The organism is Hymenobacter koreensis, assembly GCF_039541855.1.
Lineage (GTDB): Bacteria > Bacteroidota > Bacteroidia > Cytophagales > Hymenobacteraceae > Solirubrum > Solirubrum koreensis.
In genome coordinates, this window is sequence record NZ_BAABHA010000002.1 from 1,267,780 (window position 1) to 1,308,965 (window position 41,186).

Sequence of the window (41,186 nt, forward strand, 5' to 3'; positions counted from 1 at the left end):
ATACACCTGGTTCACAGCCTCGGGGTTCTGCACCAAACCGGCCCGAATGTTGGCCTGCACGCAGTTTTCCACAAAGGTAAAGTCGCGGGTTTGGCCACCGTCGCCGTTAATGCGCGGGGGCTTGCCCTGCAGCACCGCGTCGATAAAGAGCGGAATAACGGCGGCGTAAGCTCCGTTCGGATCTTGGCGCGGGCCGAAGATGTTGAAGTAGCGCAGCCCAATGATTTCCATGCCGTAAGTCTTACCGAACACGTCGGCGTACAACTCGTTGGCATACTTGGTCACGGCGTAAGGAGAGAGGGGTTTGCCAATACGGTCCTCGATTTTCGGCAGGTGCGGCGAATCGCCGTAGGTCGACGACGACGCGGCGTACACGAAACGCTTCACGCCGGCGTCTTTCGCGGCCACCAGCATGTTCACGAAGCCGCCCACGTTCACGTCGTTGCTCGTGATGGGGTCATTGATGGAACGCGGTACGGACCCCAGCGCGGCTTGGTGCAGCACTACGTCCACGCCTTCGCAGGCCTTGCGGCAAGCTTCCGGGTCGCGGATGTCGCCATCCATAATTTCCAGGGCTGGGTTGCCTTCGAACAGGCGCAAGTTTTTGCGGAAGCCGTTGGAGTAATTATCGAAGGTGCGAACCTTCTTTACCCCGTACTTCAGCAGGTACTCCACAATATTGGACCCTATGAAGCCGGCACCGCCGGTCACGAGGAAAGTCAGGTTATCGAGCGGTTGCTCGTGAAAGGGCTGTTCGTACATGAAAATCGGGGTTCGATGAACAAGAACACCGAACAACGCTGCCTTCGGCCGTAGGGGCCGCAAGCGTTGTTCGGTGTTCGTTACAAAGGAGTTAGCGGGCGGCGTACTGCTGGCGGTAGTAATCCTGGTAGGCGCCGCTGGTCACGCGCTCCAGCCACTCGGCGTTTTCGAAGTACCAATCCACGGTCTGGCGCAGGCCTTGCTCGAAGGTAACCGAAGGCTTCCAGCCCAGCTCGTTCATGATTTTCGAGGAGTCGATGGCGTAGCGCAGGTCGTGGCCAGCGCGGTCGGTTACGAACTTGATGAGCTGGCGTGAGGAGCCTTGGGGTTTGCCCATTTTCTCGTCCATCACGTCGCAGAGCAGGTGAATGAGGTCGAGGTTTTTCCACTCGTTCACGCCGCCAATGTTGTAGGTTTCACCCACTTTGCCCTTGTGGAACACCGCGTCGATGGCCGTGGCGTGGTCTTTTACAAACAGCCAGTCGCGTACGTTCTCGCCGCGGCCGTACACCGGAATCGGCTCGCCGTTCTGGATGCGGTGCAAGGCCAGCGGAATGAGCTTTTCGGGGAAGTGGTTGGGGCCGTAGTTATTCGAGCAGTTGCTCAGCTTCACCGGCATGTGGTAGGTATGGAACCATGCACGCACAAAGTGGTCCGACGACGCCTTGGAAGCCGAATACGGCGAACGGGGGTCGTAAGAAGTGCTTTCGGTGAACATGTCGGTGCCCATTTCCAGCGAGCCGTACACTTCATCGGTGCTCACGTGGTAAAACACTTTGCCCTCGTAGCCCAGCGGCTGCCACAGGTTACGGGCCGCGTTCAGCAGGTGCACGGTGCCCAGCACGTTGGTTTTAACGAAAGCCAGCGGGTCGGTGATGGAGCGGTCCACGTGCGACTCGGCCGCGAGGTGAATCACGGCATCGGGCTCCTCCGTGGCAAACAGCTGATCCACAAACGCCTGGTCGGTCAGGTCGCCCTTCACGAAGCGGTAGTTCGGCGCGTTTTCGATGTCGCGCAGGTTCTCGAGGTTGCCGGCGTAGGTCAGCGCGTCGAGGTTCAGAATCTGGTACTCGGGGTACTTCGTAACGAACAGGCGTACTACGTGCGACCCAATGAAGCCGGCCCCGCCGGTGATGACGATTTTCATTTGTTTGAGCTGTTAGCTGTTAGCCGGTGGCTATAGGCTTTTTGTTCAGTAAGTTCAGATGCAAAGAAGCGGGCAACTAGGCGTTGGCAGGCAGCGTTTGCTGCCACTTCCAGGCGCTGGCCAGTGCTTCGTCCAGAGTAGATTCGGTTTTGAAACCCAGCTCCTGTGTGGCCTTGGTTACGTCGGCGTAAATGGCCGGCACGTCGCCGGTGCGGGGCGGACCTATCACGTAGTTCAGCTTCTGGCCGGTAGCACGCTCAAAGGCCTGTACTACTTCCAGCACCGAGTTGCCTCGGCCCGTGCCCACGTTAAAAGTTTCCACCGCGTCGCCTTTTCCATCTAGCAGGCGCTGCACGGCTACCACGTGGGCCTTGGCCAAATCCACCACGTGAATGTAGTCGCGGATGTTGGTGCCGTCGGGCGTATCGTAGGTGTCGCCGTTGATGGTTAGCTTCTCCCGAATGCCGGCTGCGGTTTGCGTAACAAAGGGAATCAGGTTTTGCGGCACGCCCAGCGGCAACTCGCCGATTTTAGCCGACGGATGCGCGCCAATGGGGTTAAAGTAGCGCAGCAGAATGCTTTTCACCTCGTTATCATCGGCCTGCGACAGGTCACGCAGGATGTCTTCGCACATTTGCTTGGTGCGGCCGTAGGGCGAAGAAGCGGGCTTGGTGGGCGTTTCCTCTGTTACCGGCAATTGATCGGGAATGCCGTACACGGTGCACGACGACGAGAAAACCAGGTTGTTCACCTTGAACTCGCGCATCAGTTCCAGCAACACCAGTAACGAACCCAAGTTGTTCTGGAAGTAAGCCAACGGCTTCTGCACCGATTCGCCCACTGCTTTAAAAGCGGCAAAGTGAATGACGCCGGCCAAGTCGGATTCGGCTTCGAACACGCGCCGGAAGGCCGCTCTATCGGTGCAATCCACTTCGTAATTCCGAACGTCGGAGCTCAAGATGGCGCGCAGTCCGTCCAGCACCTTGCCGCTGGAGTTGGCGTAGTTGTCAACGATGATGGGCTCAAAGCCGGCTTCGCGCAACGCCACCACGGTATGCGAACCGATGTAGCCCGTGCCGCCTGTAACGAGAATCTTTTTCATAGCTGGATTTTAGGACTTGGAATGCAGGTACTCGGTCAGTGCGAAGCTCCCTGAGGGCTTTGCACCAACCAAGCCTTGAGCAGCAATTCGATTACAGGCTCCAATAGTGCAGCTCGTTCATCTTGTTGCGGAACATGCCTTTCACGTCCACGATTACCGCGTTTGGAGCTGTAATAGATTTGAAGTATTCCTCGTCCATTTCCACGTACGGCTTGTGGCTCACGGCCACAATCACGGCGTCGTAATCGTTGCGGATTTGGTCTTCGGGAATCAGGCGGAAGCCGTACTCGTGGTGCAGCTCATCGGAATCGGCGTGCGGGTCCACGATGTCCACGTTCACCGAGAAGTTCTTCAGCTCGGTAATCACGTCGGCCACCTTGGAGTTGCGGATGTCCTCCACGTTTTCCTTGAACGTAGCGCCCATTACCAGCACGTGCGACTTGGCCACGTCCTTGCCCTGCTTAATCATCATTTGCACGGCCTTGCGTGCGATGTAAGCGCCCATGCCGTCGTTGGTGGTGCGGCCCGAAAGGATAACCTTCGCGTCGTAACCCAACTCCTTGGCCTTGTAGGTCAGGTAGTAAGGATCCACGCCGATGCAGTGGCCGCCCACCAAGCCCGGGGAAAACTTCAGGAAATTCCACTTGGTACCAGCCGCTTCCAGCACTTCGAACGTGTTGATGCTCATGCGGTCGAAAATCATCGACAGCTCGTTCATCAGGGCAATGTTCACGTCGCGCTGGGTGTTTTCGATGATTTTGGCGGCCTCAGCCACCTTAATCGACGACGCACGGTGCACGCCGGCCTTCACCACCAGCTCATAAGTTTTGGCAATGATGTCGAGCGACTCGTCGTCGCAGCCGGCCACCACTTTCACGATGGAAGACAGGGTGTGCTCCTTGTCGCCGGGGTTGATGCGCTCAGGCGAGTAACCAACTTTGAAGTCGCCGGGGAATTTCAGGCCCGACTCGCGCTCCAGAATGGGAATGCAGTCTTCTTCGGTGCAGCCTGGGTATACAGTCGATTCGTACACCACATAGTCGCCGGCTTTCAGCACTTTACCTACCGTGGTAGAAGCGCCAATGAGCGGCTTCAGGTCGGGCATGGCGTGCTCGTCGATGGGCGTGGGCACGGCCACGATAAAGAACCGGGCCTCGCGCAGTACTTCCAGCGAGTCGGTGAAGGTGATGTCGCAGCCGTCGAAGGCTTCGGCTTCCAGCTCACCGCTGGGGTCCTGGCGGTTTTGCATCATGGCCACACGCTGGGCGTTGATGTCGAAACCGATAACGCTGGTATGGCGGGCAAATTCGAGGGCAATGGGAAGGCCCACGTAGCCGAGGCCGATAACGGCCAGCTTGGCTTCTTTCTTTAACAATTGCTCGTACACGGGAAGGTCGTTACGCGTTAGGGGCGGGAGTAATACAAATCAGTTGGCTCTGCGACGAAAGGCAGTACACCTCGCTGCTTTCGGGGCAAGCAGCGTAGCCCTTTTCATCAAACTGCAAACGGTGGCCCAGGCGGCTCATCCACCCACGGCGCTTGGCCGGGTTGCCGTACACCAGTGCGTACGCCGGCACGTCGCGGGTAACTACCGAGCCAGCGCCCACAAAGGCGTACTCGCCCAGCTTCACGCCGCACACGATGGTGGTATTAGCACCTATGGTAACGCCGCGGGCCAGCTGCGTGGCCTGGTACTCGTGGCGGCGCGGCACGGCGGAACGCGGGTTGCGCACGTTGGTAAACACCACGGAAGGACCCAGAAAGACATCATCGGCGCATTCTACGCCGGTGTACAGGCTCACGTTGTTCTGCACTTTTACATTGTTACCCAGGCGTACCCCGTCGGCCACAAATACGTTCTGGCCCAAGCTACAGCCTTCGCCCAGCTCGGCCCCGGCACTCACGTGGCAAAAATGCCAGATGCGCGTACCCGCTCCAACGCGGCAGCCCTCGTCGAGGATGGCTGTGGGATGGGCGTAGTACTCGGAGGCGTCGGGCATTGAAGGGAGCTAAGTGGGAGTTTTCGGCGGGCAAAGGTAGGCCTTTTCACGCATACCCGTTCCGGCCAAAATACCACGCCTCAGGCCGGATTGGTAGCCCGCACCATTCGGGGGCGCCCGGTTAAGTCGGGCAGGGCCTGCGCATTGCGGTAGCCGTGCTGGTTTAACAGCGCTACGGTTTCGGTGGGTAATGCCTCGTTGATTTCGAAGTAAATAGCCCCGCCGGGCATTAGCAGTTGCCGGCCTAGGGCGGCCAAGCGGCGGTAAAAAACCAGCGGGTCTTCGTCGGGCACGAACAGGGCCGTGTGCGGCTCAAACGCCAGCACGTTGGGCCGCATCAGGGCTTGCTCCGACTGCCGCACATAGGGTGGATTGCTCACCAGTATATCGAGGCTGTTCGGCCCGATGCCCGGCGGGTCCTGCTGCAGAATATCGGCCTGTAGCCATTGTACCTCCAGAGCGTAACGCTGGCCGTTTTGCTGGGCTACGGCCAGCGCTTCGGCCGAAACATCGAGGCCCCACACCTGGCTGTCGGGCAGCAGTCGGCTTAGCGCAATGGGAATGCAGCCGCTGCCGGTGCCCACGTCCAGCGCCCGCAAACCACGGCGCCCGGCTTGCTCCTGCTCGATTAGCGCCACCAATTCCTCGGTTTCGGGGCGGGGAATGAGGGTGGCGGGCGTTACCAGTAGCTCCATTCCGTAGAAATGAGCCGAGCCGAGCACGTACTGCACGGGCTCGTGGCGGAGCAGGCGCGGCAGCAACGCTTCGGCCTGGGCCTGAATTTCAGCCGAAACAGACTCGGTGGCCCGCATGCGGCGCTGCAACGAATCGAACTGCAACAAATGCTCGGTTACCAACGCGGCCATGCTGGCCGCTTCCGGGGCTTGGTACAGCGTTTGGAGCTGCTGGCTGAGGTAATCGGTAAGCTGGCGAACAGTCATGGCCCGGCAAAGGTAGCCGGTAGGCCCAAGCCGACTTTGGGTAATTGCTGTTTGTTGGTCTGCTAGAATGTTGCTCGAACGGCTTGGCTTACGGCCCCGCACCGGTCGTTTCATTCCTCTTCTATATTTGGTGCATGTCCGACACTGCCACTTTCTCTGCCCACGATACCCTGATGATGCGCCGCGCTCTGGACCTGGCGCTGCTGGGGGCTGGTTACGCCCGCCCAAATCCCATGGTAGGCTGCGTAGTGGCCGATGCCAACGGCCAGCTTGTGGGGGAAGGCTGGCACCAGAAGTTTGGCGGTCCGCACGCCGAGGTTAACGCCCTGGCTTCGGTGCCCGCCGAAGTAGACTTGAGCCAATGCCGCGTGTATGTTACCCTGGAGCCCTGCTCGCACCACGGTAAAACCCCGCCCTGCGCCGATCTGCTCGTTGAAAAAGGCGTGCGCGATGTGGTGGTGTGTAACCTCGACCCCAACCCATTAGTGGCTGGTCGCGGCCTGGAAAAGTTGCTCCAAGCCGGCTGCCGGGTACAAACGGGCTTGCTGGAAAAAGATGGCCGCTGGCTGAACCGCCGGTTTTTCACCGTGCAGGAGCGGCAGCGGCCGTATTTTATCCTGAAATGGGCTGAATCGGCCGACGGTTTTGTGGCCGGGCCGGAAGGCCAACCGGTAGCCATCAGCGGCCCGGCCGCCAAAATGCTGGTGCACCGCTGGCGCACCGAGGAACAAGCCATTATGGTGGGCACCCGCACTGCCCTGAACGACAACCCCCAGCTGAACGTGCGGGAGTGGCCCGGCCCCAACCCGTTGCGCCTGGTTATCGACCGCACCTTGGCGCTGCCCGCCACCCACCATTTACTCGACGGCAGCCAACCCACCGTAATCTACACCCAAAGCCAGGCCGAAGACGCCGATAACCGCACCTACGTTACGGTGCCAGCTAATGCTGACTTCTTGCCCGTAATTCTCGACGATTTGAACGCCCGCCAGGTGCAATCGGTACTGGTGGAAGGCGGGCCGTCGTTGCACAACATGCTGCTGAAAGCGGGACTGTGGGACGAAATCCGGGTGCTGCGCAGCTCTACCGTGCGCATCGGGGCCGGCGGTGTGGTGGCTCCGCCGCTTAGCTTAACCGGCCTGCGCGAGCAACGCACCATTGGGCCCGACGAGTTGTTTGTGTTTCACTAGCGGCCAGCAAAAGCAGGGCCGTGGGTTTGCACCTTCCCGTCCTACTTTTGTTTAGTTGCTGCTTACTTATTTAAAACCTGCCTTCTCAATGGCTGAAGACCTTCTCATCGACCGTACGCTTTCCAAAGCCGACCAATACCGCACCATTCTCCCCCAGATTGAAGCGCTGACTACCGGCGAAACCGACTTGGTAGCCAACCTGGCCAACACCATGGCTGCTCTGAAGGAAACCTTCGGCTTCTTTTGGGTAGGCGCTTACCTGGTGAAAAACGACGAGCTGGTACTCGGCCCGTTTCAAGGCCCCGTGGCCTGCACGCGTATCCGGCGCGGCAAGGGCGTGTGCGGCGGCAGTTGGGCCGAAGCCCGTACCCTACTGGTGCCCGACGTGGAGCAGTTCCCCGGTCACATTGCCTGCAGCAGTGCTTCCAAGTCGGAAATTGTGGTGCCGGTGCTTAAGAACGGCGAGGTGGTGATGGTGCTCGACGTGGACAGCGACCAGCTCGATGACTTCGACGCTACCGACCAACAATACCTCGAAGAGCTGGCCCTCATGATGGCCCGCTGGTTCTAGTTCGTACACTTTCTTGCCTTTCGGATTCCCTCCCGCCTTCCGTATTCTCCCAGACTCCCCACGCTATGAAAAAGCCCTTTTACCAACTCGGCGACTGGCGCCGCAACCTGCTGCTGGTAGCCGCGGCCGCCAGCCTGGGCCTGTCGGTACTGCCGGCCTGCTCCTCCGATAACAACCGCGCCGACACCGCCGCCGCGACCGGCGACTGGAGCGGCGAAACGTACAGCCAGGGCGTCATCACGGAAATGACCGAAGTGAAGCCCGGCGACTGGAAAATCACGGCCGAACGCCCCGCCGGCAAAGAAGAGGTAGCCGCTATCCTGCACCACTTCGATGGCAAAACCGATACGCTACAAGGACAGGCCCTGCAACGTCAAATGCAGGATTACAGCCGTCAGAACCCGGAAAACCGGGTGGGTGGCACCAGCATGATGGATGTGCTCATGTGGAGCAGCATCGGGTACATGGCGGGCCGTTTCCTTACGCCCAATCCCGGTTACTACGCTAATTCGGGCATTATGCAGGGCAACTCGGGCTGGCGCCAAAACGTGGCCCGCGAGCGGGAAACCCAGGGCCGCGGGTTCTTTGGGCGGGGTTTCACGGGTCCTCGCACCTCGCGTACGGCTGGTATTCAGGAAAGCCCGTCGTTTTCGCGCGGCGCCTACCGCAGCTCCGCTCCCACCATGGGCCGTAGCAGCGGGTTCGGCAGCCGAAGCAGCGGCGTTCGGGGCGGGTTTGGGGGGTAAATACTAATTGAGAATGAGAAGTGAAGAATGAGGAATTGCTGGCAGAGGACAGTGGTAGCGAAAATGTAGTGGCCTACAAGTCTTTTGCGCTGGCAGTCCGGGTGGTGAACTTGTGCCGGCATTTGCGCGAAACGCAGCAAGAGTTTGTGCTATCGAAGCAATTGTTGCGCAGCGGCACGTCAATTGGAGCCAACGTAGAAGAAGCCATAGGTGGCATATCCAGGGCTGACTTTGCCGCTAAAATCAGTATTGCCCACAAGGAAGCGCGCGAAACCAGTTATTGGCTCCGACTGCTGCACGCTACTCATTACCTAAGCCCCGACGCCTACACCAGCATCCACCAGGATTGCGAAGAAGTATGCCGCATCCTCCGAGCCATCCTCAACACCACTCGCGCCAATACCCCTCCCAAGCGGCTACCAAAATAAATTCTTCATTCTTCATTCTTCATTCTTCATTCTTCATTCTTCATTCTTCATTCTTCATTCTTCATTATTATGATTCGCCTGCTGCCGCTTTCCGGTGATGTTACGCCGGCCATTCGTGCTTTGGGCTGGGACTGGGCCGTGGAAGACGCCTGCGCCGCCTATTTGGCTACCGAGGCGGTGCAACTCACCGAGCGGCAGGCCGAGGAGCTTCTGAATGCGGCTGACACCCTCTACGACATGCTCGTGCAAGCCATTCCCGACCCCATTCCGGATGATTTGCTGCAGCTGCTGGCCATTCCTCAAAACCTGTGGGGCGCCGTGCGTCACTCCTGGAACGACGAGCGGCACTGGCACCTCTACGGCCGCTTCGACCTGGCTTCTACCCCCGAAGGCCCGAAACTCATCGAGTTTAACGCCGATACCGCCACCAGCTTACCCGAAACAGCCGTGGTACAATGGGCCAGCCTGGTAGCTGCCGGCCACAAGGACGAGCAACGTCAGGCTAACGGCTTGTTCGAGGGCCTGGAAGGCCAATTGCGCGAGTGGCGCGAGCTTAACCCCGACCTCGACCCCAGCCTGCTACTGGTGCACCTGCCCGGCAGCGCCGAAGACGAAACCAACTGCGCCGTGGTGGCCGAAGCCGCCCGCGAAGCCGGTTTCGCGGCCGTTCACCTCTGCCCTGTCGATGCCATGCAGGTTTCCGTGACGGGCGAAGAGCGTGGCGTATGGGCCCAAATTGAAGACGAGCAGTGGCAGCGGTTTGGCTTCATGTTTAAGCTGGTGCCCTGGGAAATTCTGGCCGATGAAGAACCCGAACTAACTGCTGACCTGGTTCAGCTGCTGCAAAGTCGCGACGTAATTATTGCCAACCCAGCTTACACGCTGCTGTTCCAGAGCAAAGGCATACTGGCGTGGCTCTGGCAGGTATTTCCGCACCACCCATTGCTGCTGGAAGCGGCTATGGAAGACCTCTCGGGCCACTTTGTGCGCAAGCCCTTGCTTGGGCGCGAAGGCCAGAACGTAGCCGAGGTAGATAACGGCCGCCTGACCAGCTCCGTACCCGGCGAGTACGATCAGCAACCCCAGGTGCGCCAACGCTGGGCCGACTTGCCCACCGATGCCCAAGGCCGGAAGTACCAAGCCGGCGTGTTCTGGGCCGGCGAAGGTTGCGCCATCGGCTTCCGCCGCGAGCGAGGCGTTATTACCAACCTCTCGGAGTTTGTGCCGCACATTCTAGCCGATTAAGATTGGGTTGTGCCTGCAGGCATGGTCTACCCGAACCAAACGCAAAAAGACGGCCCCGCAGTGCTTAACTGCGGGGCCGTCTTTTTGCGTTTTCTTGAATTGATTTTAACCTCCGAACAAGCTAGGCGAAGAAGTCTTAAGCTGCGCAATAACAGTTTGACCGCCTTTCACCTTGTCGCCGATCTGTACTTTCATTTCGGTGTCCACGGGCACGAAAATATCCACGCGCGAGCCGAACTTGATGAAGCCAAACTCTTCGCCCTGGCTTACTTCGTCGCCTTCGTTCACGTACCACACAATGCGGCGGGCCATGGCGCCGGCAATCTGGCGGAAGAGCACCTGGGGGCCGGCTTCCGACTCGACTACTACCGTGGTACGCTCGTTTTTGGTGCTGCTTTTAGGGTGCCACGCCACCAAATACTTGCCCGGGTGGTACTTAAAGTATTTCACCACACCCGATACCGGGTTACGGGTAATGTGCACGTTGATGGGCGACATGAACACGCTGATCTGCTTCCGCACATCGTCGAAGTATTCTGGCTCGTGCACATCCTCAATGACCACCACCTTGCCGTCGGCAGGGGCAATAACGATGTCTTCGTGGGTGAGCAGGTTGCGGAAGGGGCTGCGGAAAAACTGTAACAGCAGCAGAAACGCTATTACCGATACCACCGCGAATACTTTGTTAAAGCCGTCGGCGGCAGCGTTGTAGCGTTGCAACAGCAGGTTTATAGCCAACAGCGCCAGCGCGGTAAAGAACAGAATACGTCGACCTTCTTTGTGGATTTTCATGTCGTAATCAGCAAAGTGCACGGCCGGCCCACCCTGCGGCAGACGACCGGGTTCCGAAGAAGGCCCACCCAAACAGCCAAAGCGTTGGGTGGGCCGTCATCAGACGAAAGCAAGGGCGCCGTGCCAGCGCCGGTTGCCCAAGGTAGCGCCAAGTTTTAGTTCGCGCTACGGGAAGCTTAGTACGCGCCGCGGAACTTGTAGGTCTGGGCCACTTTATCAATGGCTACCACGTAGGCCGCTATGCGCATGGGAATGTTGTATTTCTGGCTGGTGGCGTACACTTTCTCGAACGCGTCGTTCATGATGCGGTCGGCGCGCTCGGTCACCATTTCCTCGGTCCACTTGAAGCCCTGCTTGTTCTGCACCCACTCGAAGTAGGATACAGTTACGCCGCCCGAGTTGGCCAGGATATCCGGTACCACCAGAATGCCTTTTTCGTTGATGATGGGGTCGGCGGAGGCCGAAGTGGGGCCGTTGGCGCCTTCCACAATCAGCTTGGCTTTGATGTCGTGGGCGTTGTGCTCGGTAATTACGTCTTCTACGGCGGCGGGCACCAGCACGTCCACGTCGGCCAGCAGCAGGTCGTCGGCGTTGTCCATCAGCGTAGCGCCCTTATAGCCGTCGAGGCGGCCGTTGTGGGCGTTTTTATAGGAAATGGCCTCGTCAACGTTGATGCCGTCGGCGTTCCAGTAAGCGCCGCTTACGTCAGATATAGCCTTGATTTTCACGCCTTGCTCGCTCAGCAACTTCGCGGCCCATGAGCCCACGTTGCCGAAGCCCTGAATAGCAGCCGAAACTTCGGTAGGCTCCAGGCCCAGCTTCTTAAGCGCGGCCAAAGCCGAAACCATTACGCCGCGGCCGGTGGCCTCGGTGCGGCCCAACGAACCACCCATAACCAGGGGCTTGCCGGTAACCACGGCGGGCGTGGTCATGCCGTTGGTTTTGGAGAATTCGTCCATTAGCCACGCCATTTCGCGGGGGCCGGTACCCATGTCGGGGGCCGGAATGTCGCGGTCGGGACCGAAAACGTCTTTCAGGGCCAGGGTGTAGGCGCGGGTGAGGCGCTCAATTTCGCCAGCACTCATGGTGGTGGGGTCGCAGATGATGCCGCCTTTGGCACCGCCGTACGGAATGTCAACCACGGCACACTTCCACGTCATCCACGCGGCCAGGGCCTTCACCTCGTCGAGGTGCACGTTTTTATCGTAGCGGATACCGCCTTTGGAAGGACCCAGGATGGTGTTATGCACCACGCGGTAACCTTCGAACACCCGGACTTTGCCGTTGTCCATCGTGACGGGAATGTTAACGATGACCTGCTTGTCGGGTGCTTTGAGCACGTTGTAAGTCTGGTCGTCAAGCCCCAGGATATCGGCCGCGATGTTGAAGCGCGACATCATCGATTCGAGGGGGTTTTCGCGGTCCACAATGGGGGCCGGCTCTTTGTACACCGTAGTGGCAGCCATGCGTCTGTGGGAGGGGGAAGTGAGAGTGGGGAAAATGGGAGAACAGCGGCTGCCCTTTTCGGCCGCTGAGAGGCGGAAAAAGGCGGGCCAAAGGTACTAGGATTCCCCAATACGCATAAAGCGGAGCTATAGCTGCTTTAAAGAGCCGTTGCCGGCGCCGACGGTGCGAGGAAGCCGGCTGTCGATGGGGGTTGGGAGCTTGTAGCGGATGGTTGGGAGGCTGTCGGGGATGGTTGGCGGCGTTTCGACGGCGGTTGGCGGCTTGTCGGTGGGGGTTGGCAGCGTTCTGGGTGCGGTTGGAGGCTTGTCGTAAGGGGTTACCGACGCGTCGGGCGCGGTTGGAGGCGTGTAGTTGTGGGTCGGAAGCTTGTCGTGGATGGTAGGGTGCTAACCTCCGCCCTTACCGGGGCCTCACCCCCCGGCCCCCTCTCCCATGGAGAGGGGGAGCCAGAAGTCAGCAACGATTGCGGCGGCTGCGGCTGGCGCCTGCGCCGCCTTGGCGGGAGGCTTTTTGGCGAAATTCAGCCTGTTCTTAGGTGAAGAGCAGCTGGAGGACGACGAGGACGGGCACCACGAAGAGGAAGGCGTCGAAGCGGTCGAGGAGGCCGCCGTGGCCGGGCATGATGCGGCCGGAGTCTTTGACGCCCGTGCTGCGCTTGAGCATGGATTCGGCCAGGTCGCCGAGGGGGCCGAACACGGCGACTACGGCGGCGGCTACGAGGCGGTGCGCCAGCGGCATATCGGGCAGCAGGTAGCCGAGGGCCCAGCCCACGGCGAGGGTGAGCAGAGCGCCTCCGGCCCAGCCTTCCCAGGTTTTGCCAGGCGAAATGCTGGGAGCGAGCTTGTGCTTGCCGAAGTTTTTGCCGGCAATATAGGCGCCGGTGTCAGCGGCCCAGATGAGGAAGAGCAGGGCGAAGATGCGGCGGTAATCGTAGCCAGTGGGACCGAAAGCCAGCATGTTGAGCCCACTCATGGGCAAGGTGACGTAGAACAGGCCGATCAGGGCCACACCCACGTTGGGAAAGGGCGAAAACGGCTGCTTTTCGCGGGGCCATGAATACATTTCGCGCAAAAACAGGATGAGAGGCAGCAAAAAGGCTATAACAACTACCTCTATGCGGACCCACTTTAAGTAGTGAGATAATTCCTGTACAAAGAGCCTGTCAGTGGCTTGGGCTATATCCAGCAGGTTGCTTACTAAGGCGTAAACAAAAGCAGCGGCAAATATTATCAAGCTCAGGCTTATACCTACAATTGCCGCCGGCTTAAAGCCTAACTCCTTCATCATGCGGTAAAATTCCCGCAGCATCAGGGCCTGAATCAACCCGAAGAGCAGCCCAAACGTCCACTCGCTGTACCAGATGGAGCCCAGCAGCAGCGCCGCGCCCACTACGCCCGACAGAATGCGCTGCCACATGTTGGACATGGCAGGCTTGGCCACATCGGGCGAATTGGTAGCGGGAGGAGGCGTGGAAGGCGAGGCCAAGCGGGAGCGGGTATGGACGGGAGGAAAGGTAAAGCCGAGCTTCGGACTTTTACGCGGATTTGGAGCTACCGGGGGCATTGGCCACGCCGGTGCTGCTGAGGGTGTGGGCCTCGCCGGCTGCCGGAGCAGTAACGGCAATGCCTTTGCTGGTAAGCGTGTGAATTTCGGTCGTGGCGGGCGCAACAGCCCCCTCACGGCGCTGGTATAGCCAGTACAGCAGCCCGAACGATAGAACGGCCGATACCAGCATGGTGTACCACGGCAGGGCCTCGGTAGAATCGGCGTCGAACTCAATGGTGCCGCGCTGCTGCAGGTACAGGAGCAGCAGCTGAAAGAAGTTCTGGGTGAAGTGCCCGGCAATGGGTACTAAAAGATTACCGCTCCAAGCGAATAGATAACCCAACAATGCCCCCAGTACTACCCGTGGAATAAAGCCAAAGAATTGGGCGTGAATGGCGCTGAACACGACAGCCGATAACCACACGCCCCAATGTACAGAACCTGTCCAGCGGGTAAATTGGCGTAGCATCACGCCTCGAAAAGTTAACTCCTCAGCAATGGCGGGGATAACGGCCACCACCAACACGGCTACTAAAAAACGATTCGAGGAGGTAAAACGTGTGAGAAAGGTTGTTAGCTCTTGGGCTTGGTCTTCTTTTAACCGTGCCCACCGCTCGAAACCGTACAGCCAAGTGGGCAGATGCATCTCGGCGTTCCAAGCAATGAAGCCAGACATAGCCGGTACGCTCACTACCACCAGCACCATGGCAGCCAGCAGCCACCATAGTGGCACCGGGCGACGCGGCATGAAATAATCAAAAGGTTGCTGTCCTCGAATGATTGGCAGTATATAGGCTGATGCTCCAAAACCTAGCAATAGCGTCAGACCTTGCATCCACATCAGGACCTCCCACCCATAGACGTATTTGGCAGGAGACGCTACAATATTTGAAAGTTCATCTTGGTTCGTGACACCGTAACTAACAGCTCCAATTCCCAAGGTCAAGAAGAAAGCCACCACCGCACCGGTCAGCACCAGCACAAACAACAACACCAACGACAGGGCCGGATGCAGGGTATCTTCGCGGGTGAAACCTTTCATGAGGGTGACGGGGTTAAGCAGAGTCGTAAATTTGCGCAAAATACGCTTACCCCTCCTTAACGTTCTGCCGCTGTGGTGTACATCCGCGACCTTGCCCTGCCCGATTTCCCGTTGCTGCTTGCGCCCATGGAGGACGTATCGGACCCGCCGTTCCGGGCCGTGTGCAAGCAAGGCGGCGCCGATTTGATGTACACGGAGTTCGTGTCGTCGGAAGGCCTGATCCGGGATGCGGCCAAGAGCCGCAAGAAGCTCGACGTGTTCGACTACGAGCGGCCCATTGGCATTCAGCTCTTTGGCTCCGACGTAGAAACCATGGGCGAGTGCGCCCGCATCAGTACCCTGGCCGGCCCCGACCTTATCGACATTAACTACGGCTGCCCGGTGAAGCAAGTGGCTTGCCGGGGCGCCGGGGCCGCCCTGCTGCGCGACATTCCTAAGATGGTGGAAATGACTGCCGCCGTGGTGCGTAATACGCACTTGCCCGTAACGGTGAAAACCCGCCTGGGCTGGGACGAGTCGACCAAAAACGTGGAAGAAGTGGCCGAACGGCTGCAGGACATCGGCATTTCGGCGCTGACGGTACACGGCCGCACCCGCGTGCAGATGTACAAAGGCGACGCCGACTGGCGTCTGATTGCGGCCATCAAAAACAACCCGCGCATCACCATTCCCATTTTCGGCAACGGCGACATGGATTCGCCCGAGAAGGCACTGGAATACAAGAACCGCTACGGCGTGGACGGCATCATGATTGGCCGTGCCGCTATCGGCTACCCCTGGATTTTCCGCGAAATCAAGCACTTCCTGGCCACCGGCGAAAAGCTGGCCCCTCCCACCTTGGAAGAGCGCGTGGCGGCCTGCGTGATGCACTTCGAGAAGAGCATTGAGTGGAAAGGGCCGAAGCTGGGCGTGTTTGAAATGCGCCGACACTACGCGCACTACTTCAAGGGCTTAGTGGGTGCCAAGCAGTGGCGCACGCAGCTGGTGGAAGCCGGCACGCCCGACGAGGTGCGGGCTATTTTGGCCGACATTGCCCAAACCGAAGCCGTGTACGCGTAGCCGCTCCAGCTTCCACGGCTTAAATTATCGTCATCCCGAAAGCAGCCAAGGACCTTCTCACGCCAGAACAATTCGTTCAGCGGCGAGAAGGTCCTTGGCTGTGTGAACGTCAGATAAGAGATGACAGACAAGAAAAGTAAGCGGGAGGAACAGGCCCGGAATTAGCTCAGCGGCAGACCCATTTGGCGGTTCATGGCGGCAGAGTCGCGGGCGCCCCAGCGGCGCTGAATGCGCCCATCTTGCACCAGAAAATGCTCCATGGCCACTATCTCGTATGATTTGCCGGTAACCGGGCTGCCGCGAAACGAGCCGACGGACTGGCCACGTTCGAGGTAGCGCACCATCACGTTGTCGCCTTCGGCCGCAACGGCCTCCACCTGCAGCTGCAGGGCAAACGCGGCGTGCAGCTCCTGCCAAACGGGAATTACCTGATCCATCGTGCCCCAACCCAGCACGCCGTACACCAGGGCGTCGTCGGCAAAAATCCGGCGCAGGGCCGGCATGTCGGCGCGGTTAAACGCTTCTACGTAATCGAGCACCACTTGCTTGTTGGCTTCGGTAGTGGTGTGGGGAAGGGCTAAGGTTTCCATGAGGTTGTGCGTTAAGCCAGAGCACGTGAAACGGCGCCCCAGCCGGGTTGAAAATTCGAAGGCAATACTACGGCCCAGGGCGGCCCTCGTCAATCGCATCATTGGGTGATGATCAAGCTCTTACCGATGGCGGCGTTGGCAAGTAGCAGCTGCGGCCACGGTTTCCTCCCGATTCCTCGGCACTTGTTCCGACCTTTGCCGCCGATGCCCTCTACTCCTCCCCCCGCTCCCGCTGCTGCCGTTGCCCCCGCCTCCCCCACCGTAGCCGGACCGCCGCCGCACGGCACGCCACTGACGGCTTGGCTGCTGCTGGTGCTGCTGGCCTGCATTTGGGGTACTTCGTTTATTCTGATGAAAAAGGGCTTGGTGGTGTTTTCGGCCATGGAGCTGGGCGCTACGCGGGTTACGGTGGCGGCGCTGCTGCTGCTGCCGTTTGCGCTGAAGCATGTGCGGCAGGTGGAGGGCAGCCGCATTAAGTGGCTGCTGCTGAGCGGTATTATCGGCACGTTTATTCCCGCCTTCCTTTTCGCTTACGCCGAAACCAAGCTGGCCTCGGGGCTGGCCGGCGTGCTGAACGCGCTAACCGTGGCCTTTACATTGCTGGTGGGTGCGGTGTTTTTCGGGCAGCGCATTACCTGGTTGCGGGCCGTGGGCATTGCGGCGGGCTTGCTGGGCACCGTTGTTCTCATTCTGGGCGGCAGCGGCGGCGAGGCTACGCCCTCGGGCGAAGGCAACGCGTGGTACGGGCTCTACATCGTGCTGGCTACCTTCGGTTACGGCGTGAGCATCAACGTTATCAAAAGCAAATTCCACGGCATGACCTCCATGGCCGTGACCAGCGTGCTGCTGCTCTTTATTGGCGGACCGGCGCTGCTCTACCTGCTCCTGTTCACCGATTTCGTGTACAAGCTGCAGCATACGTCCGGTGCCTGGGAGGCTTTCGGCTACATTGTGCTGCTGGCTACCATGAGCACGGCGGTGGCCATGGTGCTGTTCAACAAGCTTATTCAGCAGTCCACGGCGTTGTTCGCGTCATCGAACACCTACCTGGTGCCCGTTGTGGCGTTGGGCTGGGGCCTGCTCGATGGAGAGGTTATTAACGCGTGGCACCTGCTGGGCATGGGCATTATTCTGCTGAGCGTATTCATAATTAACCGGGCTAAGTAGCTGCCACTAAATTCGCTACAAAGCTTCCTGAAACAGGTATGCAACCAATCGGTAGCGGCGGCACATCTACCGTTTACATTTGGCTCCGGCCACGCGTTGCGCGGCCGGTCCAAGCAATCCTTCATTTATTACCCAACTGTTTATGCGTCACTGTTTCCATGTATTACCCGTCGTATTGCTACTGACGGCCTCGGCTGCTTCGGCCCAAACTACTTACCGCCTGGGCGTACGGGTGGGCGGCAACCTGGCCACCACTTCCTTTAAAAACTATTCCGAAATCATACCGGATGTTAAAAATTCGCAAACCTTCTCCAGCATCTTTGCCGGGCAGGTGGGGGTAGTGTTCGAAGCCGAACGAGGCCGTTTTGCGTTTCAACCCGCGCTGCTTTTCTCGCAGAAGGGCACCCTACGCAAGCAGTTATCCACTTATACCGTTGCTGGAACGTCCTACGAAATCCGCCGCGAAGGAGAAACCACGATGCGCTACAACTGGATTGAAATGCCGCTGAACTTCACCTACACACTCCCGGGCACTACCGGCCTGCAGGTGTTTGCCGGACCGTATGCGGCCGTGGGCGTAGGCGGGCGGGCCGTTTCCGAAGTAACCAATAGTACCAACGACCCTAACCAGTCGGTGGCAGTCCCTACCCAGCGGTACACTAATAAAATTGAATACGGTTCATCTAACGCTTCGCCGCGGTTCGATGCCGGTGTGAACTTCGGACTGGGCTACCGCAAGGGGCCGGTACAGCTGCAGGCGGGCTATGGCCTGGGCGTTATCAACCTCTACAACAACAGAGTACAGTCGGGCGTCGAAAATGGGGCCAATCGGGTTTTTCAGCTAACGGGCACGTATTTTCTGCCGCTGAATTAGCGCCGTTACTTGCTCAAAACGCCACTTGCAGCGTCAGGTGGGCCCAGCGGTGTGAGCGGGCCCACCTGAACTCCGGCGACACATAGGCAGCCCCGGCCTCTACGCTGAAGCCGTTGTAAGCGGCCACCACCCCGCCCGAGCCACGCAGTACGCCCCGGCTTATCTGGCTGGCCGACAGCGTGTACGGATTGTCGCGGCGCAACAACCCGCCCTGCAGCGCGGCGTTGTAACCCACCAAGCGCGCTTCGAGCTGGCCCTGGGCGTAGAGCTGAAACCGCCGCAAGCCGCTTTGCCGGGGCCGGGCCGTTACGCCCAGGTTCTCGAAATACGGGTTCAGCCGGCCAACACGTAGCCGCGGCCCGGCCCCGGCAAACGTATGCAGCGTGCCCGCCGAGGCCGTAGCGTGGCCCAGCAGTTCGGCCACGCCGGGCAGGGCCGCTACCTGCTTCTCAAATGTTACCTGGTAGCCCAGCACCACATCGTTGCGCACCTGATAGTCCCAGCCACGGGGCGTGGGCGCATCGAGCCAGCGGTGCACGGCAGTTTGGAAGCCCTTGGCTCCGGCCACCGGCCCGATAAAGCCCACGTTTATGGCCGACGTGAGGCGCTGATGCCTGGCGGGGCTATTGGCCACTCGGTACAAGGCCGCATAGATGTAAGACGCGTAAGGCCGGTCGCCGAGGCGAATGAATGGGTCCTGGATGCGCAACGGTGTAAACCCATCGTAGTAGAGCTTGATACCGTGGTAATTGATAGTTCCATTACCGCCACCCAGCAGCAGGCGGTTGACCGGCGAGCGGCGCAGCAGAGGATGTACCACGTTCAGCGCCATGCCCTGCGTGAAGTAATAATCGGTGCGAAAAAAGGCGTCGTTGGCGAAGCTGTAGGCGACAATGCGGTCGGGACCGACGCTGTCGGGCACGGCCACTTGCTGAGCATGGCCTAAGCGCCCTAGCATCAAACCCAACAAACCGATAATCTTATACCGCATAAGCTAAACCCTGGACTCTACATACGGCAAAACCAAGGGCCAGTGGATTGCCAACCGGACTTAACCTCATCAGCAGGAAGCCGGCCATCCACGCTCGAAGCAGGTAACTTCCCCGATTTGTTTACCAACCCGCTAATACCCAGCACCGCACTCAATTAAGCTCTTACCCCGCCGGTTTCAATATTCCGTTCATCTCCACCAGCTCGCCCAGCTCCAACAGCCCGGCCAGCACGGCTTCCAGCTGCTGGCGCATGTCGTCGGAGAGGCGAGCGAAGCCCAGCAGCCGCACGGCGGGCAGATACACCGATTCCCGAGGCAGCGCAAAGCTCTGCGCCACCACCGTGCGCAGGGCGCCGGCCAACTCCTCTGGAGCCACGAAGGTGAGCTTGCGGGAAATAGCCGGCAGCTGGCTTCGGTCGCGCAGCGGGGGCTGCTGCATGGCCGGCGTCCACAGGAAGTCGCCTTCCCGGCGCAGGTAGTGCAGGTTCTGGGCTAACAAGGCCGCATCGCGGCCCACCTTGCGGATGCGGGCGCCTACCTGGCTGGCTCCGCTGGCACTGGCCAGTCGCCGGGTGGCTTCCTCAATATGCACCGGACTTTCCACGCCCACTACCACGCTCAGCCATTTCGCCAGCTGACTTAGGCCGTGCTGGTGCAGTTCCTGCTGCCGAATGGTATCGGGCAATAAGGCTACCTGGTAGGGCACCACGGCCGGATTGGTTTCGGCTGTAGCCGCCGCTTCGCGTTCCAGCGTGGCGGGCTCAGGCAGATGTTCTTCCGGCTCGTCGGACTCGTTGAGCGAGGCCAGACGGCGGGCTTCCTCGATGGCCTGCACAGCCCGCTCGGTTTCGCGCTCGGGGTTGCGAAACCAGTCGGTGCTCCAGATGCGGTGCAGGCGCCAGCCTACGGCCTCAAGCACCTGCTGGCGCAACCGGTCCCGGTCGCGGGCCGAGCGGGCCGAATGGTACATGGCCCCGTCGCACTCAATACCGAGCACGTAGCGGCCCGGCTGGTCGGGGTCGACCACGGCCAGATCGATGTAGAAACCCTGGCTGCCGATTTGGGGGCGCAGCTGGTAGCCGCGGGCCGTGAGGGCGCGGTACACCGCCTCCTCAAACGGCGACTCCATTTCGCGGCCGGTTGCTTCGTTTTGGTTCAGGCGACCGTGCTGGGCAAAGTTCAGAAAGGTTTTGAGCGCGGCCACACCCTGGGCGCGGGTCCGGCTTAGGTCTAGGTCGTCGGCTGTGAGGTTGGTGAATACCTCGCAACGCTGCTTGGCGCGGGTGATGAGCACGTTCAGGCGCCGTTCGCCGCCTTCCCCGTTCAGCGGCCCGAAGCTCATCGACAGGTAACCGTCTTTGGTGCGCCCGTAGCCGATGCTGATCAGCATCACGTCGCGCTCATCGCCCTGCACGTTTTCCAGGTTTTTGATGAAGAACGGCTCGTGGCGGTGCGCGGCGAAGAAGGCCTCGGTTTCGGGGTGCTGGCGGCGCAGCACTTCCAGCGCGTCCTGAATAGCCTGGCGCTGCACGGTGCTGAAAGCCACCACGCCCAGCGTAAGCCGGGGGGTGGTACGGGCGTGGTGCAGCACGGCGGCGGCCACGGCCTGGGCCTCCCGCGGATTGGTACGCGTGGTGCCCCGCTCGTAATGCGTGTCGGGCAGGTGATGGTACACCAGCCCCAGCTGCCCCTGGCCGCCGGGGCTCGGGAAAATCACCAGCTTGTCGTCGTAGAACAGGTGGTTAGAGGCGGCAATCAGCGACTGGTGAAGACTGCGGTAGTGCCAGCGCAACATGCGTTCGGGCATTTGGCGGGCCTTGCACAGCTCCAGAATGCTCTGGATGTCGGCCGTCACGTTTTCCTCATCGGCCGCTTCGCCGGTACCCGTCAGGGAATCGAAGAACGAAGTGGGCGGCAGCTGCTTGGAGTCGCCCACTACCACCAGCTTTTTGCCCCGTGCCACGGCGCCCAGCGCATCAACAGGCTTTACTTGGGAGGCTTCGTCGAACACCACCAAGTCGAAGTCTACCGCACCGGGTGGCAGGAAGCTGGCCACCGACAGCGGCGACATCATGAACACCGGTTTGATAGCCTGCACCACGTGCCCGGCTTTCTGCATGAGCTGGCGGATGGGCAGGTGGCGGGTTTTCTTGGCAAATTCGTTTTTGAGGATGCTCATCTGCCCATGAGCTGTGGGCAGCAGCGGATTCGGCAGGCTTTCGTGGTGCCGCGTCATGGCGCGGGCGCGGTTGTGCAGCAGGCTGGCGCGGTCGGCAGCGCGGAAGCGAGCGGCGGTTTCTTCGTGGCTGGCGCGCTCAAATTGCCGCAGTGCCGGGTGCTTCTCGTACGCGTGCCTCTGCAGAAACTCCAGCCAGGTTTGACGCACGGCCGCCCGCAAATGCTGCGCCGCTCCCGGCCACGACTCGGCCAGCACCAGCAGCTCGGGGCGCTGTTCAACCCGGGCCGCGGCGGCTACGTTGTTCCATTCCGTGGCCAAATGCAGCTCGGGCAAATTGGCCAGCCAGCCGGCCAGCACGGCGGTCTGCTCATCGAACGGCTGAAATTGCAGCCGCCCATCTGGCCCGAACCGCCGGGCCTCGTTCAGGCGCAGCGCTTCTGCTACCGCCTGCACGGCCGTGCGGTGCTCCACCAGCGCCGTTTCCAAGCCCGACAAGAGCTTGCCCAGCTCTTTCGACAGCGTTACCGTACTGGGCAGCGGAGCGAGCTGATCAGCAACAACCTGATTAACAACGGAATGCTCGACTACGGTGGTTCTTCGGCTTTGTTCTGTAGTGCCACGGCGGCTTTCCAAGTAGCCAAGCAAGGCAGCCGGCAGCTCGCCCCGCTGCATGCGCTGGTGCGTTAGCGTGAGGTAGTCGGCGGTGCGGCGCAGGGCCGGCCAGTCGGAGCGTAAGTCCTGCCAGCCCACGCCGAAGAGTCGGCGGCCGAGGCTGCTGGCTTCGGCCACGGCCTGCGCGTGGCGGCTGGCTTCGTGAATCGCATCGATGGCGGCTACTACGGTAGCAGGCTCGGCAGGCAGGGCACTGCGCCACAGGCTTTGCAGGCGTTTGCGGGCCCGCCGGAAGTCGCCGCTCAGGAATTTCCACCATTTGTCGCCGTATGCCAGCACGGCCGCGCGCTCGGCCAGCAACTGCTGCTGCCAGGCTTCAGGCAGCAGCAGTACGTCGTATTGCTGATGCAGCGCGGTGTACGCGGCGCCGGCTTGCAGGATTTCTTGCAACGCACTGGCTTGCTGCGCCCAGGCCGCATCGGCTACTGCTACTTCCGACAGGCCCGGTGCCAGCTGCATATGGCGGGCAGCCGGCAACAGGGCCTCAGCACCGGCGCGGGTGGTTGGTAGCGGCAGGTGCAGGTGCCAGGCCAGGGCGTCGGCCTGCTGCTGCAGCGCGGTTACCGCCGCGGCGGCCTGTTGCAGGTGCCGGGTTAATTGGTCCTGCTCGGCGGGCAGCAACACGGTTAGCTCGCTGCCCCAAAAACGCAGCTGCTTGGGCGCGCCGGTTTTGAGCAGCGTGGCCTGCAGGCGGGCCGCTAAGTCTTCGGCGTGGGCAGCATCGGCATCAGTCCATTCCGGAAGCCCGGCAAATAGAATCCGTGGCAGTTCTACCCCACCCTGCTCAGTGCGCATGCGCAGCAGCTCGCCCGCTACCTGTTGGGCCGTACGGCGGCTGCGGGCTATGGGTGCATTCACGGCCAACGCGTACTCGTTAAGGGCGAGGCGGTAACGGGGCAGCTGGGCAGCCTGGTCCTGCACGGCCGTGGCAGAAGCCGGCCGGCCCAGGCCCAGCGTTGCTTTCAGCTCGTCGTGCAGGCTTTTCTTGTTGGCTTTGTGGCTATGCAGCTCCAAGCAGGCCACGCCCAGACCTAGTGTGTCGAGGCGGCGCTTCACTACTTCCAGGGCAGCCATTTTTTCGGCTACAAACAGCACTTTCTTGCCCGCCCCAATGGCCTCGGCCAGCAGGTTGGCAATGGTCTGCGACTTGCCCGTGCCGGGCGGGCCCTGAATAACCAAGTTGCGCCCTTCCTGCACGGCCAGCAAGGCCAGCAGCTGCGAGGAATCGGCATCAAGCACTTGGTGCAATTCATGAGCAGAACTTTCGGTATCCAGAAAGGCCGTGTCGCTCACGCTTGGCGCCGCATCGGCAAAACCGGTTTCGTGGTCGAGCAAAGCGCGCAGGGCCGGGTGCTCCAGCAGCACCGAATTTCCCTCGGCTGTGGTGGGCCAGGTGGTCGGGTCCAGGTCGCGGTACAGCATCAGCTTGCTGAAGGAGAAGAAGCCCAGCGTAATGGCGTCGGGCGCTACGCTCCAGCGGCTGCGCCCGCCCAACGCCTCACGCACGGCGGCGAAATACTCCGGCAGAGGCTGGTTGTCGGGGTCGGGCAAGGGCAGCACCATGCCGAAATCGGCTTTCAGGCGGGCCTGCAGGCTGAGGTTGCCTTCCACGTCGGCGCCGGAGTAGGTGAGCTTGAACCGCTCGGCCACGGTACCACGCTCCAGCACCACCGGCACCAGCACCAGCGGGGCCTGGCGCGGCTCGGTACTGTTCTCGGCTTCGTACCAGCTGAGCTGGCCCAGGGCGAGGTACAGGATATTGACGCCGGTTTCCTCTAAGCTAGTGCGGGCGGTGTAATAGGTATTGAGCAGGCGGGTTTCCAGGCGGGCCAGCGGCTCGGCGGTTTGCAGCTTGTTGTCGGCAAGCAGGGCCGGTAGGCCGGTTTCGGCAAGTGCTACGGGCGGATGCTCCTCCAGGTAGTGTTCCAGCGTGGACGTCTCTTCTTCGGCCGACCCGACTTGCAACGTAGCTAATTCTTGCTCAATGCCTTCACTTGCAGCAGCAGGCGCGGCAGACGCGGTTTGGGGCTTTTCCCGGGCGGGCTCGGGGGCGGCGGAGAAGTACATGGTTTTGCCCTGGCGCACCAGAATATCGAGCACCTGCGCCGACTCTTCGCGCACCACCGCTACGCCCTGGGCTTTCAGCGGCCGGAAGTTGAGCAAGGGGTTGCGCAGGCCCAGATCGAGCAGCTCCTGGCGGGAAGCGTGTAGTTTAACTTGTAGCTGATCGGGCATTTATACGAGGAATAAAGCTGAAACAGGCCGGGTAAGCGAAACGGCGCATTTGTGCAAGATACCCTGGCTACCGGAGGCGCACAAACACGCAAAAGCCCGGCGCTGGGGAGCAACCGGGCTTTTGGTAAACAGCAGTTGGCAGCTTTACGCCGGGCGGCGCACTGGCTGGCTTTGCACGGGGCTCAGCTTGCTGTTCTTGTAGCCGTAGCTGAAGTAAATGGCCAGGCCGATAACCAACCAGCCGCCGAACAGCAGCCAGTTGCTGATGCCCAACTGCGTCATTAGATACAGGTTGGTAAGCAAACCGAGCACGGGCAGCAGCGACAGGCTTTTGGTAAACGACACCACCGCCAACGCTACGCTTGCCAGCAGGAATACCAGCATCGGAATTTGGTGGCGGAAGCCTTCGTAGCCTTCCTGGAACGTAACCAAACGCGTGAATTCGTTGACGTTGTCGCGGTTGTAAGTCAGCACCAAGCCGCCGAGGACCACCAGAATCAGCGGCACCAGGAAGCGGCCGTTCAGGTAAGGCACCTTGAAGCGGGCATCGGAAGTGCCGAGGGGGTCGATGACGAGGATGCCGCCGCACACCAGCGCAAACGCGAACAGCGTACCGATGCTGGTGAGGTCAATCACGAGGTCCATGTTCAGCAGCAGTGCCGGCACGCCCACAAACAGGCCCGTTACGATGGTAGCAAACGAAGGCGTGTGAAACTTGGGGTGCACGCGCGAAAACACCTTGGGCAGCAGTCCGTCGCGGCTCATGGTCAGCCAAATGCGCGGCTGCCCAATCTGGAAAACCAGCAGCACCGAGGTCATGGCAAATACCGCCGACACGGCCACGACGCCAGCCAGCCAATCCAGCCCCACTTTCTCGAACACGAACGAGAGCGGGTCGCCCACACCGAGTTCTTTGTACGACACCATGCCGGTGAGAACCAGCGTAATAACCACGTACAGCACCGTGCAAATGACGAGGGCGTAAATCATGGCGCGGGGCAAGTCGCGCTGCGGGTTCTTGCATTCCTCGGCCGTGGTGGAAATGGCATCGAAGCCGATATAGGCAAAGAATACCGCCGACACACCTTTGAGTACGCCGCCCACGCCGTTCGGGGCAAAGGGGCTCCAGTTAGCGGTTTTCACGTAGAACGCGCCTACGATAATAACCACCAATACCACGGCCATCTTCAAGAGCACGAGCAGGTTCGAAGCCGTTTTCGATTCCTTGATGCCGATGTACACCAAGGCCGTTACCAGCACGGTAATCACGAAAGCGGGCAGGTCGCACACCAGCTTGGCGTCACCAAAAATCGTAGGTGCCGTGTTCCAGGTTTTGTAGGCTTCGAGCTGTGTCGGGGAGGCATCGGCGAGCGGCTTGCCGCTTTGCATCAGCGCTAGAACCTCATGAAAACCTTGGTAGGCGCTCTGGGTGCCCATGGTCAGGTACGTTGGCAAATGCACGCCTATACCTTCGAGCAAGCCGGTGAAGTAATCCGACCACGAAATGGCCACCACAATGTTGCCCACGGCATACTCCATGATGAGCGCCCAGCCGATAATCCAGGCCGCTAGCTCACCGAACGAAGCGTAGGCGTAGGTGTAAGCCGAGCCCGAAACCGGGATGGTAGCCGCGAATTGCGCGTAACACAACGCCGAAAACGCGCAGGCAATGGCCGTGAATACGAACAGCAGCGACACGGCCGGGCCGCCGTCGTGCGAGGCGTTGCCAATGGTGCTGAAAATGCCCGCGCCGATAACGGCCGCAATGCCGAGGGCGGTTAGGTCGCGTACGGTGAGGTGACGGGCCAAACCGCCTTCGGAAACAGCGCCTTGCACGTCGCCGGGGTGGGCCGCGGTGTCGGCCGGAGGGTTGTGGAGCAGTGTCGCCAGGTCTTTGCGGCGAAACAGGGAGTTAGAAGCCATTCGACGGGATGTCGGGGGAAGTATGAAATAAGGCCGAAAAGATAGAGAATAATGCGGCGGGACTGCCCGTTAGAATACCCCTGGCCTCTATCTTTCTCCCATGAACCGTGTTGAGCTTCCCGTACCCTGCCCGCAGTCGTGGCAGCAATTGACGCCCGCCAGCACCGGCCGCTATTGCAGTAGCTGTCAGAAAACGGTGGTTGACTTCACCGATAAAACCGACGCGGAAATTCTGGCACTCCTCCGAATACCCCGCGAAAAGGCGTTGTGCGGCCGTTTCCGAGCAACCCAAATTGGCCGGCCGTTGCAGCCGGCTCCGGCCTGGGCCGCGTGGCTGGCCGCCCTCGCCGTGGTACTCAGCAGCTGCGACGCCACGCCCTCACTCCCAGCTGAACCAACGGCTTTGCAGGCAAGAAGCGGCTTATCAGCGGTAGAAGGCCGCGTCCTTGACCGCGACACGGGCCAGCCGCTGGCTGGGGCCTGCGTGACCAGTATGCGCGACAGTACCCGGCAAGCCTTCAGCAACGCCAGCGGGTATTTTACCTTAATGCTGCCCGATGAATTACTAGGCAGCCAACTATTTGTAAGTGGCGTGCAGAGCCCCACGCGTCAGTACATGGGTCATATGGCCGCTGCAACGCCGCACATTCAGGTAAGCCTCCAGGCATTGCCAGCGGAGCCAATGGCTTTGGGTGAGGTCAGGCTGTCGTCGTACCCCGGCTACCAGCCCGGCGACACAATCCCGCCTCCGCCGCCTCCTAAGCTCTCCACGGTAGATTTCACGGCGCCAGAGTAAACGGCAGGGCTTCTGCAGAAAGTTTACGGGCGCGTGTGGAATAGCCGGCGGTGGTGCATCTACTCTCTGAACCACCTCCAAACCCCGCCGCCATGCTACGCGCCACTGTTGCCCTCACCGTTCCTCAGCCCTGCCACGAAAACTGGGACCACATGACTCCCGCCACCGGCGGCCGCCACTGCGCTTCCTGCCAGAAAGTGGTCATCGACTTTACCCTAAAAACCGACGCCGAGATTCTGGCCTTCCTTAAGCAACGGCCCAGCAGCAACTGCGGACGCTTTGGTGCCGATCAGCTGCAACGGCCATTGCTACCGGCTACCTCTCCGACTACGCCATGGCGCACGTGGCTGGCCGCTGTGGCCACGTTGTGGAGCTTGCGGGAGCTTTCCGCCAATGAAAGTGCGGCTCAAGTGGCACCAGTTGAACAATCACGGGCTCAAGCCCGGCCTGCTGACGTGGACATTCCTACCCAAGGCAATCCGGCTGGTCTAATCATCCGCGGTATCGTGCTTGACTCGGCCACCCGGGAAGTAATACCGGGTGCTACTGTGCTTATCGAACACACAACGGTAGGCGTATCGTCAAGCGCTGATGGCTCTTTCGCTTTGGAGGTGCCCACCGATGTACTAAAAGGCGGAAAGTCGCCGGCAATCATCATTAGTAGCGTTGGGTACCTCTCGTCCCGGTTAGATGCCGCTTCACTGCAAGGCCAGCCTATTTTGATGCAAGCTGATGTTAAAGGTTTTGGAGAGGTCGTAATGGTAGGCGGCTTCCATTACAGCTGGTACTCGCCACGCGGCATGTGGTGGAAAGTGCGTGGTCTTTTTACGCGCTAACCTGCGGAAACCTTTCCCCGCTCCCACCGCTTATTCTTCTCGATGAATAAGCTGCTTCCGGTCATTACCCTGCTGCTGACGTTGTTTAGCGCCAGCTGCTCCCTTAAGCCCACCACCAAGAACGACGTACAAGCCACTCAGGCCCAGCTCCCGCAGGAGGAAGCGCCGCACCTGCGCAACTCGCTGGAGTGGTGGTACTTTACCGGCCACTTGCGCGACTCCGTTTCCGGTCAGCTCTACGGGTTGGAGTATGTGTTCTTTCACTTCAACCCCACCGGCAAAAAGGACCACCTGATGGTGAACGTGGCCCTCACCGATCCGCGGCAAAAGCGTTTCCGCTACGATTACGAGTGGCGTGGCCTGCCCAACGAGCTACCCGCCACCCTGCCTATTGATCTGAGCCTGCGCAAGAAAGACCAAACCTGGACCCTGCGTGGCCAGGAAGGGCGTTACCAGCTGCAAGCCGAAATGGCCAGCCACCCCGGCTACGGCCTGAATCTGCGCACCGAACCCGCCAAGCCCATTTTACTGCACGGTGGCACCGGCTACGAAAATTACGGCAACATTGCCACGGCGGGCTATTACAGCTACCCGCGCCTGCGCACCCGCGGCACCCTGCTCATCGACGGCAAGCCCCGCGCCGTGAGCGGCGAGCTGTGGTACGACCGGCAGTGGAACTGCGGTTCCGTAACGCGCAAGGATATCGGCTGGGACTGGTTCAGCATTCAGCTCGACGAGCCCCGCGAAGAAATAATGCTGTACACCGTGCACGATAAAAACTCCGGCCAGCACCTGGGCGGCGGTTCGCACTACGGCGCCCAAAACCAGAACAACCACCTCAACGAAACTGATTTTCAGCTGGAAACCCTGGAATACTGGACCAGCCCCCGCTCCAAGCTGCGCTACCCCAGCAAGTGGCGCGTGCGCATACCCAGCCAAGGCTACGATTTGCTGATTGAGCCCGTAATGCCCGATCAGGAGCTAACCCTGAAGCTGATTGCCGGCATCAAAATGCACTACTGGGAAGGCATGTGCCGCGTCACCGGCACGCACAATGGCAAACCCGTTAGCGGCAACAGCTACGTGGAAATAACCAACCGCAAGGAGCCGCGCCTACCGGCCGCAGCCGCTTCGGAGGCAGCCAAGGCGTCAGCTAAATAACCTCGTCAGCTAAATAACCTGTTGTGCCCTACGCGTTGAGCAGCACCCGGAACGTAGTTCCCTTCCCCACTTCCGACCAACGCACGTATAGTCGGCCGGAGTGGTAGTTGTCGATGATGCGTTTGGCCAACGCCAAACCCAAGCCCCAGCCGCGCTTTTTGGTGGTGTAGCCCGGCTGGAATACGGTTTCCAGCTTGCTTTTAGGAATGCCCTTACCGGTATCGGTAATGTCGAGGGCTATTTGCTTGTTCTGGCGGCCGCCGTGCCGAATGATGAGCGTAATGCTGCCGCGGCCATCCATGGCGTCCACGGCGTTTTTGCAGATGTTCTCAATTACCCACTCCAGCAGCGGCACGTTCAGCTTGGCCGTGGTGCCGCGTGGTAGCAGGCTTTCCACCTTAAACACCACTTTGCGCGATACCCGCACTTTCAGGTAGTCGATGGCCCGCTCGGCTACTTCGTAAACGTCCTCGTCTTTAAGGATGGGAATGGAGCCGATGTTGGAGAAGCGCTCCGTAATAATTTCAAGCCGCCGTATATCCTTACCTAGCTCTTCCACAATGGGCTCGTCGCGGAAGCGTTCCGAGTCGCGCAGGTACTCCTGCCACGCCATGAGGCTGCTGAGTGGCGTGCCCAGCTGGTGGGCGGTTTCCTTAGCCAAGCCCACCCACACGCGGTTCTGCTCGGCGCGGCGCGAGTAGCTGAAGGCGAAATACGCGATGATGCCCAACGACGCAATAACGGCCAGCTGCACCAGCGGGTAGGTTCGTAGCTGGCTCAGAATCAGCGAGTCTTTGTAATAAACATAGTTGCGCGCCCCGGCTCCCAACTCTATTACGATGGGCGGATGCAGCTCCTTCATTTGCTCAATTTCGCGCTGCAATAGCTCGGTGCGCTGCTGTTCGGTTAGGCCCTTGGGCAAGTCCAGGTTACGAGCGTCGGCAATGTTGCCCTCGGCATCAGTGAGGATAACCGGAACCGTTTTGTTGGCCTGAATAATTTCCGTGGACACGAACTGCACGTTCGTGTCATCCGATTCAGTGTTGATGGTGAAGCGCAGCGCCTTGGCGTACAGGTCAATTTGCTGCTGCTCCCGCTCCGACAGCCGGCTCACCAGCAAATTGGTGTACACCACCGTAACGGCGCCGATAACCAGCGCCAACACTACGATGAGCAGCTTAATGCGGGATTTTTGGTCGTAAATGGGCAGCACGGCAAAAAAGAATAACGGCACGGGCAACCAGCGGTTTGCCCTCAGCGTGTACAGGCACGAAGGTACGCAGCGGCTTAGCCCACGGATGCTTTTTGGCGCAGTCGAGCTTGGCTACGCTCTGTACCACATCATTAAGTGATTGACAGCCCGCAGGTTGCTGCGCACCTTTGTACAAACGCTTAAGTGGCGTCTATTACTGCTCTTGGAAATGATTTTTGTCAGGCTCTGCGGCGCAATACGGCCTCTCAGCCTTAAAAACGAACTTCTCTACGCCGCTCGAACCACCTTATCGGTATGGGTGTTTTCACTGTACCGATTTGCAGCGTAATTTTGCATTCCACTTCTACGACGTCGTAGCTCCCGCTATGAACCACCCATTCAAGGCTGTTGGCCTGTCCTTCAAAACCGCTCCGCTCGCCATCCGCGAGCTGATTTCGTTGGACGAAGCTGCCTGCCGACGTTTTCTGGACACGTTGCGCAACGAGCTAGGTCTTTCCGACCTGCTGGTGCTCAGCACCTGTAACCGCACGGAAGTGTTCTACGCTTCTGAGCGTGACCAAAGCCCGGCCATCATCGAAGCCCTCGGCGAGCTGAAAGGCGTGGTCGAAATGGCCGATTACTACGAGTACTTCAGCCTCTACAACACCTGCACCGAAGCTTCCCAGCACCTCTTCGAGGTGGCCATGGGCCTCGATGCCCAGGTAGTGGGCGACCTGCAGATCAGCAACCAGGTGAAAAAGGCTTACCAGTGGTCGGCCGATGCCGATGCTGCTGGCCCCTTCCTGCACCGCCTCTTGCACACGGTGTTCTTCACCAACAAGCGCGTGCAGCAGGAAACCTCTTTCCGCGACGGTGCTGCCTCTACCTCGTACGCCGCTCTGGAGCTGGTAGAGGAGCTAACCGCCGACGTGGCTAACCCGCGTGTGTTGGTAGTAGGCTTGGGCGAAATTGGGGCCGATGTGTGCCGCCACCTCGCCGACAGCAAGACCTTCACCGACGTTACCATTTGCAACCGCACCCGCAGCAAAGCCGAGGAATTGGCGGCAGAGTGCGGCGGCCTGAAAGTCCTCAACTTCGAGGACCTGGTGGACGGCATGCAGCAGGCCGACGTCATCATCTCGTCGGTAGCCCGCGACACGCCGTACTTCACCGCCGATATGGTGAGCCGGCTGGACGTGCTCAGCTTTAAGTTCTTCGTCGACCTTTCGGTGCCGCGCAGCATTGAGGCCGAAGTGGAGCAAGTACCAGGCGTGCTGGTGTACAACATCGACGCCATTCAGAGCCGCGCCAACGAGGCCCTGGAGCAGCGTTTGGCCGCTGTACCGCAAGTACGCGCCATTATTGCCGAGAGCATGGCCGGTTTAAACGACTGGTCGCGCGAAATGATGGTGTCGCCCATCATCCACCGCATGAAGGAAGGCCTTGAGCAAATTCGGCAGGAAGAGCTGGACCGTTACCAGAAGAAGCTCGGCCCCGACGAGGCCAAGCGCCTCGACGACATCACGAAGTCGTTGATGCAAAAGGTCCTGAAGCGCCACGTGCTGCAGCTGAAAGCTGCCTGCAAGCGCGACCAGGCCGACCAACTCCTGGAAGTACTCAACGACCTGTTCGACCTCGAACGCCAGCCCACTCAGGCATAGGCTTAGCTTGTTAACTTCGAGAAGCGCCACGGCCCTGCAGCCGTGGCGCTTCTCGTTTCAGGTTTTCTATAACGAGGAACTCAGTTTACCAGAAAGCAAAAAGCCCCGTTTGCGACGGGGCTTTTTGCTGATCAAAGCGCAAAACGGTGCAGTTACATCGAGTCGCAGCACTCCTCGAGTGAGTCAATCACGTCGAGCAGTTTGGGGATAGATAGCGAATAGTAGATCTTGGTGCCGACCTTGAACGACGACAAAATGCCGCGGTCCTTCAAGGTAATCAGATGCTGAGAAGCAATGGCCTGCGGCAGGCCGAGCGTGCGGTAAATTTCCGTCACGGTCATCTTGTCTTCCTTGCCCAGCAAATCAACGATGGCCAGACGCTTGGGGTGAGCCAAGACTTTGAGCATCGCGGCAGCCTTATCCACTTTCTTGGATTCAACGCGTGAAAGCAGTGGTTTCATTGAAGGCGTGCAACGGTGGGAGTTCTTTGTTGAGAGGTACGCGTAATACGTGCTTACTATACTCTAAAGTTCCTATAATCTTTCCACAAGCGTAAGATTTTTACCCGGCCCCAGGCGCATGTACCTGATAAAAAGGCCACTCAGGATTAAAATTGGCCCGATCATCTGTCCGGCTGTACCTTTGAACACCGTATTTTCTCCCTCCTCTTCCCCTTGGTTCGCCAGACTGTGGCGGCCTTTCTTCACCCCTTTCCCCCATGCGCGACCTGCTAGCCACCTTCGAGAACAAGCGTCCCGAAATCGTTTTTGAATGGAAAGACTCTGAAACCGAAGCCGAAGGCTGGGTAGTTATTAACTCTTTGCGCGGTGGCGCGGCCGGTGGCGGCACCCGTATGCGCAAGGGCCTCGATAAGCGCGAGGTGGAAAGCCTGGCCAAAACCATGGAGGTGAAGTTCACGGTATCGGGTCCGGCCATTGGCGGCGCGAAATCGGGCATCAACTTCGATCCGCAGGACCCGCGCAAACGCGGCGTGCTGGAACGCTGGTACCGCGCCGTAATTCCGCTGCTGAAAAGCTACTACGGCACCGGCGGCGACCTGAACGTGGACGAGATTCACGAGGTAATTGCCATTACCGAAGACTACGGCCTCTGGCACCCGCAAGAGGGCGTGGTAACCGGGCACTACCGCGCTACCGAACCTCAGAAAATTCAGAAAATCGGACAATTGCGCCAAGGTGTTATTAAGGTGGTAGAAGACGACACCTTCACGCCCGACCGCAACCGCCGTTACACCGTGGCCGATTTGATTACCGGTTACGGCGTAGCCGAGGCCGTGCGCCACTATTACGCCCTGTGGGGCGGCGAGCTGCAAGGCAAACGCGCCATTATTCAGGGCTGGGGCAACGTAGGGGCGGCAGCAGCCTATTACCTGGCCCAGCAAGGCGCCGTTATTACCGGCATCATTGACCGGGCCGGTGGCCTGCTGAAACCCGAGGGCTTTTCGTTCGAGGAAATTCGGGAGCTGTTTTTGAACCGCCAGGGCAATGCCCTCACGGCCGATAACCTGCTGCCGTTCGAGCAGATAAACGAGCAGGTGTGGGCTAGCGGTGCCGAAATCTTTGTGCCGGCCGCCGCCTCGCGCCTAGTTACGCGCCAGCAGGTAGAGCAGCTGCTAGCCGGCGGCCTGGAGGTTATTTCCAGCGGCGCAAACGTGCCCTTCGCCGACCCCGAAATCTTCTTCGGTCCCACCGGCGAATTCGCCGATGCCCACACGGCCGTTATTCCCGACTTTATTGCCAACTGCGGCATGGCCCGGGTTTTCGCTTACCTCATGGAAACCAACGCCGAAATTACCGACAAGGCCATTTTCGGCGACATTTCGCGCACTATTCTGCGGGCGCTGGAGCGCACCCACAAGCAGGGCGGCCAACCGGTACAGGTGGCACGCACGTCGTTTGAGCTGGCCTTGCGCCAGTTGGTGTAGGGTCTGCTCAGACACATGGCAACCGGCGCTTTCCTTCCGTTTTACTTATGAATACCAAAGAGCTTCTCAATCAGCAGTTTTTCGGCAACACCGTGGGGCAGTACATGCTCTGCGGCATTGTGCTGCTGGTGGGCTTTTTCCTGCGGCGGCTGCTGTCGCGCATCGTTTCGAAACTCATTTACCGGCTTACCAAAAAATACACGGCCGGCGTTAGCGAGCAGCAGCTCAGCGCATTGCTGATCAAGCCGCTGTCGGTGGTGTTGTTTCTGGTTACGCTGTTCCTGGCCTTTAACATCCTCGACTACCCAACCCAGGTTTCGGAAATTGACCACAACGAGCCTTGGCTTAAGAAAATAGCGTTTCGGTTGTACCAGATTGGCGTTATCACGTCCATGGCTTGGGTAGTTCTGCGCCTGATTGACTTTGCCGAGCTGGTTTACCGCCGCCGCGCCGAGTTTAAAACCAACGTGAACACCCGCCTCGACGCGCAGTTCATTCCCTTCGCCAAGGACTTTGTGAAGGTTCTGATCTTGATTTTTGCCTTTCTGGTAATTCTGGGGCAGGTATTTGCCGTGAACGTGACGGCCCTTATCGGCGGCTTGGGTATTGGCGGTTTGGCGGTGGCCTTTGCGGCCAAGGAAAGCCTGGAAAACCTGATTGCGTCGTTTACCATCTTCCTCGACCGGCCCTTTCAGGTGGGCGAGCTGGTAACGGTGGGTGGCATTACGGGCACGGTGGAAAAAATTGGTTTCCGCAGTACCCGCCTGCGTACCGCCGAGAAAAGCTACGTGACGGTCCCTAACCGTTCCATGATTGATAAACCGCTGGACAACTTGTCGTTGCGAACGTCCAGGCGCGTAAATTTTACCCTGAATTTCAGCCACGAAACTACTCGTGCTCAGTTGCTGGCTATTGTGGCCGAGTTGGGGGAATACCTGCGCCAGCAACCCAGCGTGGTACCCGAAGAAGTACAGATTAAGCTGGCGGCCCTTACCCAAAACGGGCGCGACCTATCGGTGCAGTTCTTCCTGCAAGTAGCCAATTACGACGAGTACCTCGACGTGAAGGAGCAGGTCAACTACCACATCCTCGAGGTTGTGGAAGCGCAGGGCGCCACGTTTGCCTCTAACACCACCGTGGTACATATGTCGCCGTGGGCCGGCATGAACCCCAATGACGCCGCGGGTAGTGGCTCTATTATTTAAGCAGCCCTCAGAAACGGCAAACGCCGGCTGAAGCCTTGAGCCTCAGCCGGCGTTTGCCGTTTGTATCGTGTTGTCGTTTAGCGTCGTCCGCCCAGCAGGCCGCCGAGCACGCTGCCCAGACCGCCGCCCATCAGGCCACCCAGGCCGCCGCCACCGGCAGTACGGGCACCCATTTGCGGCTGTCCGCCTAAGCCGCCCAGCACCGACATAATGGTGCCCAGGCCGCCGCCCATACGCGACATACCGCCCATGGAGTTTCCGCCACCGGCCATGCCGCCGAGCAAGCCGCCCAGTGGGCTACCACCACCCGTCATGCCGCCGAGCAGGCCACCGAGGCCGCCACCGCCGCCCATCATGCCGCCGCCCATGCCGCCCATTCCCATGCCCATACCGGATGAGCGGCCGCCGCCCATCACGCGCGACAGCACCATAGGCGCTAGCACCGTGAGCAAACCAGTAACGGCTGTTTCGGGTGGAATTCCCACTTGGCGCAGTTTATCGCCAATGCCCCCAAACATACCGCCGCCGCTTTGAGCCTCTTCGGGGTTCTGGGCCTGTTGATCGGCCACCTGCTCCAGGGTTTGCACCTGCTGCTGGTTAACGCCGAGGTAATCTGAAATTTTATTGATCATCTGCTCCTCGTTGTTGGCGTAGCTGCCATCGGCGCGGGCAAAACTGATGAGGTCCTTCACCAGGGAGAAACGAAGCTGACTGTTCTTAAGCTGGTTGAGGTTAGCGGCAATGCTTTCGTTGGTAGAATCCTGGGCTGCGGTAACCACTTGCTGCGTACCCTGCGGCGAGAGGCCGGCCGTTTGGGCCAGCTGCTGCAAAAACTCTACTTCGGGCGCCGAGGCCTCGCGGTCGGCTGAAGCAATGCTGGCAATTACGCTCAGGTAAGCGGTTTTCTCGGCTTCAGAATACTGCTGAAGAACTTGTTGTTCGTTGGCCATGATGTGCGGGAAGGTGTAAGGTTGCGGGAAGAATCCTTGTAGTGCCTTACGCACCGCCGCCGCAAATGTTGATTGCCGTCGAGCTGTCTGGTTAAAACTCGAAGTACTCGCCAGGCTGGGGAATAGCTGGCTTTTTCTCGGCCGGTTTTATGGGCGTTTTCAGCACGTCGCGCAGGCGGGGTGGCGGGGCAGGCGCGGGGCTGCTGGTAGCAGGCGCCTTAGTCTCGGCGCTAGGGGCGGCAGCCGGGCCATTACGCCGCGCCTGTGCCCGTTCCCGGTCGTAGCCCACCCGGAAGTTGGCCTCGTCGCCCCACACGTGCAGCAGCAGCTCAGGACCATTGGAGGTTGCTATGCCGCCATCGGTAGTTTTGAATACGGGCCTACGCAGCCCCGGCAGCAGCGGAATAGCCAAATGGTAATCCATTTGCTGATCGAACGTGTGCGTACCCGTCACGGTAATGCGCGAAGCGGCCCGCACATTCGAGCGAATATCCATACTCGGCACATACACCGTCCCGCTTTGAATGTACACGGTATTGGTAAGCTCATCGAAGCGCAGGTGGCGTAGCTGCTCCCGGCTGGCTACCATCGAGAGCTTCTGCATGGGTTCGAAGTTGTTCAACTCGCCGCGGCGTACGGTGGCGTGCACTTCGGCCTCCAGCCGCTCGGTAAGCGGCCGCAGCTGCGGGGTAAAGAACAGATCGGCATCGGCCTTTGCTGTTAACTCCCCGCGCAGGTGCCGAGCCGTGATAAAAGCTTGGCCAAAATTTTCAAACACATAGAATAGACTATCGAGCGGCACCTGCTGGCATGAGGCCACGGTATGGGCCTGTACAACCGTTGGTTGTCGGGCATCGAGCGAGCCACGAACATCAAACCGCCCTCCTGCGGCCACTAACGTTACGCCAGGTGTGCTGAGTACCTGCTGTTGCAAACGCACCTTACCCCGCGCCCCACGTGCCCGTAACCGTCGAAAACGCAACTGCGCCACCGAGGCTTCAAGATCCAGCGCCAAGTTAGCCGGCAGCTTGAATGTATAGCCGTTTGTTTCGGCCGCCCCGACCTTGCTGCCCGCCGATACTGCTCCCGCGGCCTCTGGGGTACTAAGCAGCTCGTTAAGGTTCAGTAGCCGGGAGCTAACGTCGGCTTCCACCAACAACGCTTGGTTCGGCACCAGCAGCCAGCCCAGCGCATTGCGAAACATGCCGCTCAGCAGAAAATCAGACTGCCCCAACCGACCGCTGAAATTCGTTACCGCCACATCGTTACGCCGAAGCAAAAAACTCCCATTAAGCCCCGACAAGGCTGGTGCCAGGTCGCGCAGTTTTAGGCTCACATTGCGCAGAACCATTTCGCCGGAAGCCTGCGCGGCAGCGCGGCCCGGGTTTCGGCGCAATGCACGCACGTTGCCGTTTAGCTTTATATCGAGCTTTGCCTGCCCGCTGGCCTGCCGAATTACGGGCGTGGGGTAAAAACGCAGTGCATCGGCCACATCCAAATCGGCCCGCACGTGCAGAGTTATGGTGGGGTCCAGCAGGTTGGCGTAGCGCAAGCTGCCGCTGAACGGACGCCCGCGCAGGCGGCCGCGTACATCCTTCAGTTCCAGCACGGCTTGGCGGGCCGTGGCCTGCGCTCCGTTGGTAAAAGTACCTGCCAGGTGCACATGCTCCAGCGTTTGTTTGGTATCGGGATGGTAAAAAGAGGCGTCCCGACAACCGAAACGCACTTTCACCTGCGGGTTCTGCTTGGCCGAAAGCTCGCCGCGCACCGTGCCGCTGAAATACACCTCTCCCCGGCTGCGGTAAGCAGCTAAGCGCCGGCTCATACGCGGTGGCAGCAATGCGAATAAACTTTGTATATCGGTACGGCGGCCGTCCGCTTGCACGTTTAACCGCGTGGCCCCACCCCAGCCTACCGTACCTGCCAGCGAGTACATTCCCTCGCCAATGGTTATTTCCGAAGGCCGAATAAACACTTGTCGGCTCTTCCTGTCTATCCGCAGCGCGGCAGCTACAGTAAGCTCGCGCTTACGCATGTACGTATCGGCTCCTAAACGTAGTGCTTCAACCAGCATTGGGCCCCGCACCGCAACGCCAATTGTATCCGGTGTTACCGTTAGCCCTGCCTCCAATTCGCGGGCCTGTACAACGTAATGGTGGCGCAACAACGAATCCGCGAAGCCAAGAGCCACATTGTGTAGTTGAACCTGCTCCACAGCAAATGTCATGGCCTCCTCGGTAGACGCTGAATCCACCCGAAATACCCGGTAGTTAGCTTCACCGTTACCGTTATGTCGTAACCACACCGCCCCCCCCGAGAGGGTAAGCGCCCGAATGCGGTAGCGCCCACCCAACATATCCCAGGCATTGAATGCACAATGCATGCGCTGTAGCCGCGCCAGGGCTACGGTATCGGCCGGTAGCGAACCGCCAACACGCACATTGTGCAGCGTAACGCTTACTCGCGGAAAGTCGGTCCACCACGACAACTCAATTCTCGCTACCTGTACTGGTGTGCGCAAATGCTTGTTAGCAGATGCGACGAAAAGTGAAATAATGTGGTCTTGCCCCAACCACAATGCTGAGGCGGCAGCAGCAGTAAGCATCACAAGCCCTAATAGCCCAACTCCCAACCATTTTATCGCCCGCACCTCTCTTTTTTACCGCTTGAAAGTGAACTGATTGCGAATAGACGCCGCTTTTTATCGAAAATTTTCTCCCTAAATGTCGGCAAAGTGTTGTGCTTTCCGAAAACACCCCCCATATTTGCATTCCCAAACGGCACATACGCCGCGAAGGAAATCGGGAGATTAGCTCAGCTGGTTCAGAGCATCTGCCTTACAAGCAGAGGGTCACTGGTTCGAACCCAGTATCTCCCACCACTGAAAAACAGCCACTTAGTTGCAAAACTGAGTGGCTGTTTTACTTTTAGGCCTCACCGTGGTGCATACAGCCCCTCTCCTACTTCCGCCGCATAGGATGTGAATCGGATTTCTGATTTCAGCGAGAACCGTCGTAAAGCGCCGTGTAGCGGGCTAGATCAGCCAAGTTGGTCACTCATGCTTGAAAGCCCACCCGACCCCGATAAATGCGGTGTTGGGCTAACCAGTAGATTCAGGTTCTTTGTCCGCTCTAAGTGACAAAAGCGCACGAGGCCTTTCTGAACAATTCAACCTGACTCCTGCGAGGCCCTGTTCGAGAAAATTGTCCTGCTGGTTTCAGCCGCTGCAGCTGTTCTGCCCCACCTCCGGTTCTTCCGCTTTTTTTCCTCGGCCTCTGTGAGCTTAACAAGGTCTACTGAATGACCGGGTACTGGCTGTTGCAACATCACACAGGCTAGCCCCCTTGGCTGCGTGTGGTGGCGGGGGCTTGCTTGGCCGGCGCGTGCTAGACGCTAACCGATACTATCTTCCTACACCGAGATGAAACCTTGTCGCAGGTGCTGTCGGGCGTGCCCGGGGCCGGCTTGGCTGGCTACCTTTAGTGGCTTATTTAGAGGCGGGCCACAGTGGCGTTTGTGCTCGTAGGCGTAGTCGCTTACTATCCCACCACCCTCAGCCCCCTCCGTCCCTGCTCGCGCTGCACCACAACTTCGTGGAGCATCACTAGCTAGCCAGTAACCTCCACACATTTGGTTACGTTCAGCAAACAGAAGAGAAATTGATGGCGAAGGAATGTAGCATTGCAGCAGCCTAGCGGGGATACGCCGCTAGCCAAGAGTGGAAGGGGCCTACACAGCAGCCGACCGCTGGAAGCTCAGCAATGCGTATACCAAACTAACCTTTACCACGCTTACACGTGCAAAGCCAGCAGCGTATAGGAACAACCTCACTGCAACGAAGCCCTCCACAACCTTCAGCTGGCGCACCATTATTTAGTGTGCAAGGAGAACCAACTCGCGCCACACTAAAAGCTCTGCTTACTGGGAGTAGCAATAAGCTTAAAGCTTCGCCTATCTGACTAACTTCTACCTCAAGCCTGGCCAGTTCCAGTAGATTGACACGTTGTTTAGGGGCGCCCTAACGATATACAACCGGCTGTACCCGAAGCCCAACGCAAACACCGCAGAGCTCCTCATCAATTACAGTGACGCGCTGGCTGCAGCTCGCATCTAGAACGCCTCCACCGAAGCCGACCGAAAGGCGAACAATGGTTGGCTAGTTCACCGACTCGGCCGAGGCCACAGCATCATTGGAAGGTACAGCAACCAATACCCAAACTTTCGACCTAAGAATTTATCCAGAGTAGCCGACGCAGCCCACACAAAATAGTCTTGCTCTCATAAAATTATTGGGAGCCCTTCAATGGGCTTCGGTGGACATTGCAAATACCAGCTTATTCTCATGCCTTAGGGCACGACCTGCATCTGAAGGACAAAGCCAAGTAGGTTAACTGACTGTGTGTAGCAGGCGCCTAACAATTGAATACAACTGGCAGCGGCAGCGCTTATGTCGCATAGAAAACTCCCATGGCAAGGAGCAGTGGTGAAGCGGGAAAATTCAGTAAGCAGCAGCATCAACCATTCTTATGCGAACTTGTTAACGTTGCTCGAGAGGCAATTAGCTGCTGCGCCAAGAATCATTAACCTTAACTGGGCAGTTTCAAGGAAAGATTTCAAGAGTTACGCAGGACATACATAACGAGATATTGGATGCCGAACTCGAAGTGACCCAACATTAATGCATTCAAACATTCAGTTACGGCCTGGGGCTGGTTCTAAACGACGCGCGCCCCCCGCGGCGGCTCCGGTGGGGAGCCCGCGGGGGGCGCGGC

Annotated in this window: 32 protein-coding genes and 1 tRNA gene (1 of these 33 running past the window's edge); 15 read left to right on the forward strand and 18 right to left on the reverse strand. The window is 59.4% G+C overall.

Annotated features, from left to right (window positions below; all coding sequences use genetic code 11):
• The 6 genes from ABD903_RS08265 to prmC form a co-directional block, all read right to left on the reverse strand.
• Positions 1-762, reverse strand: the 5' portion of a protein-coding gene (locus ABD903_RS08265) for an SDR family oxidoreductase (RefSeq protein WP_345223018.1). Its footprint begins 246 nt before the window's first position; 762 of the gene's 1,008 nt are visible here — the first part of the coding sequence; it begins with the start codon at positions 760-762; its stop codon lies beyond the left edge, outside the window.
• Between the two features lie 91 nt (positions 763-853).
• Entirely contained in the window at positions 854-1,909 is a 1,056-nt protein-coding gene (gene rfbB / locus ABD903_RS08270; protein WP_345223020.1) for a dTDP-glucose 4,6-dehydratase, read from the reverse strand.
• A gap of 76 nt (positions 1,910-1,985) precedes the next feature.
• The gene (gene galE, locus ABD903_RS08275) at positions 1,986-3,011 is read right to left on the reverse strand and encodes a UDP-glucose 4-epimerase GalE (protein ID WP_345223022.1); all 1,026 of its coding nucleotides are present in this window, start codon (positions 3,009-3,011) and stop codon (positions 1,986-1,988) included.
• A 91-nt stretch (positions 3,012-3,102) separates the two neighbouring features.
• Positions 3,103-4,398 carry a nucleotide sugar dehydrogenase gene (locus ABD903_RS08280; RefSeq protein WP_345223023.1) on the reverse strand — a complete coding sequence of 432 codons (1,296 nt, stop codon included), beginning with the start codon at positions 4,396-4,398 and terminating at the stop codon, positions 3,103-3,105.
• A gap of 10 nt (positions 4,399-4,408) precedes the next feature.
• Positions 4,409-5,011, reverse strand: a complete 603-nt coding sequence (locus ABD903_RS08285) for an acyltransferase (RefSeq protein WP_345223024.1) — start codon at positions 5,009-5,011, stop codon at positions 4,409-4,411.
• 80 nt (positions 5,012-5,091) lie between these two features.
• Positions 5,092-5,952 (reverse strand): peptide chain release factor N(5)-glutamine methyltransferase, encoded by an 861-nt coding sequence (gene prmC / locus ABD903_RS08290; RefSeq protein ID WP_345223025.1) that lies wholly within the window; start codon positions 5,950-5,952, stop codon positions 5,092-5,094.
• A gap of 134 nt (positions 5,953-6,086) precedes the next feature.
• On the opposite strand from prmC, the gene ribD reads away from it, so the two are divergent.
• From ribD to ABD903_RS08315, 5 genes are all read left to right on the forward strand, one after another.
• Positions 6,087-7,142, forward strand: coding sequence for a bifunctional diaminohydroxyphosphoribosylaminopyrimidine deaminase/5-amino-6-(5-phosphoribosylamino)uracil reductase RibD (gene ribD / locus ABD903_RS08295; protein ID WP_345223026.1), 1,056 nt, complete (start codon positions 6,087-6,089; stop codon positions 7,140-7,142).
• Positions 7,143-7,230: 88 nt separating this feature from the next.
• Positions 7,231-7,713, forward strand: a complete 483-nt coding sequence (locus ABD903_RS08300) for a GAF domain-containing protein (RefSeq protein ID WP_345223028.1) — start codon at positions 7,231-7,233, stop codon at positions 7,711-7,713.
• Between the two features lie 65 nt (positions 7,714-7,778).
• Positions 7,779-8,459, forward strand: a complete 681-nt coding sequence (locus ABD903_RS08305) for a Cj0371 family chemotaxis-regulating polar lipoprotein (protein WP_345223030.1) — start codon at positions 7,779-7,781, stop codon at positions 8,457-8,459.
• A 68-nt stretch (positions 8,460-8,527) separates the two neighbouring features.
• On the forward strand, positions 8,528-8,887 hold the full coding sequence (locus tag ABD903_RS08310; protein ID WP_345223032.1) for a four helix bundle protein: 360 nt from the start codon (positions 8,528-8,530) through the stop codon (positions 8,885-8,887).
• A 69-nt stretch (positions 8,888-8,956) separates the two neighbouring features.
• Positions 8,957-10,132 carry a glutathionylspermidine synthase family protein gene (locus ABD903_RS08315; RefSeq protein ID WP_345223034.1) on the forward strand — a complete coding sequence of 392 codons (1,176 nt, stop codon included), beginning with the start codon at positions 8,957-8,959 and terminating at the stop codon, positions 10,130-10,132.
• Between the two features lie 105 nt (positions 10,133-10,237).
• On the opposite strand, the gene ABD903_RS08320 is transcribed toward ABD903_RS08315, so the two are convergent.
• The 4 genes from ABD903_RS08320 to ABD903_RS08335 form a co-directional block, all read right to left on the reverse strand.
• Entirely contained in the window at positions 10,238-10,924 is a 687-nt protein-coding gene (locus ABD903_RS08320) for a phosphatidylserine decarboxylase family protein (protein WP_345223035.1), read from the reverse strand.
• A 176-nt stretch (positions 10,925-11,100) separates the two neighbouring features.
• Complete coding sequence (locus ABD903_RS08325; protein ID WP_345223037.1) at positions 11,101-12,390, reverse strand: Glu/Leu/Phe/Val family dehydrogenase; 1,290 nt, start codon at positions 12,388-12,390, stop codon at positions 11,101-11,103.
• A 532-nt stretch (positions 12,391-12,922) separates the two neighbouring features.
• A complete protein-coding gene (locus ABD903_RS08330; RefSeq protein ID WP_345223038.1) occupies positions 12,923-13,876 on the reverse strand; it encodes a phosphatidate cytidylyltransferase in 954 nt (317 codons plus the stop codon).
• A gap of 49 nt (positions 13,877-13,925) precedes the next feature.
• Positions 13,926-14,978, reverse strand: coding sequence for a CPBP family intramembrane glutamic endopeptidase (locus ABD903_RS08335; RefSeq protein WP_345223040.1), 1,053 nt, complete (start codon positions 14,976-14,978; stop codon positions 13,926-13,928).
• A 72-nt stretch (positions 14,979-15,050) separates the two neighbouring features.
• On the opposite strand from ABD903_RS08335, the gene dusB reads away from it, so the two are divergent.
• Positions 15,051-16,037, forward strand: a complete 987-nt coding sequence (gene dusB, locus ABD903_RS08340; RefSeq protein WP_345223042.1) for a tRNA dihydrouridine synthase DusB — start codon at positions 15,051-15,053, stop codon at positions 16,035-16,037.
• 161 nt (positions 16,038-16,198) lie between these two features.
• Here dusB and ABD903_RS08345 read toward each other — a convergent pair whose 3' ends face one another.
• On the reverse strand, positions 16,199-16,627 hold the full coding sequence (locus tag ABD903_RS08345) for an ester cyclase (RefSeq protein WP_345223044.1): 429 nt from the start codon (positions 16,625-16,627) through the stop codon (positions 16,199-16,201).
• Positions 16,628-16,831: 204 nt separating this feature from the next.
• Between ABD903_RS08345 and ABD903_RS08350 the strand changes: the two genes are divergently transcribed.
• Both ABD903_RS08350 and ABD903_RS08355 read left to right on the forward strand, forming a co-directional pair.
• Positions 16,832-17,794 (forward strand): DMT family transporter, encoded by a 963-nt coding sequence (locus ABD903_RS08350; RefSeq protein ID WP_345223046.1) that lies wholly within the window; start codon positions 16,832-16,834, stop codon positions 17,792-17,794.
• Between the two features lie 142 nt (positions 17,795-17,936).
• Positions 17,937-18,668, forward strand: coding sequence for a porin family protein (locus tag ABD903_RS08355; RefSeq protein WP_345223048.1), 732 nt, complete (start codon positions 17,937-17,939; stop codon positions 18,666-18,668).
• 13 nt (positions 18,669-18,681) lie between these two features.
• On the opposite strand, the gene ABD903_RS08360 is transcribed toward ABD903_RS08355, so the two are convergent.
• The 3 genes from ABD903_RS08360 to ABD903_RS08370 form a co-directional block, all read right to left on the reverse strand.
• Entirely contained in the window at positions 18,682-19,659 is a 978-nt protein-coding gene (locus ABD903_RS08360; protein WP_345223050.1) for a lipid A-modifier LpxR family protein, read from the reverse strand.
• Between the two features lie 163 nt (positions 19,660-19,822).
• The gene (locus ABD903_RS08365) at positions 19,823-24,745 is read right to left on the reverse strand and encodes an anti-phage protein ProA (protein ID WP_345223052.1); all 4,923 of its coding nucleotides are present in this window, start codon (positions 24,743-24,745) and stop codon (positions 19,823-19,825) included.
• A 144-nt stretch (positions 24,746-24,889) separates the two neighbouring features.
• The gene (locus ABD903_RS08370) at positions 24,890-26,668 is read right to left on the reverse strand and encodes an amino acid permease (RefSeq protein WP_345223055.1); all 1,779 of its coding nucleotides are present in this window, start codon (positions 26,666-26,668) and stop codon (positions 24,890-24,892) included.
• Positions 26,669-26,768: 100 nt separating this feature from the next.
• On the opposite strand from ABD903_RS08370, the gene ABD903_RS08375 reads away from it, so the two are divergent.
• The 3 genes from ABD903_RS08375 to ABD903_RS08385 all read left to right on the forward strand — a co-directional run bounded on the left by ABD903_RS08375 (position 26,769) and on the right by ABD903_RS08385 (position 29,461).
• The gene (locus tag ABD903_RS08375) at positions 26,769-27,464 is read left to right on the forward strand and encodes a hypothetical protein (RefSeq protein ID WP_345223057.1); all 696 of its coding nucleotides are present in this window, start codon (positions 26,769-26,771) and stop codon (positions 27,462-27,464) included.
• Positions 27,465-27,556: 92 nt separating this feature from the next.
• Complete coding sequence (locus ABD903_RS08380; protein ID WP_345223058.1) at positions 27,557-28,300, forward strand: carboxypeptidase-like regulatory domain-containing protein; 744 nt, start codon at positions 27,557-27,559, stop codon at positions 28,298-28,300.
• Between the two features lie 42 nt (positions 28,301-28,342).
• The gene (locus ABD903_RS08385; protein WP_345223060.1) at positions 28,343-29,461 is read left to right on the forward strand and encodes a lipocalin family protein; all 1,119 of its coding nucleotides are present in this window, start codon (positions 28,343-28,345) and stop codon (positions 29,459-29,461) included.
• A 28-nt stretch (positions 29,462-29,489) separates the two neighbouring features.
• On the opposite strand, the gene ABD903_RS08390 is transcribed toward ABD903_RS08385, so the two are convergent.
• The gene (locus ABD903_RS08390) at positions 29,490-30,695 is read right to left on the reverse strand and encodes an ATP-binding protein (protein WP_345223062.1); all 1,206 of its coding nucleotides are present in this window, start codon (positions 30,693-30,695) and stop codon (positions 29,490-29,492) included.
• A 344-nt stretch (positions 30,696-31,039) separates the two neighbouring features.
• On the opposite strand from ABD903_RS08390, the gene hemA reads away from it, so the two are divergent.
• On the forward strand, positions 31,040-32,314 hold the full coding sequence (hemA, locus tag ABD903_RS08395) for a glutamyl-tRNA reductase (RefSeq protein WP_345223064.1): 1,275 nt from the start codon (positions 31,040-31,042) through the stop codon (positions 32,312-32,314).
• Positions 32,315-32,466: 152 nt separating this feature from the next.
• Here the strand turns inward: hemA and ABD903_RS08400 are convergent, their stop codons facing one another.
• Positions 32,467-32,775: an ArsR/SmtB family transcription factor gene (locus tag ABD903_RS08400; protein ID WP_345223066.1), complete on the reverse strand. Its 309-nt coding sequence runs from the start codon at positions 32,773-32,775 to the stop codon at positions 32,467-32,469.
• 257 nt (positions 32,776-33,032) lie between these two features.
• Between ABD903_RS08400 and ABD903_RS08405 the strand changes: the two genes are divergently transcribed.
• Positions 33,033-34,259 (forward strand): Glu/Leu/Phe/Val dehydrogenase dimerization domain-containing protein, encoded by a 1,227-nt coding sequence (locus ABD903_RS08405; protein ID WP_345223067.1) that lies wholly within the window; start codon positions 33,033-33,035, stop codon positions 34,257-34,259.
• A gap of 47 nt (positions 34,260-34,306) precedes the next feature.
• Positions 34,307-35,464: a mechanosensitive ion channel family protein gene (locus tag ABD903_RS08410; RefSeq protein ID WP_345223069.1), complete on the forward strand. Its 1,158-nt coding sequence runs from the start codon at positions 34,307-34,309 to the stop codon at positions 35,462-35,464.
• Positions 35,465-35,541: 77 nt separating this feature from the next.
• On the opposite strand, the gene ABD903_RS08415 is transcribed toward ABD903_RS08410, so the two are convergent.
• A complete protein-coding gene (locus ABD903_RS08415; RefSeq protein WP_345223071.1) occupies positions 35,542-36,414 on the reverse strand; it encodes a TerB family tellurite resistance protein in 873 nt (290 codons plus the stop codon).
• Between the two features lie 91 nt (positions 36,415-36,505).
• The gene (locus ABD903_RS08420) at positions 36,506-38,239 is read right to left on the reverse strand and encodes an AsmA family protein (RefSeq protein ID WP_345223073.1); all 1,734 of its coding nucleotides are present in this window, start codon (positions 38,237-38,239) and stop codon (positions 36,506-36,508) included.
• A gap of 978 nt (positions 38,240-39,217) precedes the next feature.
• Between ABD903_RS08420 and ABD903_RS08425 the strand changes: the two genes are divergently transcribed.
• A tRNA-Val gene (locus ABD903_RS08425) sits at positions 39,218-39,295 on the forward strand.
• Positions 39,296-41,186: the final 1,891 nt, after the last annotated feature.

What these genes read in the sequence shown, in the direction of transcription:
- rfbB (WP_345223020.1), bottom strand. Translation starts at nt 1,909, where the DNA reads ATGAAAATCGTCATCACCGGCGGGGCCGGCTTCATTGGGTCGCACGTA.
- galE (WP_345223022.1), bottom strand. Translation starts at nt 3,011, where the DNA reads ATGAAAAAGATTCTCGTTACAGGCGGCACGGGCTACATCGGTTCGCAT.
- ABD903_RS08285 (WP_345223024.1), bottom strand. Translation starts at nt 5,011, where the DNA reads ATGCCCGACGCCTCCGAGTACTACGCCCATCCCACAGCCATCCTCGAC.
- prmC (WP_345223025.1), bottom strand. Translation starts at nt 5,952, where the DNA reads ATGACTGTTCGCCAGCTTACCGATTACCTCAGCCAGCAGCTCCAAACG.
- ribD (WP_345223026.1), top strand. Translation starts at nt 6,087, where the DNA reads ATGTCCGACACTGCCACTTTCTCTGCCCACGATACCCTGATGATGCGC.
- ABD903_RS08300 (WP_345223028.1), top strand. Translation starts at nt 7,231, where the DNA reads ATGGCTGAAGACCTTCTCATCGACCGTACGCTTTCCAAAGCCGACCAA.
- ABD903_RS08305 (WP_345223030.1), top strand. Translation starts at nt 7,779, where the DNA reads ATGAAAAAGCCCTTTTACCAACTCGGCGACTGGCGCCGCAACCTGCTG.
- ABD903_RS08315 (WP_345223034.1), top strand. Translation starts at nt 8,957, where the DNA reads ATGATTCGCCTGCTGCCGCTTTCCGGTGATGTTACGCCGGCCATTCGT.
- ABD903_RS08320 (WP_345223035.1), bottom strand. Translation starts at nt 10,924, where the DNA reads ATGAAAATCCACAAAGAAGGTCGACGTATTCTGTTCTTTACCGCGCTG.
- ABD903_RS08325 (WP_345223037.1), bottom strand. Translation starts at nt 12,390, where the DNA reads ATGGCTGCCACTACGGTGTACAAAGAGCCGGCCCCCATTGTGGACCGC.
- ABD903_RS08335 (WP_345223040.1), bottom strand. Translation starts at nt 14,978, where the DNA reads ATGAAAGGTTTCACCCGCGAAGATACCCTGCATCCGGCCCTGTCGTTG.
- ABD903_RS08345 (WP_345223044.1), bottom strand. Translation starts at nt 16,627, where the DNA reads ATGGAAACCTTAGCCCTTCCCCACACCACTACCGAAGCCAACAAGCAA.
- ABD903_RS08350 (WP_345223046.1), top strand. Translation starts at nt 16,832, where the DNA reads ATGCCCTCTACTCCTCCCCCCGCTCCCGCTGCTGCCGTTGCCCCCGCC.
- ABD903_RS08355 (WP_345223048.1), top strand. Translation starts at nt 17,937, where the DNA reads ATGCGTCACTGTTTCCATGTATTACCCGTCGTATTGCTACTGACGGCC.
- ABD903_RS08360 (WP_345223050.1), bottom strand. Translation starts at nt 19,659, where the DNA reads ATGCGGTATAAGATTATCGGTTTGTTGGGTTTGATGCTAGGGCGCTTA.
- ABD903_RS08365 (WP_345223052.1), bottom strand. Translation starts at nt 24,745, where the DNA reads ATGCCCGATCAGCTACAAGTTAAACTACACGCTTCCCGCCAGGAGCTG.
- ABD903_RS08370 (WP_345223055.1), bottom strand. Translation starts at nt 26,668, where the DNA reads ATGGCTTCTAACTCCCTGTTTCGCCGCAAAGACCTGGCGACACTGCTC.
- ABD903_RS08375 (WP_345223057.1), top strand. Translation starts at nt 26,769, where the DNA reads ATGAACCGTGTTGAGCTTCCCGTACCCTGCCCGCAGTCGTGGCAGCAA.
- ABD903_RS08380 (WP_345223058.1), top strand. Translation starts at nt 27,557, where the DNA reads ATGCTACGCGCCACTGTTGCCCTCACCGTTCCTCAGCCCTGCCACGAA.
- ABD903_RS08385 (WP_345223060.1), top strand. Translation starts at nt 28,343, where the DNA reads ATGAATAAGCTGCTTCCGGTCATTACCCTGCTGCTGACGTTGTTTAGC.
- hemA (WP_345223064.1), top strand. Translation starts at nt 31,040, where the DNA reads ATGAACCACCCATTCAAGGCTGTTGGCCTGTCCTTCAAAACCGCTCCG.
- ABD903_RS08400 (WP_345223066.1), bottom strand. Translation starts at nt 32,775, where the DNA reads ATGAAACCACTGCTTTCACGCGTTGAATCCAAGAAAGTGGATAAGGCT.
- ABD903_RS08405 (WP_345223067.1), top strand. Translation starts at nt 33,033, where the DNA reads ATGCGCGACCTGCTAGCCACCTTCGAGAACAAGCGTCCCGAAATCGTT.
- ABD903_RS08410 (WP_345223069.1), top strand. Translation starts at nt 34,307, where the DNA reads ATGAATACCAAAGAGCTTCTCAATCAGCAGTTTTTCGGCAACACCGTG.
- ABD903_RS08415 (WP_345223071.1), bottom strand. Translation starts at nt 36,414, where the DNA reads ATGGCCAACGAACAACAAGTTCTTCAGCAGTATTCTGAAGCCGAGAAA.
- ABD903_RS08420 (WP_345223073.1), bottom strand. Translation starts at nt 38,239, where the DNA reads ATGAGCCGGCGCTTAGCTGCTTACCGCAGCCGGGGAGAGGTGTATTTC.